Genomic DNA, 57,671 nt, shown 5'->3' on the forward strand with positions numbered 1-57,671 from the left:
CGTCTGGGCGGCTTCACCGGCCGGTGGATGACCGGCAACGGCCTGATCGTGACGGCCATCGCCGTCCTGGCCCCGCAGCCGGCCGTCCAGAGCAGCGGCCCGGCCCGGTGAACTTTCCCCGGTGAGCTTCTCGCGCTGAGCACAATGCGGAAGGCCATCACACCGAATGGTGTGATGGCCTCTCGCGTTCCGGGGGTGCAACGGCGGAGAACTGTGCATCGCCTCCCGAGCGGACAAAGTACCGGTCAATCCGTCTGAGTTGAATCCTAGGACCGCCGGAATAGGTTTCCGACCCCTAGGTGACCCCTGGAGACGGCCATGGGGTGCGGATTCTGCGGCACCCCTATCGAGTGGGTTCGGCCTCCCGTCAGGGGCCGCTTAGGGGTGACTCGGCCAGGGAGCCGTTACTAGCTTTGTGAGTAGTGCATATCCCGAGTTATCGGCGGGAGAGATTCCCACATGGCGCGACAATATCTTTATCAGGCCGGGACGGAACGCTGATGGCACTCGAATTCCACGTCCTCGGCCCGCTCCGGGTGTTCGACGACGGCGAAGAGCTACAGATCTGCGCGAACAGGGAGCTGGCGATCCTGGCCAGCCTGGTCCTGAACGCCAACCGGGTCGTCAGCGTCGACCGGCTGATCGAGACCGTCTGGGCCGGCTCGGCGCCGCAGAGCGCGGGGCGGCAGATCGCCATCTGCGTGTCGCGGCTGCGCAGGACCCTAGGGGCCGCGGCGATCGAGACCTCCAGCCCCGGCTACCTGCTGCGGGTCTCGGCCGAGGACATCGACTGGCTCCGGTTCGGGGCGCTGGTGGCGCGGGCGCGCGGCCAGGCGGCGGGCCGGGCCCGCGAGGACGCCGTCCTGCTGCTGCGGGAGGCGCTCGCGCTGTGGCGGGGCAACCCGTTCGAGGACATTCGCGGTCTGCGGTACGACGTCGCGCGGATGGAGGAGTCCCGCCTTGAGGCCCTGGAGGCGTGCCTTGAGCTGGAGATCGACCTGGGGCACCACCACCGGGTGATCCCCGAACTGCTGGCCCTCGTGGCGGAATGCCCGTTCCGGGAGCGGGTCCGGGCCCAGCTCATGCTGGCGCAGTACCGGGCCGGCCGGCGGGCCGAGGCGTTGCGCACCTACCAGGAGACGCGCCGCTACCTGCTGGAGCAGATCGGCCTCGAACCGGGCCCGGCGCTGCGGCGGCTGCACGACCAGGTGCTCCGCGACGAGTCCGGGCTCATGCGGCCCGCCGCCCACCGGCCGTCCGGCGCGGGACCGGTCGTACCGTCGCAGCTGCCTCCGCAGGTCCTGCCGTACGTCGGCCGCACGGGCGAGCTCGCCGCGCTGGACGCGGCGCTGCGGCCCGAGCCCGAGGTGGCGATGCCGGGGACGATGGTCCTGAGCGGCCCGCGTGGGGTGGGCAAGTCGGCGCTGGCCCTGCGCTGGGCGCACGCCAGGATCGACTGGTTCCCCGACGGGCAGCTGTACGCCGACATGCGCGGCGTGTCCGCCGGCGCGGTGGTCGACCGGTTCCTGCGGGCGCTCGGCGTGCCCGCCCAGGACATCCCCCTCGACCCCGCCGAGAAGCTGGCGCTCTACCGCAGCTGTACGGCGCGCAGACGACTGCTCGTGGTGCTGGACGACGTCAAGGACAGCGCCCAGGTGCTGCCGCTGCTCCCCGGCGGCGCCAACTGCCGGGTCATCGTCACCAGCGCCGACCCGCTCGACGACCTGGTGGCCAGGCAGGGCGCGCACCGCGAGTTCGTCCGCCCGCTCCCGGCCGAGGCGGCGCGGGAGCTCGCCGACATGCTCGTCGGCGCGCCCTACACGCCGACCGTGGCCCAGGCCGTCACCGACCTGGTCGCCACGTCGTCAGGCAACCCCCTGTCCGTACGCCTCGGGGCCGCGCAGATGCGTACGCGGGCCCGCCACCATCACGACCTGGCCAGGATGGCGCCCAACGCGCCGGCCAGCGCGGCCTGCGACGCCGCTCCGCCGGGCGAACGCCAGCCGACATGACCGTCAGGGCGGACCAGCACGGCCCCGGTGTCGCCGACGCCGTACTCCTCCGCCCAGGTCGGGGAGGTGAGCGGCGCGTCGGGCTCGCTCTCGCCCGCACGGGAGATCTCGACGACGGACAGCGTGACGCCGAGCCGGTGCGCCGCCTCCTTGGCGGGCTGGACCCACCCGCTGCCGGTCGGGGTCATGAGGGTGAAGGCCGGGCCCAGCAGGTCGAGCGTCGACACCCTGCCCTCCCGGGAGGTCAGCCAGACGTGGGGGGCGCGGTGGCCGGGGCGGGCCGTCGGGACGTAGGTCCGGTAGGGATCCGCCGGTGCCGGGTCCGGCGTGCCGTCGGGCACCACCGCGGCCGACTCGTAGCGGAAGCCCAGGATCAGGCCCTCGGAGCTGCGGCGCTCGGCCTGCTGCTCGATCGCCTGGTCCATCGACAGCTGCCCTTGCATCATGCGCAGGGTGATCAGGGCGTTGGTCAGGCTCTCGTCCACTGTCCTGGCGGCTATGGGGCGGCGCTCGGCGTCGTATGTGGCCAGCAGCTCCGCACCGGCCGTCCCGTTAAGGACGGCGGCCAGCTTCCAGGCCAGATTGTGCGCGTCCTGGATGCCGCAGTTCATCCCGAACCCGCCCTGCGGAGTGGTCGCGTGCGCGGCGTCGCCGGCCAGGAAGACCGGACCGCTGCGGAACCCGGTCGCCACCACCGCCTGCTGCAGCCATGGCATGACCCCGACGACGGTGACGGGCAGGTTGGGCAGGCCGACGGCCGAGCGTACCGCCGCGACGCACGCCTTTTCGGTGAAGTCGGCCGCGCTGCCGCCGGTGCTCGGGTCGTAGCCGGTCTGGATCATCCAGCGCCGCTTGTTGTCGACCGCCTCCACCGCGCACGGCGGGTCGCTGCGCAGGAACGACAGCGCCACCCGGCGGTCGGCGGGCAGCTCGCCGAGGTCGGCGTCGAACATGACGCTGACCATGTGCCCCAGCGGCGGCGGCCCCACGACCTCGATCCCGAGCCGGTCCCGGATCCCGCTGCGGCTCCCGTCGGCTGCCACAAGATAACGCGCCCGCACGAGCATCGGCCCGTCCCCGTCCCCGTCGCCGTTCCAGCTCTCGGGCTCGGTCATGGGGTCGGGAGCCTGCCCGGTCCTGGGCCCAGCCGCTGGTCCGGTGGTGGATGCGGCCGTGGGCTCGATGGTCGCCTCCACGCCGTCGGCGGTGACGCGGAGGTCCGTCATGGCGGTCGCGAAGCGGACGTCGGACCGTGGGTGAGACTCGGCGACCCTGCGCAGGATCACTTCGAGGATGTCCTGCGAGCAGAGGTAGGTGTACGTGGGGCTCTGCGGCGCGTCCCGGTCGATCGCCGCCGCGGCCCGTACGAAGTCATCGGAGGCCAGCGAGGTGCCGACGCCGACCGCCAGCACGTCCTCGCGGGGCATTCCCGCGCCCTCCACCTCCTCGGCGATTCCCCAGGACCGGAAGATTTCCATGGTTCTGGTGGAAATGAGGCGCGCTTTCGGGAAAATCGCGGTCCCCGGGTGCCTCTCCACGAGAAGGGAGGATATTCCGTGCCGGGAGAGCTCGATGGATGCCGCCAGGCCGACCGGCCCGCCACCGACGATAAGAACCTCAACATCGACCTCGTGCATGTTGTTAGCGTCGTATATCTGCTTATCGCCGTCAATGCATGGATAACCGGATGATACAGGCGTGATATCCGCCTTTAGTAGCTTTATCGGTGCAGGTACCAATTGTTTGGTATGCGCATTGTCAAACCCCTGGAGACGATGATGCTCTTTGCCGAAGGCTCCGTGGCCCTGGTTACGGGCGGGTCGCGCGGCATCGGCCGGGCGGTCGCGCTCGACCTGGCCCGGGAGGGTGCCCACGTCGTGGTCAACTACGCCCGTTCGGAGGCGGACGCCGAGGAGGTCGTCGCCCTGATCGGGAAAGAGGGCGGCAGCGCGACGGCCGTGCGCGCCGATGTAACGGACGAGGCCGAGGTACGGCGGATGTTCCAGGGCGTACGAGCCGATCACGGCCGCCTGGACGTGCTGGTGACGAGCGCCGGCATCACGCTGGACCGCTATCTCGTCGCCATGAGCCTGGAACAGTTCCGCGGGCCCATCGACACCAACGTCACCGGCACCTTCCTGACCTGCCGGGAGGCGCTGCGCATCATGCAGCACCAGCGGCGGGGCGCGATCGTGACCGTGTCCTCGACCAGCGGGCTGGACGGCGGCTTCCCCGGCCAGACGAACTACGTGGCCTCCAAGGGCGCGATCATCGCCTTCACCCAGGCGCTGTCGAACGAGGCGGCCCCGCACGGGATCCGGGCCAACGTGGTGGCGCCCGGGTTCGTGACCACCGACATGACGCGCAAGGTGCCCGCCAAGATCAGGAAGGACTACGAGACGCGCATCCGGCTGGGCCGCATGGGCCGGCCGGAGGAGATCGCGACGATCGTGAGCTTCCTCGCCTCCGACAAGGCGTCGTACATGTCCGGCGCGGTGGTGGTCGCCCACGGCGGCGGCCTCGGCTGACCCGCCGCGTCGCGAGTCCACCCGCCGCGAAACCACCCGCTGAGCCCCACCCGCTGAGTCCCCACTTGCTGAGCCCACCCGCTGTGAGCCGATCTCGGCACGAACCGTGAACCAGTCCCCGACCGCAAGCCCCCGTCACGAGGCACATGGAGGATGGATGACCCTCGACCAGCTCCGCGCGAAGGCCGCCGAGCGCCGGCAGACGTGCACCCAGATCAAGAAGATGATCGTGTCCCGGCTCGACCTGGAGATCGAGCCGGACTGGATCACCGACGACCAGCCGCTCTTCGGGCGCGGCCTCGAACTCGACAGCCTCGACGTCCTGGAGTTGTACGTCGCCATCGAGGCCGAGTTCGGCGTGGCGCTGTACGACAGCGAGATGGCCGTCTTCGGCTCGGTGTCGCGGCTGGCGGACGAGGTCAACCCCGCTCTGCGGGCGACGCCATGACGATCGGCGCCACCCAGCTCGCCTCGGCCACAGCGGCGGCCACGGCCTCGGCCACAGTCGCGGCCTCGGCAGCGGCTACGGCGACGGGCACGGCCGCGGCGAAAGCCGCCACGACGGCGCAGGCGGTCAGGTCGGCGGCCACGGCGACCGGGCTGAACCATGACCAGATCAGGCAGGTGCTCCCGCACCGCTGGCCGATGCTCCTGCTCGACCGGGTCAGCAGGGTGGAGCCGGGCGTCAAGGGCACCGCGACCAAGAACGTCGCCGGGACCGAACTCTGGTTCCAGGGCCACTTCCCGACCGCGGCCGTGCTGCCCGGCATCGTGATCATCGAAGCGCTGGCCCAGCTCGCCGGGGTGGTCTTCGCCCTGGCGGGCGCGAGCGAGATCAGCTACCTGGCCGGCGTCAGGTCGATGCGGTTCCGCCGTCCCGTCGTCCCCGGCGACCAGCTGACCCTGTCGGCCGAGCGGACCGGGGGCGGCGCCGGGTTCGCCGAGTACCGGGTGTCGGCGCGGGTGGACGGCCAGGTCGCCGCCGAAGGAAACCTCACGATCGCCGATCCGGCGGGTCAACGTTCCGTACGAAAGGTGTGAAGCATGGCTACCGTCCTCGCGAACCTGCATCCGGAGGGCACCGTCTACGGCGAGGTGGGTGACAGCTCGGTCCCGCTGCGCTTCTCCGAGTCGGCCGATGAGTATCGGGTGCTCAGGGAGCGCGCCGCCGTCCTCGACCTGGGCGGGAACCGCCTCATCGAGATCACCGGGCCCGCGGCCGTGGACTTCGCGCAGCGGCTGCTCGCCCGCGACGTGGAGTACCTCACTTCGGAGCGCTGCATGATGAGCCTGGTCCTGGACGAGTCCGGGCAGGTCGTCGACCAGGTGCTGGCCTTCGGCCGGGAGAACGGGATCCTGCTGGAGAGCTCCTGCGGCGCCGGTACGCGCCTGCTGGAGCACCTGGAGGAGCACAACGACGAGGGCGTGGTGATCACCGACCGGTCGGCCGACCTCACGGTCCTGGCCCTGGAGGGGCCCTACGCCTGGGGCGTGGTGGGGCGGCTGATCGACGGCGAGCTGGCCTCGCTGCCGTTCGAGTCGGTGGTGGAGACCGAGTGGAACGGCACCGAGATCATCTTCGCCCGGACCGGTTTTACCGGCGAGTACGGCTACCAGATGATCGTGCCCATCGAGTCCGCGGCCGAGCTGTGGTGCCAGGCGCTTGAGCACGCGGGAGCGGCCGGCCAGGAGGCCCTCGAGCTGGCCATGCTGGAGGTACGCCAGCCGATCCCGCGCCATGAGGCGACGGCCGGGGCGAGCGTGATCGAGATCGGCGCCAACTGGCTGGTCGACGTCACCAAGGACGAGTTCGTCGGCAGGGAGGCGGTGCTGGCGGCGTTCGAGTCGGGCCAGGGCCGCCGCACGGTCGGTTTCACCGGCGGCGACGCCATCCCCGAGGCGGGCGCCAGGGTGCTGGCGGGCGGCCAGGACATCGGCGAGGTGGTGCACGCGGTGCGCAGCGCCGGTCTGGGCGCCACGCTCGGCCTGGCCAGGGTCGACGCGGAGCTGGCCGCCGCCGGTCTGGACTTCACCGTGGACGGCGTCGAGGTGACCACGCTGACCAGCCCGTACATCGTGCCCAAGAGCTGGAGCATCCCGATCATCTGATCGGGCTTCTGAGAAGGAGACAAGCATGGCGCTGCGGCCTGTCGTCGTCACCGGCCTGGGCATCATCTGTGCGATCGGCCGCGATCCCGCGGAGTTCTGGCAGCGGCTCGTGTCGGGCACCGGCGGTCTCACGCCGGTCCTGGACGAGAACTTCGCGGTGTTCGAGGCGCGGCACGCGGGCCAGGTTCCCGACGAGTGGATCGACGGAGGGCTACCGGAATCCGACGCCGGCCTGGACCGTACCGCCCGGCTCGCGCTGATCGCCGCCCGCCAGGCGATCGAGCAGGCGGGCCTGACCGGCGCGGACCCCGACCGGTTCGGCATCATCCTCGGCAAATGCCAGGCGACCCCCGACGCCGTGGGCCGCTACCAGCCCATGCACCGCACCGAGGACGTGGTCGCGGACCGGCTCGGCATGCGCGGCCCGCGCATCCTGGTGTCCACCGCCTGCGCGGCGGGCGGCAACGCGGTCGGGCTCGCCAAGGACAAGATCCTCACCGGCGAGGCCGACGTCGTCCTGGCCGGGGGCGTGGATCCGCTGCTCTTCGGCACGTACGCGGGCTTCGCCGGGCTCAAGGCGCTCAGCACCGGCCCGTGCCGCCCGTACAGCCACTCCGACGGGCTCAACCTCGGCGAGGGAGCGGCGTTCCTGCTGCTGGAGCCGCTGGACCGGGCGCTCGCGAGAGGCGCCACGCCACTGGCGGAGGTCGCCGGCTACGGCCTGTCGGCCGACGCCTACCACGCCACCGCGCCCGACCCCACGGGGCGGGGAGGGGCGAGCGCGGTACGGCGGGCGCTCGCTGACGCGGGCCTGACCACGGACGACGTGGGCTACGTGAGCGGCCACGGCACCGGCACTCCGGCCAACGACGCCATGGAGGCCAAGGTCATGCGGGTGGTGTTCGGCGAGCGGGCCGGACGGGTGCCCACCAGCAGCATCAAGTCGTTCGTCGGCCACACGCTGGGCGCCGCGGGCGCGGTGGAGGCCGTCGCGAGCGTGCTGGCCCTGCGGCACGGCACCGCGCCGCCCACCATCGGCTTCGCCGACGACGCCGTACCGGGTGACCTGGACTTCGTGCCCAACGTGGCACGGGAGCTGCCGATCGACACCGTGGTGTCGAACAACTACGCCTTCGGCGGCAACAACGTCTCGCTCGTGCTGACGACGCCGCGGGCCGCGCGGGAGTACGACGAGCTGCCGGACGCGGCGGCCGTGATCACCGGGCTCGGACCAGTGACCGGGCTGGGCACCGGCATCGGCGAGGTGGCCGAGGCTATCGTCACTGGGCGCCAGGCGGCCGGGCAGGCGCCGTCGCTCGACGGGCGGACGTTCGCGCCGCGCTCGCTGTGGCGGCACATGAACCACCTGTCCAGGATGGCGATCGCCGCCTCCCGGCTGGCCTGGGAGGACGCCGGGCTGCAGTTGCCCAGGAAGGAGCTCGACGACGTCGGGCTGGTGTTCGCCACGGGCGCCGGGTCGGCGGAGAGCACCGGCGGGTTCGACGAGAGCATCGCCGCGAACCCGAACAAGCCGGCCGTGCTGAGCTTCTCCAACGTCGTGCTGAACGCCACCGGCGGCGCCGTCTGCCAGACGCTCGGCCTGCGCGGGCCCACCACCACGATCTGCAACGGCGGCGCCTCGGCCTCGATCGCCCTGGACTGCGCGCTGGAGATGATCAGGGCGGGCAAGGCGGACGTGGTGCTGGTGGTCGCGGCCGACGAGACGGTCGCCACGGCTGTCGGCGACGCCGTGGTGTCGCCGTACGACCGGCGGCACTCCGGCACGGTTCCCGGGTCGGCGGCGGTGGCCTTCCTGGTGGAGTCCGCCGAGCACTGCACGAGACGTGGCGGGCGCCCGTACGCGCGGGTCATGGGGACCGGCCACGCGAGCGGCGGGAACCCGACCACGACGGGCCAGGCGAGCGGCGCGGACCCGACCACGACGGGCCACGCGGGCGGTCGGGATCTGGTCGCGCGGGTGCTCGCCCGGCTGCCCGAAGCCCGGCCCGAGCTGGTGGTCGGCGCGGGCACCGGGGTTCCTGGCGACGCCGAGGAGTCGGCCGCCGTGTTGACGGCTCTGCCCGGCGCGGTGCTCACCACGTCGGCGGGACTCACCGGCGACTGCCAGGCCGCCACCGGCGCCATGAACATCGCCATGGCCGCCCTGGCGATCCGCGACGGGATCGCCCCCGCCCTCATCGGGCTCGTCGAGCCGCACGCGGGCGAGCCGGCCTCGTACGTGACCAAGCCGGACCTGCCCGACCCGATCGGCCAGGCGCTGGTGCTGACCGCCGCGCCCGGCTCGGTGCGCGGCGCTGTACTGCTGGGGGCGCCATGACCGTGACCCTGGGCCCCGCGCAGGCACCGCCCTTCGACGTGGCCGAGACGGACCGGCTGCTGACCACCACCCGGTCGGTGCGGCGGCGGCTCGACCTGGAGCGGCCCGTGCCCCGCGAGGTCGTACAGGAGGCCCTCCAGGTCGCCGTCCAGGCCCCGACCGCCAACAACCACCAGAACTGGCGCTGGCTGGTCATCACCGACCCGGCGGTCAAGGAGCGGATCGCCGAGATGATCTCGACCTCCTGGACGTTCCACCGCAACGACATGTGGACGAACGCGGGCAGACGCCGTAACAACCGGCAGGCCCGCAAGAACTACGACTCGGCCGAGGCGCTGGTCGAGACCATCGGGCGGGTGCCCGTCCTGGTCATGCCCTGCGTCCTGGGCCGCCCGCCGGACATCGAGGCCATCAACACGGCCTGGGACCGGCGGATGGCCGACAAGGTCCCCGAGGACCCGGGACACCTGGTCCAGCACGGCCCGATGCGGGCGAGCATCTTCTACGGCTCCATCTTCCCGGCGATCTGGTCGTTCCAGCTGGCACTGCGCAGCCGGGGCCTCGGCAGCACGATCACCTGCATGCACGTCCCCCACGAGCGTCAGGTGGGCGAGCTGCTCGGCATCCCGACCGGGGTCACCCAGGTGTGCCTGATCCCGGTCGCCTACACGCTCGGCACCGAGTTCCGGCCGGCGGATCGGTACGGGGCCCACGAACGTACGTACTGGGAGAGGTGGGAGGCATGACCGTCGACTACGCCGACGTCGTCATTGCCGGAGGCGGCATCGCGGGCGCCTCGGCGGCCTGCAAGCTGGCCGCCGGCGGGCTGTCCGTCGTGCTGCTGGAGAAGCAGGAGGAGTACCGGGACCTGGTCCGCGGCGAGTGGCTGGCCCCCTGGGGGATCAGGGAGGCGCAGCGGCTGGGCGTCTACGACTGCTTCGGGGCGGGCGGCGGCTGGGAGATCCGGGAGTGGATGACCTGGGACGAGGCCGTCACCGAGGACGAGGTCGAAGCGGTGGACATGACCCGCTTCATCCCCGGCATCGGCGGGCCGATGTCGTTCCCGCACTACCAGGTGTGCGAGCTGATGGCGGCGCAGGCCGTGGACAGTGGTGCCCGGCTGGTGCTGGACGCGGCCCGGGTCACCGTCACGCCGGGTCGCGAGCCGGTGGTGACCTACCAGACCGAAGAGGGCCCGCGGGAGATCCGGGCCAGGATGGTGCTCGGCGCCACGGGCCGGGGCAACACCGTCGGCCGTCAGATCGGCGTCCGGATGCGCAACTCCATGCACCACTGGGGCGGCGGCATGATGGTCGAGGGCATGGACGGCTGGCCCGCCGACGTCCAGGCCATGGGCACCGAAGGTGACGTCATGTTCATGGTCTTCCCCCAGGGCTATGGCCGGGCCCGCCTCTACCTGAACTTCCCCACGGTCAACAAGCTCCGCTACCGCGGCCCCGGCGGCGTCGAGCGTTTCCTGGCCGCCTTCGAGCTCGACTGCCTGCCCGACAGGGGCAAGGCGGTGACCGAGGCCGTACCGGCGGGGCCGCTGTCGGTGTGGCCGTCGGTGTCCAGCGTCCCCGAGGGGCCGCCGCTGACCGAGGGCGTGGTGCTGATCGGCGACGAGGCCGGCAACGCCGACACCGTGCTCGGCACCGGGCTCTCCTGCGCCCTGCGCGACTCCCGTACCGTCTGCGACATCCTGCTCGGCGGCGACGACTGGTCGCCCGCGGCGTTCGCGCCGTACCTGGAGGAGCGGGACTTCCGCCTGGAGCGTCTCGACTTCGGCGCGTCGATCATCAGCAGGCTGCACGTGGAGTTCGGGCCCGCGGCCACGGAGCGGCGGCGCCGGGTCCGCAAGCTCATGGCCAAGAACTTCGCCGCGCAGGTGACCGGGCTGCTCAACATGGTCGCCCCCGAGGACGTGCCGGAGTTCGGTTTCAGCGAGTTCTTCGCCGAGCGGTTGTTCAGGGAGACGGCATGAACAAGAAGAGGATCCAGGTCAACGACGTCGAGCTGGCCTACGTGGACGAGGGCGAAGGCGATCCCGTAGTCCTGCTGCACGGCTTCCCCGACTCCTCCTACCTGTGGCGGCACCAGATCCCGGCCCTAGTCGAGGGCGGCTTCCGGGTGATCGCGCCGGATCTGCGCGGGTTCGGCGACTCCGGCAAGCCGCAGGAGATCGAGGCGTACGGGATGCAGACGATCGTCAACGACGTCGTCGCCCTGACCATGAAGCTCGGCATCCGCCGGCCGCACATCGTCGGCCACGACTGGGGTGCGGCCATCGCCTGGATGTACGCCTTCCTGATGCCCCGCAGGCTCGACCACCTGGCGGTGCTGTCGGTCGGGCACCCGGGCGTCTTCGCCACTCCTTCGCTGGAGCAGCGGATGGCCTCCTGGTACATGCTCTTCTACCAGTTCCCCGGTGTGAGCGAGGAGCTGCTGCGGCGCAACGGGTGGCGGCTGTTCAAGGAGATCATGGGCCGCGACGGCGACTACGACCGCTACCTGCGCGACCTGGCCCGGCCCGGCGCCCTGACGGCGGGCCTGAACTGGTACCGCGCCAACCGCTCGCCCGAGGCCGAGCTGCGGCCGGCCCGCCCCTTCCCGCCCGTGCTGGCGCCCACGCTCGGCATCTGGGGAGCGGGGGACAAGGCGCTGCTGGAGGAGGGCATGTCGGCCTCCGGCAAGTACGTGAAGGGGCCCTGGCGCTACGAGCGCGTCGAGGACGCGGGCCACTGGCTCCCGCTCGACGCCCCCGATGAGGTGAACAAGCTGCTCCTCGGCTTCCTCGGCACCGAGCAGGCCGCTCATGAGGAGAGGCGACCGCGCAGGCGGCTGTAGGCGAAAGGAGTGCTGCGCAATGCTTGGATTTCTCTTCCCAGGACAAGGCACGGTCCGTGTCGGTATGGGTGCGTGGCTGCGTCGCAGACCCGTGGCGCGAGCGCGGCTCGACGAGGTTGACGCGCTGCTCGCACAGCCCATCACCCCGCTGTGCGCTCGCGGGCCGCTGGAGCGGCTGGTGGCGACCGAGCACGCGCAGGTCGCGGTGACCGCGTGCAACCTGGCGGCGCTGGCGGTGCTGCTGGAGGAGGGGTTCGAGCCGCTCGTGGTCGCCGGGCACAGCGTCGGCGAGCTGAGCGCGCTGCACGCGGCGGGCGTGCTCACATTCGCCGACACCGTACGGCTGGTCGAGCTCAGGTCCCGGCTGATGGCCGAGGTCGGTGACACGGGTGGGATGCACGCGGTGATGGGGCTGCCGGTCGAGGAGGTCGAGGCGCTGGCCGCCGAGGCGGGCTCCGTGGACGAGCCGCTGGTCGTGGGCCTGGAGAACGCGCCGGGCCACGTGGTGGTCTCCGGCGCGCTGCCGGCCCTGGACCGGCTGGGCAAGCTCGCCACCCGGGCCAGCAAGATCGTGCCGCTGCGGGTGGGCAACGCCTTCCACTCACCGCTGATGGCGGCGGCCGTCCCCGCCTGGGCCGAGGCGGTGCGAGCCGCGCCGATGAGCGAGCCCCTCGTACCCGTGGTCCCGAACGTGACCGGCGAGCCCACCACCGACCTCGCCACGCTCAGGGACGCGCTGGTCGCCCAGCTCACCGGGCGGGTCCGGTGGACGGACACGGTGAACGCGGTGGAGGAGTTCGCCCCCGGTGTCGAGGTGGGCGACAGCAAGGTACTGGCGGGCCTGTCGCGCCGGGCGGGCGCGCGCTGCCTGAGCCTGGCCGAGCCCGCCACCCTCCGGCGATTGTCCAGGGAGATCGCGGCATGAACCGGTGGGGCAGCGCGATGGTCGGCTTCGCCGGGCTCTCCCGGCCTCAGGAGCTGGTCGGCGACATGCGCCTCGAAGAGGTGTACACGGCGGCCGAGCGCCTCAGGTCGGGGTACGGCCGCACGCTCCAGCACTGGGCCGGGCGGCTGGCAGGCAAGTACGCGGTGCTCCGCCTCCTCGGTGTCGCTCCCACGGCCGAGCACCTCGGCCAGGCGGAGGTGCTGCCCAGGCCCACCGCCAACTGCGCGAAGACCGCCGTCTGCCACACCGGGCACCCGCCGGCCGTCCGGCTCGCCGGGGCGCTGCGCGCGGCAGCCGGGTCCGGCCAGCAGATCCGGCTCTCGCTCAGCCACACCGACGGCAAGGTGCTCGCGGTGGCCGTCGCCTCCGCGCGCCTGCCTGAAGACGAAGACGAGGCATGACATGGACGCCAGGAAGGCCGCCGAGCGGCACCTTGAGGCGTGGCAGGCCGGTGACCCCGAGGCCGTGGCCGCCACCGCCGCCTCCTACAGCGACCCAGACTCCGGCGGCGAGCTGAGCGGGGCCGCGCTGGCCGCCCACGCCGCCGCCGCGCTGGCCCGCTTCCAGCGGCCGAAATTCGTCGTGGACGAGGTCGTCGGCGACGGCGAGGCCGTCACGCTCTGGTGGACGCTCCAGGCCGACCACCGCGCCCCCTACCTGGGCATGCCCGCCGTCGGCGGGACCGTCGGCGTCCAGGGGAGCGACCTGGTGACCCTCGGCCCGGACGGTCCGCGTGTGCGGCGCCGCTTCGACCGGCTGGCGGTCGCGGAGGCGCTCGGCTACTCGGCCCGGTTCGTGCCGGCGGCCGATGCGGAGACGGGCGGGATCAGGCAGTTCGGCGTCAGCGCGCGCGTTCCCTCCGGGCGTACCGAGCCGCCGGGCGTACTGACCCTGACCTGGCTGGAGGTCCGCGACGACGCGGAGGCGGCGGACGTGGACCTGCTCAGCGTGGAGGTCGTCAAGTCGCTGCGGGCCTCCAAGGGCTTCCTCGGCCTGGCGACGTTCGACGTCGGCGACCGCAAGTTCACCGTGACCGCCTTCGACCGCCCCGAGTCCGTCCGCGCGGTGCACGCCCGGCCGCACCAGCGGAGCATGCGCCGCTTCTTCAAGGGCGGCCTGTGCACCCGGGTGCTCACCAGCGTCTGGATCCCCTCCGACATCCGCGAGTACGCCCGCTGCCCCGACTGCGACACCGTCGTCCGGGTCGGACCGGACGCCGCCTGCGGCTGCGGGTGGGTCCCGGGCGACGCCTCCCTACTGTGACTGGAGCCTTCATGTCCGACTTCACCACCGAGCACCGGCTCGGCGACCGCGAGGGCGGGCCCGCCGTGGTCTTCATGTCCGCGCTGTTCGCCGGCGGCTGGATCTGGGAGCACCCCTACCGCTACCTGGCGGAGGCCGGCGTGCCGGTGCTGCGTACGCATGAGGCGATCTGCGCGCTCGACCGCCGGGTGGCCGGCTCGATCGAGCGGCTCGGCGACGCGCTGCTGGCCGCCTGCGACGAGGCCGGCGTCGAGGACCTGGTCCTCTGCGCCAACTCACTCGGCGGCCTGGTCGCCATCGACCTGGCCGGCCGCCGCCCCGAGCGGATCAAGGGCATCGTGGTGAGCGGCGCCCCCGGACTGACCCCCGACCCCGACGTTGGCCTGAGCTTCGACCGCCGGGCCAGCGTGCAGCCGTTCGGTGACGACTTCGGCGTCCGCATGGTGTCCGCGCTCTTCCACGGTACGGAGCCGTACTTCACGCGGGCGCAGATGGACGAGGTCGGCACCATGCTCCGGCAGCCGGAGTCCATGGTCAGCATGGCCCGCAGCCTCAAGGCCACCCGCCGCTACCAGGTCAAGCCGGCGCTGGACAGGGTCCGCTGCCCGTCCCTGTACGTCTGGGGCAGGCACGACCGGATGACGCCGGTCGGCCCGTGGCTGGAGCTGCTGGCCGACTACCCGGAGAACGACGTGGTGGTGGTCGAGGAGAGTGGGCACATCCCGATGATCGAGCGGCCGGACGAGTACAACGCGGTCCTCGAACCGTTCGTGGCCCGCTGCGCCAAGGTCGCGGCATGACGTTGTCTGGCGGGCAGCAGGTCATGCGGTCGGACGCGTGGACGGCCGTGCTGCCGGTCGTCCGGCCGGTCGCCCCGCCCGTGTCTCCTCCCGTGCTGGTCGGAGTGGACATTGTGGACGCGGAGCGGCTCGCCAGGGCGGCCGGGCGCGGCGGTGCCGTGTTCACCGAGCACCTCACCACGCCCGCCGAGCGCGAGCTGGGCGCGGAGGAGGTGGCCTTCTCCGTCAAGGAGAGCTTCATCAAGGCGGTGGGCGGGCGTCCGCCCGGCTTCACCTGGCACGACTTCGAGGCCCGTGCCGGACGGCCCGCCGCCTGGGCGCGGCGGCTGCTCGACGAGGCGGCCGCGGAGCTGACCGCCTCGACCGGGCTCGCGCTGACGGGCGGCTCGTCCTACGCCGTCCGGGGCGCGAGCGAGCAGGCGGCCCTGGTACGGCTGGCGCCGCGCCGGGGCCGGGTGGCCGGGGAGGCCCGGTGGGGGATGGGCGCGGGACTGCTCGTCTCCCTGGCGATCGTGTACGGCGACGGGGAGGGAGACCCAGGATGTCCCAGGTGAAGCCCGGTGAGTCGATCCAGCGGGCGCTGGACGAGGCGGGCGCCGGAGCGACGATCGAGCTGGCGGCGGGCACGTACGCGGAGAACGTCTGGATCAGGCACAACGGCGTGACACTGACCGGCGCCGGGGCGGGCCGTACGGTGCTGGTCCCGGGAGACTCCGTACCGGCGGGGATCCCGAAGCTGCACGACGCGGCGGCGGACGTCGTCAGCGGCATCAGCCTGCACGGCGTCGGCGACGTCACGATAGCCGGGCTGAGCGTGCGCGGCTCGACCGGCGCGGGGATCTACGCCCACACCGTGACCGGCCTGACCGTGCGGGATGTCGAGACGGCCGGCAACGCCGTCTGGGGCGTCTACGTGCGCGAGTCGAGCCGGTGCGAGGTGACCGGCTGCACCACGTCGGGCAGCCAGTACGGCGGCATCGCGGTCAGCTTCTGCCCCGAGGCCGATGGGCTGGTGGCCGACAACGAGAGCTTCGCCAACGCCTTCGGCATCTTCGTCGACAACTCCTCCCGCGTCCGGGTGCTACGCAACTCCTGCCACGGCAACGCCGCCGGGCTGCTGATGCTCAACCAGACCTACGAAGGCGAGCCCGACGGCGGCGTGCGCGACTGCCTCGTCTCGGGCAACGACCTGTACGGCAACGGCCTGGCCGCGGGCGGCGACGCCCCCGACGCGCTGGGCGCCGCGGGCCCGCCGATGTCCGGCGTGGGCCTGGCGCTGATCGGGACGCACCGGGTCAGCGTCGTGGACAACCGGATCCACGACAACCATCCCAGCGGCGAGTCGGTCATGGGCGCCGCGTTCGTCATGGGCTCGTCCAAGGACTGGGGAGGCGACGACGCCGTGGACAACCACATCCTGTGGAACCGGGTGACCGGCAACAGCCCGCTCGACCACCAGCTCGGCGTCGACCTGGAACGCCAGGTCTGCGCGGGCAACACCAGCGACAAGGGCGAGCCGGACGGGTGGGGCCGATGACCGCGACTCTGGCCTGTACCGGCCTGAGCAAGAGGTTCGGCGACGTGCTCGCCGTACAGGATGTGGGGTTCGCCATCGCCCCCGGCGAGGCGTACGGACTGCTCGGGCCGAACGGCGCGGGCAAGACGACCACGATCTCCATGCTCGTCGGCCTGCTCAAGCCCGGCACCGGGAACGTGACGGTGTGCGGCACGGACCTCGCCGCCGAGCCACTGGCCGCCAAGGCGAAGATCGGCTACGTGCCGCAGGAGATCGCGCTCTACCCGGAGCTGACCGGGCGGGAGAACCTGCGCTTCTTCGGCCGGCTGTTCGGTCTGCCGCGACGGGAGCTGGCGGCGCGCATCGACGAGGTGCTCGACCTGGTCGGGCTGTCGGACCGGGCTGACGGCAAGCTCGGTACGTACTCGGGCGGCATGAAGCGGCGGATCAACATCGGCGCGGCCCTGCTGCACCGGCCCGAGGTGCTCATCCTGGACGAGCCGACCGTCGGCGTCGACCCGCAGAGCCGCAAGGCCATCCTCGACGGCGTGGAGCGGCTGGTGGCCGACGGCATGGCCCTGCTCTACACCTCGCACTACATGGAGGAGGTCGAGCGGGTCTGCCACCGGGTCGGGATCATCGACCACGGCCGGATCGTCGCCGAGGGCACCCGCCACGAGCTCGTCGCCATGGTCGGCAGCGCCGACAAGATCGAGCTGATGCTCGACGGCGACGTGGACGGCGCGTTCGACAAGCTCCAGGCGCTGGAAGGCGTCGTCGAGGCGGTCAGGACCGGCACCGGTTCGGTGCGGCTGCTCGCGGAAGGCGGCCGCTACGTGCTGCCCGCGATCATCACCGCCGTGGACGGCCGCGCCACCGTGACCGCCGTCGAGGTCATCGAACCCGACCTGGAGGCCACCTTCCTCCACCTCACCGGCAGCAAGCTGCGGGACTGATCATGCTGAGACCCCTGATGTCCGTCGCCGCGCTGGAACTGCGTACCCGGGTACGCGATGGAACCGCCCTGGTGGTCGCCCTGATCGTGCCCATCGCGCTGGCCACCCTGTTCGGCCTCGCCCTGGGCGGGGACGACCCGCCGCTGCGGGCCACGATCGGCTTCGTCGACCTCGACCGCGGCGAGTTCTCCGCCAGCGTGCGGCGGGAGGTCATGTCCAACGAACAGCTCAAGGGCACGCTGACTTTGCGCGACCTGCCCAGCAGGCAGGAGGCGCAGCGCTCGCTCGACGCCGGCGACATCGGGTCGGCCATCGTGTTCCCGCAGGGGTTCACCAAGAGCGTCGGCGCGGGTTCGGGCGGACAGGTCGCGGTGCTCACCTCCGCCGAGTCGCCGCTGGCCGGCGTGGTGGCGAACGCCATCGTCGACCGCATCTCCTCGGTGGTGGACGCCCGCACGCTCGCGGTCCGCGCCTCCCTCGCGTACGGCGTGCCCGGCGACCGGGTGAAGGAGCTGGTGGAGCGCAACGGCGCCGCCGGGCCCGGACTGAGCCTGGCCGACGACCCCATGGAGGGCGGCAAGATCGACCTGTCGGTGTACTACGGCTCCGGCATGGCCGCCCTGTTCGCCTTCTTCGTGGTGGGCGCCTCGTTCAGGAGCCTGCTCACCGAGCGGCGGCAGGGCACGCTCGACCGGATGCGGGCCGGGCCCATCCCGCAGTGGACGCCGATCGCCGGCAAGGCCCTGGTGGGGTTCGGGCTGGGCGTGGTCAGCGTCGTCGCCACCTGGGCGTCCTCCTCGCTCATCTTCGGCACCAGCTGGGGTGACCCGGTGGCGGTCTTCGCGCTGCTGGTCGCGCACGTGCTCGCGGCCGCCGCGATCACCATGCTGGTGGCCAGCCGGGCCAAGACCGACGCCCAGGCCGACGGGGTGACCATGGTCGTCTCGTTCGTGATGGCGTTCTTCGGCGGCAGCCTGGTGCCGCTGTACAACCTGCCCGGCTTCCTGCAGAAGGTGGCGCTGCTCACCCCGAACGGCTGGACGTCGACCGGGCTGATCCGGCTCGCGGGCTCCGGCGGGGGACTGACCACGGTGATCGTCCCGATCGGCGTGCTGTGCGCGATCGCGCTGGTGGCGGGCGGCCTGGCCGCGGCCGGCTTCAGGAAGGGGCTCCTCGGATGAGGCCACGTCCTATTTTGGCGCTGGTGGCGGCGAACCTGCGGCGGCTATCCCGCGACAAGGTCGGCCTGTTCTTCATGGTGATCATGCCGTTCGTCAACATCGTGTTCGTCGGCATGGCGCTCGGCGGGGGTGCCGTGGGGGCCGCCAAGCTGCCCGTCGGCGTCGTGGCCACCGGCTCCGACCCCGTCACGGCCGCCGTACTCAAGGAGCTGCGCGCGCACCCCGACCTCGCCATCACGACCGTGGCGACCAAGCAGGACCTCCAGTCGGGCGTACGCGAAGGGTCCCTCGCCGCCGGGCTGGTGATCCCGGCCGGCTCCACCAAGCTCGAACTCGTCATGACCCAGATGAACGGCAGCGGCATGGCGGCCCGCAGCGCCGTCGATGTCGCGGTCGGCCGGGTGGCCGCCGTACTTGAGGCCACCAGGGCCGTCGAGGCCGCGGGCGCCACGCCCGCGCAGGCCGCCGCGCGCGTGCGCGAGGCACAGGCCGACTCGGGCCGCGTCGCGGTCGTCGGCTCCGGTACGCCCGGCGCCACCCCCAGGGGCTTCGCCTACACGGCCCCGGCCAACCTGCTGCTGTTCACCTTCATCAATTCCATGGCCGTGGCCGCCGCGCTCGCCGAGAGCAGGCGGCTCGGGATGATCCAGCGCGCACTCACCGCCCCCGTCAGGCGCCGGTCGGTGCTCGCGGGGGAGGCGCTGAGCAGGTTCGCCGTGGCCGTCGCGCAGTCGTTGTTGATCATGGTGGTCAGCTCGCTGGTGTTCGGCGTGTCGTGGGGCGACCCGCTGGGCGTCGCCGCGGTGGTCGGCTCGTTCTCCCTGGTGGCCACCGGTGCCGCGATCCTGGTCGGCAGCCTCGTACGCTCGCCCGCCCAGGCGCCCGCCATCGGCCCGCCGCTGGGCATCGTGCTCGGCATGCTGGGCGGCTGCCTGTGGCCCAGGGAGTCGGCGGGGGACTTCCTCAACTCGCTCGGTTACCTGTTCCCGCACGCCTGGGGCATGGACGCGCTGCTGGCGCTGACCAAGCCGGGCACGGGCATCGGCACGGTGCTCCCCGAGGTCGCCGTGCTCTCCGGGATGGCGGCGGCGCTGCTCGGCCTGTCGCTGTTCCTGTTCAACCGCCGCACTCGAACCTTCACCTGAGCGTTCCGTTTCAACCGCCGCTTCCCAACCTTCACCTGAGAGTTCTGGTCACCTGAGAGTTCCGTTGAGTTGATGGGAGATCGTGATGACGACTATTCCGTTCTTTCCGGGGATGGCCCCCGTGGGCGGCGACCACGCCACCGACGTTTACCGTTACGCGGCCCGCAAGGGAGCGATCGAGGCGCTTGAGGTGGCCGCCGCCGATCTCGGCATTGGCCTGCATGAGATGCACGAGGCGGTGGCCCACCTGGTGGAGAACCGCCTGCTCATGATGGAGGACAGGGCGGGCCGCCGGTTCGTCCCCGTGGATCCCGAGGTGGCCGCGGCTTCGCTGGTCTCCTCCGTCGAACGGGAGATCTACCAGCGCCGGGAGCTGATCGACCAGATCCGCGAGCGGATCAACGTGTTCCGGCAGGACTACACCGGCGGGACCTCGGCGCCCAGCGCGATCGAATATCTGGTGGGGTCGATGGAGGTCCGGGGCTTCCTGAAGACGGCCGGCGACTCGTGCCGGGACGAGGTGCTGGTGCTCCAGTCGAGCTTGACGGACGCGGATGAGCTGTCGCAGGCGTACTCACCGCTGCTCGGGCGGGGGATCACGGTGCGCATCATCTGCCAGCACCGCAACCGGGCCGACCTCGCCACCCGGATGCGGATGAAGAAGCTGACCGACGCGGGGGCCTCGGTGTGCACCGTCAGCCACATTCCGCGCTCGGCCGTGGTGTTCGACCGGTCGCTGGTGGTGCTGTTCGGGCTGTCGGACGGGGAGACCAACGTGGCGCGGGTGCACAACCACGGGGTCGCGCAGTTCCTGCTGGACCTGTTCAACCACCTGTGGGAGACGGCCACGCCGCTGGAAGGGGTCGAGGCCGGGTACGCCGACGTGGCCGACGACCTGCAGCAGGCCATCGCGGCGCTGATGGCCAAGGGCTACACCGACGAGGTCGTGGCGCGCAAACTGGGCATGTCGGTACGCAGCTGCCGCCGGCACATCGCCACGCTGATGCGCGACCTCGACGCGACCAGCCGATTCCAGGCCGGGGTGCAGGCGGCCAGGAAGTTCCTGCCCAACGGCGCGTGACAAGTGTTCGGTCGTCTGTGCGGGCCCGCCCCCGGCGGGCCCGCTGCCGTACGTCATGTGGCCTGCATCGCGACCGACACCTCGGCCAGGTCCAGGGCCCGCTCGCAGACCAGCTCGACACCCCGCAGCAGCTCGTCGAACGCCATGCGCGGGTCGAGGCACATCCGGATGGAGCTGTTCGCGTCCTCGGCGCTCACCCCGATCGCCGTCAGGACGTGTGACGGCTCCTGGGAGTCGGAGTTGCACGCGGACCCGGTGGACACGGCCACGGTACGCAGGCTGGAGACCAGACTCTCCCCCCGGACCCCGGGCAGCACCAGGTTGAGCACATGAGGCACTCCGTTGAGCGGATCGCCGTTGATCCGTACACCCGGGAGCCGGGTGGTGAGCAGGTCGAGGGCCGCCTCACGCAGCCGTACGGCCCGCATCCAGTCGTCGTCGAGCCGCCGCAGCGCCAGCTCGCACGCCTTGCCCAGCCCGACCACGAGGTGCGTCGGGATGGTCCCGCTGCGCAGCTCGTACTGGCCGCCGCCGTACGTGATCGGCCGCAGGCGTACGCCGGGCCGCACGTACAGGGCGCCGATGCCCTTCGGGCCGCGCACCTTGTGCCCGGAGATCGACAGCGTGTCCACCCCGGCCTCGACCACGTCGATCGGGATCCGGCCGGCCGCCTGGGCGGCGTCCACGTGCAGCAGGCAGCCGACCTCGTGGCAGAGTGCGGCCAGCTCCGACATCGGCTGGATGGTGCCGATCTCGCTGTTGACCAGGGCGGCGGTGGCGACGCGGGAGCGGACGTCGAGCTGCTCGGCCATTCGGGTCAGGTCGATCAGCCCGTCCTGGCGTACCGCCATCGTGCGGGTCTCGATGCCCCGCCCGGCCAGCGCCCGGCCGATGGACAGCGCGGACTTGTGGTCGGTCGGGCAGAACAGCGCGTTGACGGGCGCGCGCTCCTCATGGGCGAACATGCCCAGCAGCGCGATGTTGTTGCTCTCGGTCGCGCCGGAGGTGAAGACGATGCCGCGCGGGTCGGCGCCCAGGAGCTCGGCCACGGACACGGCGGCGAGGTCCACCGCGCGGCGGGCCCGCTTGCCGAGGACGTGCGGCGAGGACGGGTTGCCGAAGTCCTCTCTCAGGTACGGCAGCATCGCGTCGACCACTTCGTCGTCCACGCGGGTGGTGGCGCAGTTGTCCAGATAAATGATCTTCATGGGCGGCCCGTCACTTTCGGTGGTCCGTCTCGCGCCGCGTCAGCTCCTGAACGTGCTGACCGTCACGAGCTTCGAGTAGATCTCGTCCGTGGACATCTCCCCGCTCCCGCCGGGGTCGGCGATGATCACCAGCATGTCCGACAGGCGGTAGAGCTCCAGGGCGATGACGACGCCCGTCTGGACGGGTGCGAGACACTCGCCAGGCGCGAAGATGACGATCGCCCGGTACCCGGCGTTGTGCACCTCCGAGATCATCTCGGTGATCTCGCCGGCGCATCCGGTGATGCCGCAGCTGATCAGCGTGCGGTAGTTGCCCTCGTCGTCGAGGAAGGCCACCTCGGTGTCCTTCGTGCCCGACTCGAGGTAGCGCTTCTCCAGCCGCCCCTGCTTGACGAACCGGTCGGCGGCCTTCTGGAAGCGGTACTTGAGCCAGGTCTCGGGGAAGGCCAGCGGGTGCTTGCGGCTCGCCAGCACGCGCTCAGGGCCGAACCCGGCCTCGCCCAGGATCCGCTCGTACTCCGCGGGCAGCCCGGTGAAGCGCTCGAAGAACTCCGCCCGCAGCTCGCTCGCCGGCCGGCCCGACGTGGGGACGTACTGCCAGTCGTTGACCAGCAGGAGCAGCCGCGCGTCGGCGCAGGTCGGCGCGTACGACTTGAGGAGGTCTGCCGACAGCCGCCAGCTGTACTCCGGGAAGATCCCCACCCGGCCGGCGATCCGGCGCCGCATCACCTCGGACTCCTGCGCCCCGATGACGCCGGGAACGAGCTTTCCCTCGTCCTCGAAAAGCATGAAATGGCCGCCCATGACGACCAGGTTCTCTATGTCGGAGGCGGCCAGCTCACGGTCTATCAGCCGGCGCAGCTCCTCTTCGGAGCCGACGAGCTGGTGGCTCTTGGATACTCGGGCGGCGAGCGCGTCTGTCATGGTGGACCACTCCAGGGTGGGTCAGGGCTGGGTGAGTACGTGCCTCGGAGACTCGATGACGGCTTCCGGGGTGATCTCGGGGGTCAGCTTGCGGGCCAGCGCCCGCAGCGACTGGGGGCCGGTCAGGTGGTGGACGGAGGCGCCCGCCCATCCGTGGGCCGCCAGCAGGGCCAGGACCCGCGGGATCCGCAGGGCCCGGCCGCCGGCGAGCGTGTAGCTGTCGGACAGGTCCACCTCGCCGAGCCCATTCACCTGCCGGACCACCTCGGCGAGCGCCTGCTCGGCCTCAGGGGCGAACGTCGGTCGGCGTTCGGGAGCGGTTGAGCTGTGGGGCGCCGGTGCGCTGAAATCGGCGAGGCGCGTAACGTCGCTGATCCGAAGATCGCCTCCGGTGAGCAGGACGGTCTCGTAGCCGCGCAGGAAGCGTTCCATGTCACCGGCTCCCATGATCGAGGACCGGGCGTGGAAGCCGACGACGACCGCGTCACGCCACTCGTCGATCCTGAAGTACGTGTCCATCTCCTCGTACGCCCAGGCCGTCGGCACCGTCTTCCACGCGAACGTGGTGCGCCGCGCCCGCGCCTCGCTGGAGCGCTGCTTGATGAAGTTGACCTCCGACCCGAGGCATACCGGCCGGCCACGCCGCGATCCCTCGCGCGACACCAGCTCCACGACCTCGTCGTAGGGCGCGGACGAGTGCGTCCGGGCGAGCTCGAAACGCTCGGCCACCCGGCGCAGCAGTTCCGCGAACGTCGGGTCGTCGTGGCAGTCGACGGTCACCAGCATCGGCGCGAACATGCACGTCATCACGCCCGCGTACGGGCCGGGCTCGCGGTTGCCGGAGAACGACAGGTGCGCGACCGTCCCGAGGCCGGTGTAGGCGGCCATCATGACGGTGTACGCGGTCACGTGGACCAGCGACGGCCACACCTGGTCCGCGGCGGCGATCCGCCGCACGGCGTCGAGCAGCGAAGGAGACGTCAACGTCGCACTCCTGGCCACCGGCTCGGACGTCAGCGGCTCGCGGCCGGACGTCAGGGGCGTGCCGTTGGGCGTTATCGGTCTGCCGTCGAGCGCGACCGGCTCGCGGTCGGGGGGCGTCGGGGCGCGTCGGGCGGCGAACGGGTCGGCTGGGAGGCGGGCGATCTCCGTGCCCCAGTACGCCAGGGAGCGGGCCGCCACGGCGGTGGCCTCGGCCGACGACTCGTGCCGGGCCAGGTCCGACGGCTGGTTGCGGACCGGTTCCAGTGCGGCCGGTCGCCGGGAGCTGAAGCCGGCGCACTGGACGGTGAGCTCGCGCTTGATCTCCCGTACTGTCCACGCGTCCACGGCCAGATGGTTGAGCACCAGGACGATCTGCTTGGGAGTGCCGCCCGTGGTGATGACGCAGGCGCGGATCGGCCAGTCGGCGTCGAGACGGAAGTCGGTGGTGCCGAGCCGTTCGACGATCTCGGCGGGGCCAGGGGTGCCATCGCGTTCGGTGGTCACCAGGAGGATCGGCAGCGCGGCCGGCGGGTGCACCTGCTGGCGCGGCTCCGGCCCGGGATCGAGGTGGTACGTGGTCCGCAGCGACTCGTGGCGGCGCGTCAGGTAGTTGATCGCCGCGCGGCAGTTCGCCACCGTGACGTCGTGCGGGATGGCGAGCCGCAGCACGATGTGCGTGTCATGCCGTTCGCCCGGCGGCAGCCGGTGGTATTTCAGCCACATGTAACGCTGGCCCCAGCACAGATTCGCGTTCTTCGCGGCGGACAACTCAGCCTCCCCATGTGCGCCGGTAGCCGGTTAATGTGCTTCATAATCTGCGCCGGTCAGGGGTGCGACAACCGGGCGCCGATGACCGGCTCCGGAAGGCGATTACCTGCCAATGGCTCTGGCCGCTTTTCGAGAATGGCGGTCTTGACGCGTCGTCGCGCATTCGGCCAAGCTCGGAGCGAACAGCATGGAGCGGCTCGGCTTTCGGCCTGAGGTGGCGCGGTGACTATGTTGGAAATACCACCCGAGTTTCAGAATATTCTGCGCTCGCATTTGCCGTACGCGGACGCGGGCGACTTCTCCGCGTCCGACGAGCTGGCGGGCCTCGGGCTCGACTCGATGGGCGTCGTGCGGTTGCTGGCCGACATCGAGGACCGCTACGACATCGAGCTGCCCGACGACCTCCTCAACGAGGAGACGTTCGACACCGTCGGCTCGCTGTGGCAGGCCCTATTCGCGCTGATTAACCCCCAAGGAACCGTCGGTGACGAGCGAGCGCCGTTACGAGTGTGAGGATCGCCGATGCTGACGCGAGTCGACGACGTGGTGCGGTGCGGCGACCCTGACCGCCCCGCCGTGACGTACCAGGAAGAAACGCTCAGCTACGGCGAGCTGGCCCACCGCGTCGGCCGCGCCGCGAGCGGGCTGCGCCGCCTCGGGCTGCGCCGGGGTGAGCGGGTCGTCGTCTACCTGGAGAAGCGGATCGAGACCGTCGTCGCCATGCTCGCCGTGTCCGCGGCCGGCGGGGTGTTCGTCCCGGTCAATCCGCTGTTCAAGCCGCAGCAGGTGGGCTACGTGGCCGCCGACTGCGGGGCGGTCGCGGTGGTCACCTCGGTCGAGCGGCACCGCTTGGTCGGCGCCCGGCTCCAGGAGGTGGAGTCGCTGCGCCACCTGATCCTCATTGGCGACCGGCCGCGCGTCCCGGAGCCGCGCCCGATCACGACCTGGTCCCAGCTGTGCGCCTCCGACGACGAGGTACCGGCTCCGGAGCGGGCGGGCGCCGCTGAAGAGGGACCGGCTCCTGAGGAGGCGATCGACGCCGACGTGGCGGCGATCCTCTACACCTCGGGCAGCACCGGCAACCCCAAGGGCGTCGTCCTGTCGCACCGCAACCTGCTCGCCGGCGCCCGCAGCGTCGCCCACTACCTCGGCCACACCCGCGACGACGTGGTGCTCGGTGTGCTCCCCCTGAGCTTCGACACCGGCTTCAGCCAGCTCACCACCTCCTTCATCGCGGGCGCGCACGTCGTACTGATGAACTACCTGGTGCCCGGCGCGGTCGTCCGCCTGTGCGCGCGGCACGGCGTCACCGGGCTGACCTGCGTACCGCCGCTGTGGCTGCAGCTCGCCGCGCAGACCTGGCCGGAGGCGGCCACTCGGCGCCTGCGCTACTTCGCCAACACCGGCGGGCGCCTGCCCAAGCCCGCGCTGGACTCGCTGCGGGCGACGTTCCCGCAGGCCAGGCCGTACCTCATGTACGGGCTGACGGAGGCGTTCCGCTCCACCTACCTCGACCCCGAGCAGGTCGACCGCAGGCCCGACTCGATCGGGAAGGCGATTCCCAACGCGGAGATCCTCGTCGTACGCCCGGACGGCGCCGTGTGCGAGCCCGGCGAGAAGGGGGAGATCGTGCACCGTGGCGCGCTCGTGGCGCTCGGCTACTGGAACGACCCCGAACGCACCGCCGAACGGTTCCGCCCCTACCCGCCGGGCGGCAGCCCGTGGGGGAGCGAGCTCGCGGTCTGGTCGGGCGACGTCGCCTACCGCGACGACGAGGGATTCATCTACTTCGTGGGACGTACCGACGAGATGATCAAGACTTCCGGATACCGGGTCAGCCCCAGCGAGATCGAGGAGGCGGCCTACGCCACCGGGCTGGTGGGCGAGGCGGTGGCGTTCGGCGTCGCCGACGACACGCTCGGCCAGCAGGTGGTGCTCGTCGTCAGCGGGCCGAGCGGCGCGTCGTGCGACACCGAGACGCTGGTCAAGGCGCTCGAACGCGACCTGCCGCGCTACATGGTCCCGCGCCGGGTGGTGGTGCGCGACCGGCTGCCGAGATCGGGCAACGGCAAGTTCGACCGTACGGAGCTGCGCAGGTCGGTGACCTGGTGACCGCCATCCCGAGCGGCTGGTACGGCAGGTACGACAGCCAGCTCACCGTGGGCGGTATCCCTGTGGAGCGGCTGGCCGCCCGCGTGGGGAGCACGCCGTTCTTCGCCTATGACCGGGAGCTGGTCAACCGGCGGGTGGCCTCGGTGCGTGCGGCCCTGCCCGAGGGTGTCGAGCTCAGCTACGCGGTCAAGGCCAATCCGATGCCGGCCCTGCTCCAGCACATGAGCGGCCTGGTCGACGGCTTCGACGTGGCCTCCGCGCAGGAGATGCGGCACGCCCTCGACACTCCGACGCCCGGCTCGCGGATCGGCTTCGCCGGGCCCGGCAAGTCCATGGCCGAGCTGACGCAGGCGGTCGCCGCCGGCGTCACCGTCGAGCTGGAGTCCGAGCTGGAGGTGGAACGGGTCCGGTCGGCGAGTGCCGCCGTGGGCGTGCCCGCGCGGGTCGCGTTGCGCGTCAACCCCGACTTCGCGATCCGCGGGTCCGGCCTGCGGCTGGGTGGGGGGCCGCAGCAGTTCGGCATCGACGCGGAGCGGATCCCCGCCGTCCTGGCCGGGCTGACCGGCGACGACCTCGATTTCCAGGGCTTCCACGTGTTCGCCGGGTCGCAGAACCTGCGGGTCGACAACATCTGCGAGGCGCAGCGCCGTACCGTCGAGCTGATTCTCGGGTTCGCGGACGCGGCGCCCGGGCCCGTGCGCTATGTCAACATCGGCGGCGGCTTCGGCATCCCGTACGCGCTGCGCGACCGGCCCCTCGACCTCGGCCCGATCGGCGACAATCTGGCGCAACTGGTCGACGAGCTGGTCCGGCCCCGGCTGCCGCAGGCGCGGCTCGTCGTCGAGCTGGGGCGCTATCTGGTCGGCGAGGCGGGTGTGTACGTCACGCGCGTGGTGGACCGCAAGGAGTCGCGCGGCAAGGTGTTCGTCGTCGTGGACGGCGGCCTGCACCACCAGCTCGCGGCCTCGGGCAACTTCGGCCAGGTCATTAGGCGCAACTATCCGATCGCGGTGGGGAACCGGATGGACGACCCGCCCGAGGAGCCCGTGACGGTGGTCGGCTGCCTGTGCACCCCGCTCGATCTGCTGGGGGACGACGTCTCGCTGCCGAAGGTGGGGGTGGGGGATCTGATCGTGCTGTTCCAGGCCGGTGCGTACGGGCTGACAGCGAGCCCCACCGCGTTCCTGAGCCACCCGGCGCCGGTCGAGGTGCTGGTCTGAACCCGGAATGAAGGCAGGCCCGCAGTGCCTACTGCGGGCCTTTTCGCGGATGCTTTGTCGCTGCGGGCGGATCCGTGGGCCGGCGCGGCGGGGGCTGTCGCGCCGGCCCACGGACGTTCTAGTGCGGTGGCGCCGGTACCTCAGAGGGGAACAGTGACGGCGGCAGGCCCTCGCTCCTGGCGCTCCACAGGTCCTTCAGGCACGTGTCCGGGTCGGTCGCCGCGAGCTGTACGCCGAGCGCCATCGCCCGCAGGATGTCGGTCGCGGCCTCGGGCGGGATGATCGTCGGATCCGCCAGCAGCATGACACTGGTGAGACCGCCCTGGACCGCCACCCGCACCCGGAACGCCTGGCCGTACTGCTGAGCCAAGGGCGTCCAGACCAGCTCGGCGGGGGTCGGGTCGGCGGGGTTCAGCGGGGCGCGGTCGATCTGCATGTAGTTGAACCAGCTGCGGAACAGGTGGTTGAACCAGCAGTCGTGCCCCGGCTCCTGCCCGCTGTGCGTGGCCGCGTCGGCGGCCAGCGCGGCGACGCGGTCGAAGTCGTAGCAGGAGTAGCGGTACGTGCGAGCGCTCGCCCAGTGCCAGCGCTTGACGTGCTCGGCCAGCGTGGCGCCCGGATCGACGGTGGCGCTGACCGGGATGAGCTGGTTCATGGTGCCGACGACGTGCTGGTGCTCCTCGGCGAACCGGTTGGAGGCCATCAGGCTCATCGTGACCCGGTCGGTGTCGGTGTGCCGGGCCAGGCCGGCGGCGATGAAGGCCATCAGCACCGCGGGCGGTGTCACGCCGTGGCGCTTGGCGGCCTCGGCGGCGAGCCCGCTCAGGCGGCGTGAGTGCAGCGTGGCCTCGATCCGGTTCCGCTCGGCGCGGGAGGGGAGCGTGGGCAGCTTGTCCATCAGGCCGTCGGTGAGCACTTGCCGCCAGTAGCGTTCGGAGCTCTCCTGCTGGCCGCGCCACGACTCGTCGCGCTGCTGCTGGGCCAGCTCGCGCAGGGTGGGACCCATCTGCGCGTCGGCGTCCGGATCGACCACCAGGGCGCGGAACTGGTCCTGCAGATGATGGATCGACCACACGTCCACGATCAGATGGGAGAACGACAGCGCGAGGAAGACCGGGGCTCCGTCGGTCGTGACGAGCACGCCGCGCCAGGGCAGCGCGTCGGTCATCGGGAACGGGACCGTGGCCAGCTGCTCCTTCGTCCGCTCAGGGTCGCCGCGGTCGGTGACCGCGCGGTCCACGTGCTCGACCGGCGGCGTCACCGTTCGGTGGACGCGCTGCACGGGTTGCCCGTCTCGTAGGTGGTAGGTGGTGCGCAGGCATTCGTGCCGGTCGACGAGCCGCCGCAACGCCGTCGTGACCCGGTCCAGGGGAAGGCCGCGCAGGTCCCAGGTCGTGGGCAGGTTGGCGTCCCGCATCCAGTCCTCGGGGTAGCGCTCCACTTCTCGCCAGCTCCATAGCTGGCCATTGCTCAGGGGGGCGTCGACGGGCATGTGGTCTCCTCGTGAGCTGTTCGGCGGGCGGACCGCTGACAGTGGCCCCGCTGACGGCCCTCCATCGCACCGGGCCCCTGGAACGCGCTCCGTAAAAGCCTTTATCAAATTTGGCTCGGCAGAACTCTCAGGCCAATGTCGCTACCTGTCCCACACAGGATGCGAACCGCCTACACCTATGTCAACGCGCCCGCGCTGACAGCTTCTGCCGGAAACAATGTGCCAGCCCGCGACCGTGGTTCGGAAAGGGCGCGGCGATTAGGGTCACAGCAACTATTCAAAGCGATCGTCTTTATGGAAACCGGCACTGTCTTGTTGGTGATGCCCGAAGCTTGAGGTGGCGCATTGATGGTTGGTGAGTCGATTCAGCCAAACGGCATGACGGCCGGGGACACCGGCCGGTCGCGGACCGGTCGTGTTTCGTCCGCCGTGGAGCCTGTCGCCGTGGTCGGTGTTTCCTGCCGGCTTCCTCAGGCCGCCGATCCCGGACGGTTCTGGCAATTGCTGCGCGATGGCGTGGACGCCGTGACGGCCGTGCCCGAGGGCCGGTGGCCGGACGGGTCGGACGCCTTGTACCGGCGTGGTGGCTTCCTCTCCGACGTGGACCGCTTCGACGCCGCCTTCTTCGGGATCTCGCCGAACGAGGCCGCCGCCATGGACCCCCAGCAGCGCCTCGTGCTGGAGCTAGCCTGGGAGGCGCTGGAGAGCGCGCGCGTGGTGCCGTCCCGGCTGAGCGGGAGCGGCGCCGGGGTGTTCCTGGGGGCGATCTCCAACGACTACGCCGCGCTGCAGGACCGGGTGGGGGCCGATGGCCTCGGGCGACACGCCTACACCGGGGCGAACCGCGCGATCATCGCCAACCGCGTCTCCTACTTCCTCGGTCTGCGGGGGCCCAGCCTGACGCTCGACGCCGGGCAGTCCTCGTCGCTGCTGGCCGTACAGATGGCCTGCGAGAGCCTGCGGCGCGGCGAGGCCGGGCTGGCACTCGCGGGCGGCGTGAACCTCAACCTGCTGGCCGAGACCACCGCCGCCATCGGCAACTTCGGCGCGCTGTCGCCGGACGGCCGCTGCTACGTCTTCGACGGCCGGGCCAACGGCTACGTACGCGGAGAGGGCGGGGCGCTCGTCGTACTCAAGCCGCTGTCCGCGGCGCTCGCCGACGGCGACCCCATCCGGTGCGTGATCCTCGGCGGCGCCGTCAACAACGACGGCGGCGGCGACGGGCTCACCGTGCCGAGCCGGCGGGCGCAGGAGGAAGTCATCCGGCTGGCCTGCGAGCGCGCCGGCGTCGAGCCGGGCGACGTCCAGTACGTCGAGCTGCACGGCACCGGCACGAAGGTCGGCGACCCGATCGAGGCCGCCGCCCTCGGCGCCGCCTACGGCCCCGACCATGCGGATGGGGAGTCGCCGCTGCTGGTCGGGTCGGTGAAGACCAACATCGGCCACCTCGAAGGCGCCGCCGGGATCGCCGGACTGGTCAAGGTCGTACTGAGCCTGGAGCAGCGCGAACTGCCGCCCAGCCTGAACTTCGAGACGGCCAACCCGGACATTCCGCTGGACGAGCTGGGGCTGGAGGTCGTACGCGACACCCGTCCCTGGCCGCGCGCCGACCGGCCGCTCGTCGCGGGCGTCAGCTCGTTCGGCATGGGCGGCACGAACTGCCACCTGGTGCTCGGGGAGGCACCGCGGAGTGAGTACGGCGTCCGGTCGGCGAGCGAGGACACGCCTTGGGTGCTGTCGGCACGCTCAGCCCGAGCCCTCAGCGCCCAGGCCGAGCGGCTGCTCGCCCACGTCGGCCCGCCGGTCGGCTCGCATGCCGACTCGCACGTCGGCCTCCATGCCGGTGCCGAGCCTGGGGTTGTGGCGCTGGCGTTGTTGCGGAGCCGGACCGTGTTCGAGCACCGGGCGGTGCTTCTGGGCGCCGACCGGCAGGCGGGGTTGGCAGCGCTGGCGGCCGGGCGACCGGACGAGTCCGTGGTCACGGGGTCGGTGGTCACCGGGTCCGTGTCTGGTGGTCGCCGGGTGTTCGTTTTTCCGGGGCAGGGGTCGCAGTGGCCGGAAATGGCTCGTGACCTGCTCGCCGGTTCGCCGGTGTTCGCCGCGCATGCCGAAGCGTGCGCGGGAGCGCTCGAACCGTTCGTCGACTACGCGCTGCTCGACGTGCTGCGCGGAACACCGGGCGCGCCCGGTCTCGACCGGGTCGACGTGGTGCAACCCGCGCTGTGGGCCGTCATGGTGTCGCTCGCCGGCCTGTGGCGCTCGTACGGCGTCGAACCCGAGATGGTGATCGGCCACTCGCAGGGCGAGATCGCGGCCGCCACCGTCGTCGGCGCGCTGTCCATGCCCGACGCGGCCAGGGTCGTGGCCCTGCGCAGCCGTGCCATCGCCGGGATCGCCGGACGCGGCGGGATGATGTCGATCGCCGCCCCCTTGGACGTGGTCGAGTCGGCGATCCGCTCGCTGACGGGGGACGTGTCCATCGCCGCCTACAACGGGCCGAGGTCCGTGGTCGTCTCCGGGCGGCTTGAGGCGCTCGACGACCTGGGGCGGCGGCTCACCGACGACGGCTACCGCACCAGGATCATCCCGGTCGACTACGCCTCACACTCGGCCGAGGTCGAGGAGATCCGCGACGAGGTGCTGGCGGCGCTGGCACCCGTACGACCGGTGAGCGCCGGGACCCTGTTCATCTCGACGCTCACCGGCGAGCCGATCGACACGGCCGAACTCGACGCCGGCTACTGGTATCGCAGTCTCCGGCAGCCGGTCAGGTTCGCGCAGGCGACCCGGCGGGCGCTCGACCACCAGGGCGGCCTGTTCGTGGAGTGCAGCCCGCATCCGGTGCTGGGGGCCGGGATCGAGGAGACGGCCGAGGAAACGGACCGTGAGGCCGCGGTCATCGGGACGCTGCGGCGGGGTGAGGGCGGGCTGACGCGGTTCCGGCGCTCGCTCGCCGAGGCGTACACGCGAGGGGCCGAGGTCGACTGGACCGGACCCGAATCGGTGGCGGGGGCGGAGCTGGTAGCGCTGCCGACGTACGCGTTCCAGCGCGAACGCCACTGGCCGTCGTTCCCCGCCGCCCGGCGCTCGACGGCGCAGACGGTCCCCGCAGACGGCGGGGTTGGCGGGGGTGCCGCTGCGGTCGGCGGCGCCAGCGGCCATGAACCAGCTGCGGTTGGCGGCGCTAACGGTCACGGCCCTGGGTCGGTGGGTGGCGGGCTTTCGCGGCGTGAGGTGCGTGAGCTGGTGCTGACCCTCCTGGCCGGGCTGCTCGGGTACGAGGACGCGGCCGGTGTGGAGCCGGGCAGGACGTTCAAGGACCTCGGGCTCGAATCGGCCACGGCGGAGGACCTCAGGCACCGGCTGCGGAACGCGACCGGGCTCCGGCTGCCGACCAGCCTGCTGTTCGACCACCCGACCCCCGATCTGCTGATCGCCCACCTGCGGACGCTCCTCGACGACGGCGGATCCGCAGCGTCGGCCGCCGCCCACCAGAGCGACCCCGCCAATCTCATGCCTGCCGACGACCCCGACGCGATCGCCATCGTGGCCATGGGATGCCGGTACCCCGGTGGAGCCGACTCGCCCGAGGAGCTGTGGCGGCTCGTCAGCACCGGCACCGACGCGATCACCGAGTTCCCCGTCAACCGAGGCTGGGACCTGGACGCGTTGTTCGCGGCCGGGTCCGACCGGTCGGGCACCAGCGACACCAGGTACGGCGGTTTCCTGCACGACGCCGACCGGTTCGACGCCGCGTTCTTCGGCATCAGCCCGCGTGAGGCCACCGCCATGGACCCCCAGCAGCGGCTGCTCATGGAGGTCAGCTGGGAGGCCGTTGAGCGGGCCGGGCTCGACCCGGCGGGGCTGCGCGGGTCGGCCACCGGTGTGTTCGTGGGCGCCATGGCCTCCGACTATGGTCCCCGGCTGCACCAGGCCACCGGGACGGTCGATGGGCACCTGCTGACGGGCACCGCGCTCAGTGTCGCGTCCGGGCGGATCGCGTACGCGCTGGGCCTGCGCGGGCCCGCCATCACCGCCGACACGGCCTGCTCCTCGTCGCTGGTGGCGATCTTCCTGGCGATGCAGGCGCTGCGGCGCGGTGAGTGCTCGCTGGCCTTGGCCGGCGGTGCGACCGTGATGTCCAGCCCGGGGATCTTCGTCGAGTTCAGCCGCCAGTCGGGGCTGGCTCCCGACGGCCGGTGCAAGGCGTTCGCGGCGGGCGCGGACGGTACGGGCTGGGGCGAGGGCGCCGGGATGCTGCTGCTGGAGCGGCTGTCCGACGCGCGTCGCCTGGGACACCCGGTGCTCGCCGTGATCCGGGGCGGCGCGGTGAACCAGGACGGCGCCAGCAACGGCCTCACCGCACCGAACGGCCAGGCCCAGCAAGAGGTGATCCGGCAGGCGCTGGCCGACGCCGGGCTCGCCGCCGCCGAGGTGGACGCTGTGGAGGCGCACGGCACCGGCACCCGGCTCGGCGACCCGATCGAGGCCGAGTCGATCATCGCCGCGTACGGCGCGGACCGCGACCCCGGACGGCCCGTCTGGCTGGGCTCCCTCAAGTCGAACATCGGCCACACGCAGGCCGCGGCCGGAGTCGGCGGCGTCATCAAGATGGTGATGGCGATGCGGCACGGGACGCTGCCGCGCACGCTGCACGCCGACGAGGCCACCCCGCACGTGGACTGGACCGGTGGCGCGGTACGCCTCCTCACCGAGCCCGTCGAACTGCCCGACGACCGGCCGACCCGGGCCGCGGTCTCCAGCTTCGGAATCAGCGGCACGAACGCCCACCTGATCCTGGAGCAGGCCCCCAAGACGGGGTACGCGGTCCCCGAGACGGCGCATGCGGCCCCCGAAACCGGGCATGCGGCCCCCGAAACCGGGCGTGCGACCCCCGAGACGGCATACGCGGCCCCTGAGACGGCTCGCGCGCAAGCCGAGACGGCTGAGGCGCCGCTGGTGTGGGCGTTGTCCGCGAAATCGGCCGCCGCGCTCAAAGCGCACGCCGCGCGCCTGCGCGACTACGCCACCGACGCTCCCCAAGACGACCTGGCCGCCGCCGGACACCTGCTGGCCCGCCGGGCCTGGTTCGCGCACCGCGCGGTGGTGGTGGCCGCGGACCGGGACGAGCTGGTGGCGGCCCTGGCGGCGTTGGCCGCGAGTGAGTCGCACGCGGCGGTGACCAGCGGCACGGCGCTGCCGGACGTCCGGCCGGTGTTCGTCTTCCCCGGACAGGGCTCGCAGTGGACGGGCATGGCGGTCGATCTCCTGGACTCCAGTGAGGTGTTCCGCGAGTGGATGACCCGCTGCGATGCCGCGCTTGCCCCGTACACGGGCTGGTCTGTGGTGGCGGCTCTGCGTGCGGGTGAGTTGGTGGGCTCGGAGGTCATTCAGCCGGCGTTGTTCGCGGTGATGGTGTCGCTGGCGGAGGTGTGGCGGTCGCTGGGTGTGGATCCGGCGGCGGTGGTGGGGCACTCGCAGGGGGAGATCGCGGCGGCCTGTGTCGCCGGGGCGCTGACGCTCGACGACGCGGCGAAGGTGGTCGTGCTCCGCAGCCAGGCGCTCGTCAAGCTGGGCGGCACCGGCGGCATGCTCGCCGTCGCGCTGCCCGCCGATGAGGTCCGGTTGGAGCCGTGGGCGGACCGCCTGTGGGTGGCCGTGCGGAGCGGGCCGGCCAGCACGGTGGTCGCCGGGGACCTGGACGCGCTGGACGAGTTCGCGGCGGCGTGCGGTGAGACGGTTCGCGTGCGGAAGATCGGCATCGACTACGCCTCGCACACCCCGCACGTCGAGGTGCTGCGCGACGAACTGCTCGCCAGCCTGGCCGAGGTCGCGCCGCGGCCGACCGACGTGGCCTTCTGCTCGTCCATGGCCGCCGACTTCGTCGAGCCGACCGGGCTGGACGCCGACTACTGGTTCCGCAGTCTTCGCAATCCCGTACGTTTCGAGCAGGCGATCAAGGCATTCGCCGGAGACGGTGCCCCGCTGTTCATCGAGGTCAGCCCGCATCCCGTGCTGACCGGCCACATCCAGGACACCCTGTCGGTCACGGGTGCCCCCGGAGGCGCCACCGGGACGCTCCGCCGCGACGACGGCGGCTGGCGGCGCCTGCTGCTGGCGGCGGCCCAGGCGTACGTGTCGGGCGCCGACGTGGACTGGGCGGCCGTCGATCTTGCCGCCGCCACGCGGGCCGGACTCGTACTGGACCTCCCACGCCATCACGTGGACCTGCCGACCTACCCCTTCGAGCACACCAGGTACTGGATCAACGAGAGCCCTCGGGCCGGTGGGCCGCGGCACCCGATGCTCGACGCGGTCGTGCCCGTGGCGGGTGACGACGGGTTCCTGCTCACCGGGCGGCTGTCGCGCGGCGCGCTGCCGTGGCTGGCCGACCACGCCGTGGACGGCGGCGTACTGCTGCCTGGCACCGCGTTCGTCGAGCTGGCCCTGGAGGCCGCCGCGACGGCCGGGTGCGACGAGATCGAGGACCTGACGCTGGAGGCGCCGCTGCCGCTGCCCGAGACGGGCGCGGTCCAGGTGCAGCTCGCGGTCGGCGGCGCCGACGCCGAGGGCCGCCGCGACCTCACCGTGTACGGCAGGACGGCGGACGACGACGAGGCCCGATGGACCCGCCACGCCAGCGGCACCCTGACCGCAGGCGCGGTTGGCGCCGGTGAGCGGCTCGCCGACTGGCCGCCCGTGGACGGTGTCGAGATCGACCTGGGCGACGCTTACGAGCGGCTCGCGGAGCGCGGCTACGAGTACGGCCCCGCCTTCCAAGGGCTGCGCGCGGCCTGGCGCGTCGACGGCGACGCGTACGTCGAGGTGGTGCTGCCGGAGCCGGTCCGCACGGACGCGGGCCTGTTCACGCTCCACCCGGCCCTGCTGGACGCGGCGCTCCACCTGCTGGTGCTGGAGTCGGCCGAGGACAGCGGGGCGTTGCTGCTGCCGTTCGCGTGGAGCGGGGTGCGGGTGTCCGCGCTCGGCGCCGAGGTGTTGCGGGTACGGATCGCGGCCGGGGACGGCGACCGGGTCTCGCTCGACATCCATGACAGTGCGGGTGACCGCATCGCCGGGGTGGACGCGCTGACCCTGCGCCCGGTGCCGAGGCGCGGGGCCGTCACGCGCGGCCCGTCCGACGCGGCCTCGTACACGCTCGACTGGATCGACCTGGCGGTGTCCGCGATGGACCCGGCCGAGCAGCGCTGGGCCGTGGTGGGGTACGACGAGTTCGCCGACGAGATCGGCGCGGCCGTGGACGCGCCGCGTTACTACGACCTCGCGTCCCTGACCGAGATGACCGTCGGGGAGATGCCGAGCACCGTCCTGGTGCCGTACCTGCCCGAGGCCGACGCCGACGACGTGCCCTACGGCGTGCGCGACGGCATCTATCAGGCGCTCGACCTGGTGCAGGGCTGGGTGGGGGATGAGCGGTTCGCCGGCTGCCGGATGGTGTTCGTGACCAAGGGCGTCTTCCGGCCCGGGGGAGCGGATGTGGCGGGCGTGGTGGCCGGGCCGGTGTGGGGGCTGGTGCGGTCGGCGCAGGCCGAGCATCCCGGGCGGTTCGTGCTGGTGGACGTCGACGCGGCCACCGTCGACTGGGGACTGGTGGCGGCGGCGGTCGCGGCGGGCGAGTCACAGCTGGTCGCACGGGATGGGAAGGTTCTCGTCCCGCGCCTGATCCGTCGTACGGCCGACGCCCCCGAGCTGTTCGACGCCGGTACGGGCACCGTCCTGGTGACCGGTGGCACCGGCAGTCTCGGCGCCTTGGTGGCGCACCGCCTGGTGGAGCGGCACGGCGCCAAGGACCTCCTGCTGGTCTCCCGTCGCGGCCCTGAGGTGAGCGGCGATCTGGTGGCCCGGCTGGAGGCGCTCGGCGCGCGGGTCACCGTGGCGGCGTGCGACGTGTCGGACCGCGACTCGCTCGCCGGGCTCCTGTCCGGACTCCCGGCCGAGCGGCCGCTGGTGGCCGTGGTGCACGCGGCGGGCGTACTCGACGACGCCACGGTGGAAGGGCTGTCGGCGCAGCGGCTCGACTCGGTGTTCGCCCCGAAGTCCGACGCCGCCTGGTACCTGCACGAGCTGGCCCCGGAGGTCCCGCTGGTGACGTTCTCCTCCGTGGCGGGCGTGATCGGCAACTCCGGCCAGGCCAACTACGCCGCCGCCAACGTCTTCCTCGACGTGCTCGCGGCACACCGGCGCGGCCTCGGCCTGCCCTCCGTGTCGGTGGCCTGGGGCCTGTGGGAGACCGCGGACAGCGGTATGACCGGAGCGCTGTCGGCGGCCGACACGGCCAGGCTGGCCCGGTCGGGCATCGCGCCGCTGACCGTCGAGCAGGGGCTGGAGCTCTTCGACAGCGCGATCACCGCCCCGGCCGAGCTGGTCGTCGCCGCCAGGTGGGACACCGCCGGGCTGCGCGCCAGGGCCGAGGCGGGCGAGCTGCCGCCCGTACTGCGCGGCCTGGTCCGTACGGCCCGCCGGACGGCAGCCGCCGCGAACGCCACGAGCGCCTCCACACGGGCGGGAGCGGCCGGCATGGCCGAGCGCCTGGCGAAGATGGCGGAGGCCGAGGCCCGCGTCCACCTGGCGGACATGGTCCGCTCGCACGTCGCGGCCGTCCTGGCGCATGGCAGCGCGGTCAACGTGGACATGGACCGGGCCTTCAACGAGCTCGGCTTCGACTCGCTGACCGCGGTCGAGCTGCGCAACCGGCTGAACAGCGACACCGGGCTCCGGCTGCCCGCGACCCTGGTCTTCGACCACCCCACGGTCACGGCGCTGGCCGAGTACCTCTTCCGTACCCTCGCCCCCGCCGCGCCGTCGCCCGAGGACACGCTGCGCGGTGCGGTCGAGCGGGTCGAGTCGATGCTGACCAGCGCGCACGGCGACGCCGAGGCCATCCGCGGCAAGCTCGTCGCCATCGCGCAGAGCGCCGTCACCAGGTTCGGTGCCGGGCTGATGACCAGGTTCGGCGCCGGGTCCAACGGTGCCGCGGAGAAGATCGATTCCGCCTCGGACGAGGAGATCTTCGCGTTGATCGACGACCAAACAATGACGTCTCCTCTGAGGTCCTCTCTGGAAAGGCCCGACCATGGCGACTGAGGAACAGCTGCGCAATTACCTGAAGAGGGTGACCGTCGAGCTCACGGAGACTCGGCAGCGCCTCACCGGGGTGGAAGACCGTCGCCACGAGCCCATAGCGATCGTCGGGATGGGGTGCCGGTTCCCCGGCGGGGTGGCGGGGCCCGAGGACCTGTGGGAGCTGGTGGCCTCCGGTGTGGACGCGATAGGTGACCTCCCCACGGACCGGGGCTGGGACGAGAACCTCTATGACCCCGACCCGGAGGCGCTCGGCAAGTCGTACACCCGGCAAGGCGGCTTCCTGCCCGACGCCGGCGACTTCGACGCGCCGTTCTTCGGGATGAGCCCGCGCGGCGCGCTGGCCACCGACCCGCAGCACCGGTTGTTCCTGCAGACCTGCTGGGAGGCGTTCGAGCGGGCGGGGATCGACCCGGCCACGCTGCGCGGCACCCAGACCGGCGTGTACGCGGGCAACATGTACAACGACTACTCCCTGCGCTACACCGGCGGTGCCGTGCCGGAGTCGGTCGAGGGCGTCCTGATGGTCTCCAGCGCCTCCAGCGTGCTGTCCGGCCGGGTCTCGTACACCTTCGGCCTGGAGGGCCCGGCGATCTCGGTCGACACGGCCTGCTCGTCGTCGCTGGTCGCGATGCACCTGGCGGTCCAGGCGCTGCGGCGCGGCGAGTGCGCGCTGGCCCTGGCGGGCGGCGTGACCGTGATGGCCACGGCGGACCCGTTCATCGAGTTCTCGCGGCAGCGCGCGCTGTCGCCGGACGGCCGGTGCAAGTCGTTCTCCTCATCGGCGGACGGCGCCGCCTGGTCGGAGGGCGCCGGCGTGCTGGTGCTGGAGCGGCTGTCGGACGCGCGGCGCAACGGCCGCCGGATCCTCGCGCTGATCCGCGGCTCGGCCGTCAACCAGGACGGCGCCAGCAACGGCCTCACCGCCCCGAACGGCCCCTCCCAGGAACGCGTCGTCCAGCAGGCACTGGCCGACGCCCGGCTGGACACGCGGGACGTCGACGCCGTCGAGGCGCACGGCACCGGCACCCGGCTCGGCGACCCCATCGAGGCCCAGGCGCTGCTGTCCACGTACGGCCGCAACCGCGCGGCCGACCGCCCGCTCTGGCTCGGCTCGGTCAAGTCGAACATCGGCCACACCCAGGCCGCCGCCGGCGTCGCCGGTGTGATCAAGATGGTGATGGCGATGCGGCACGGCGTGCTGCCGCCCACCCTGCACGTGGACGAGCCGACCCCGCACGTCGACTGGTCGGCCGGCGGTGTGGAGCTGCTGACCGAGGCCAGGGAGTGGGTACGCGGCGAGCATCCGCGCCGGTTCGGCGTCTCGTCCTTCGGCATCAGCGGTACGAACGCGCACCTCGTCATCGAGGAGGCCGAGGAGAGCCCGCGTACGGACCAGGAGCCGCCCGTCGTCAACGGCCCGCTCGCCTGGGTGATCAGCGCCCGCGGCGGCCGGTCGCTGCGCGCGCAGGCCGCCCGGCTGCATGAGCTCGTCACCTCGGCCGACGCCCCCGAGACGGTGGATGTGGCTCGGTCGCTGGTCACCGGCAGGTCGCTGTTCGAGCACCGCGTCGTCGTGGTCGGCGAGGACCGGGACGCCTTGGCCGCCCGGCTCGGCGACTTCCTGGCCGGCCACCCGGTGGCCGAGGTGGTCGAGGGAGCCGCCAGGGAGAAGCCCAAGCTCGCCTACCTGTTCACCGGCCAGGGCGGGCAGCGGATCGGCATGGGCCGCGAGCTGGCCGCCGCGTCACCGGTCTTCGCCGAAGCGCTCGCCGAGGTGTGGGCGGAGCTCGACGAGCACCTGGACCGGCCGCTGCGCGAGATCGTGTGGGCCGAGCCCGGCACGCCCGAGGCCGACCTGCTGAACGAGACCCGCTACACCCAGCCGGCGCTGTTCGCCTTCGAGGTGGCCGCCTTCCGGCTGCTCGCGGCGCTCGGCGTGACGCCCGACCACGTCGCAGGGCACTCGGTGGGCGAATACGCGGCCGCGTACGTCGCCGGGGTCTGGTCGCCGGCCGACGCCGCCCGGCTCATCACCGCGCGCGCCCGCCTGATGCAGGAGCTGGACGCGCCGGGCGCGATGGTCGCGATCGAGGCGACCGCCGAGGAGGTGGCGCCGACGCTGGCCGGACAGGAACACCTGGTGTCCGTCGCCGCCATCAACGGACCGGCCAGCGTCGTCGTGTCCGGCGCTGAGGAGCCGTGCCTGGCGGTCGCCGAACACTGGCGCGAACTCGGCCGTCGGACCAGGCGGCTGGCGGTCAGCCACGCCTTCCACTCGCCGCTGATGGAGCCGATGCTGGCGGACTTCGCCACCGAACTGGCGGGCGTGGAGTTCCATGAGCCGCGCATCCCGTACGCCCCCAACCTTCCCGACGGCTCCTGGGCCGAGCCCGGCTACTGGGTGGAGCAGATCCGGCGGGCCGTCATGTTCCAGGCCACGATCGGCCGGCTCGAAGCGGACGGTGTGGACACCTACCTGGAGGTCGGCCCGGCCTCGGTGCTCTCGGCCATGGCGCACGAGTGCGTCACCGAGGCGGACACCCCGATCCTCGCCCTGCACGGCAAGCGGCTCGCCGAGCCGGACGCGCTGATCGGTTGCCTGGCGCGGGCGTGGGTGGCGGGGGTGGCGGTCGACTGGTCCGCGCTGTTCGGCGGCGGGGCGCGGGTGGACCTGCCGACGTACGCGTTCGACCGGGAGCGGTACTGGCTCGCCCCGCCCGCGCGCGCCGCCGACGTCTCGTCGGCCGGGTTGCGCCAGGTCGGTCACCCGCTGCTGGGGGCGGCGGTCGACGTGGCCGACGACGGGGCGATGGTGCTCACCGGGCGGCTGTCGGTGGCCGACGCGCCCTGGCTGGCCGATCACGTGATGCTCGGGGCGGCCGTGCTGCCCGGCGCCGCGCTCGTTGACCTGGTGCTGGAGGCGGGCGGACAGCTCGGGTGCGACCTGGTCGAGGAGCTGATGTTCGAGGCGCCGCTGGTGCTGCCTGAGCGGGGCGGCGTGGCGGTACAGGTCGTCGTGGGGCGGCCCGAGGGCGGCGATTCCCGGTCTGTGCGGATTTACTCGCGTCCGGCTGATGAGCCGGAGGGCGCGTGGACCTGCCACGCGTCGGGCGTGCTCGGCGCGGACACCGCCCCCGGTGCGGGTGTGCTCGCCTGGGCGACGGCCTGGCCGCCCGCGGGCGCCTCGGCGGTCGCGGTCGAGGGCGCCTATGAGCGGCTGGCCGACGCGGGCTACGACTACGGGCCCGCCTTCCAGGGCGTACGGGCGGTGTGGCGCCAGGGCGATGAGTTGTTCGCCGAGGTGGCGCTGGCCGACGACGTGGACGTGGCCGGGTTCGGCCTGCACCCCGCGCTCTTCGACGCGATGTTCCACCCGATGCTGATCGCCGACCCGAGTGACGAGCTGCGGCTGCCGTTCGAGTTCCGGGGCGTGCGGCTGCCCGCCGCCGGGGCCAGGGCGCTCCGGCTGCGCCTGTCGCGCTCCAGCCCGGCCATCGAGGCCGCCGACGCCGCGGGCCGGCCGGTCTTCTCGATGGAGTCGCTGCGGGTCCGTACGGTGCCGGCTGCGGCGCTGTCCGGTACGACCGGTAGCCGCACGGACCCCGTGCCGCACGGCGTCGACTGGACCGAGGTCACGGTCGAGCCGGTCAATGACGGCGCCCGGTGGGTCTCGACCGGGGAACCGGTGCCGGGGCTGGACGCGTACCCGGATCTCGGCGCGTTCGGTGCCGGGCAGGCCCGTGCTGGGCAGGACGGGGCCGGTGCCGGGCAGGACGGGTTCGGTGGCGGGGAGCCGGTGCCGGATGTCGTGGTCGTCTCCCTCGCGGCGGCTCCCGGAGCGCCGGTGCCCGTCGCGGTGCGTGAGCTGACCGGGCGGGTGCTCGGGCTGGTGCGGCAGTGGGTGACCGAGGAGCGGTTCGCCGGCAGCAGGCTGGTGTTCGCGACCCACAGCGTCTTCGACCCCGCCGGTGGTGGGGCCGGGAGTGTGGTGGCCGCGGCGGCTTGGGGACTGGTGCGGTCGGCGCAGGCCGAGCATCCGGACCGGTTCGTGCTGGCGGATGTGGAGGCGGGTTTCTCCGCCTGGAAGCTGGTGGCCGCCGCCGTCGCGGCGGGTGAGTCGCAGCTGGCCGTACGCGAGGGGAAGGTGCTCGTCCCGCGCCTGGCCCGCAGGGAGCCCGGCTCCGCCGCCCCGGACACGGGCCTTTCCCAGGGGACGGTGCTAGTTACCGGGGGGACGGGCGGTCTCGGTGCGCTGGTCGCGCGGCGGTTGGTGGAGCGGCACCGCGTGACGGACCTGCTGCTGGTCTCGCGGCGCGGACCCGAGGCGCCAGGGACGAGCGAGTTGGTGTCGAGCCTGACGGGCCTCGGAGCGCGGGTCGCCGTGGCCGCGTGTGACGTGTCGGATCGCGACGCTCTGGCCGTACTGCTGGCCTCGATCCCCGAGGACCGCCCGCTGACCGGCGTCGTACACACCGCGGGCGTGCTGGACGACGCGACGGTCGAGGGGCTGTCGGAGCGGAAGCTGGAGACGGTGTTCGCCCCGAAAGCGGACGCGGCGTGGCACCTGCACGAGCTGACCAGGGACGTCCCGCTGACCTCGTTCGTGCTGTTCTCGTCGCTGGCGGGTGTGCTGGGCAACGCCGGGCAGGCCAACTACGCGTCGGCGAACGTGTTCCTGGACGCCCTGGCGGCGCACCGGCGCGGGCTCGGACTGCCAGCCGTGTCCGTGGCCTGGGGGCTGTGGGACACCGGCTCGGGCATGGGCGGCACGCTCTCCGCGGCCGACACGGCCAGGCTGGCCCGCTCCGGCATCGCGCCGCTGAGTGTCGAGCAGGGGCTGGAGCTGTTCGACGGGGCGCTCGACGCGTCCGAGCCGCTGGTCGTCGCGACCAGATGGGAGGCGGCCGGGCTCCGTGCCAGGGCCGAGGCGGGCGACCTGCCGTCCATGCTGCGCGGCCTGGTCCGCGCGCCACGCAGGACGGCCGGCGCCGCATCGGGCGGGACGGGCGGAGCGGGCGGGCTGACGGAGCGGCTGGCCGGGCTGACCGAGGCCAACGCCCGGCGGCAGGTCACCGACCTGGTACGCGGGCACGTGGCCGCCGTCCTGGCGCACGGCAGCGCGGACGCCGTCGACGTGGACCGGGCCTTCAACGAGCTCGGCTTCGACTCGCTGACCGCCGTCGAGCTGCGCAACCGCCTCAACGCCGACACCGGGCTGCGGCTGCCCGCGACCCTGGTGTTCGACCACCCCACAGTCACCTCGCTGGCCGAACACCTCTACAAGACCCTCGCCCCCGCCGCGCCGTCGCCCGAGGACACGCTGCGCGGCGCGCTCGAACGCGTCGAGAGCATGCTCACAAGCGCCAACGGCGACGCCGAGGCCATCCGCGGCAAGCTCGTCACCATCCTGCAGAGCGCCCTGACCAGGCTCGGCGCCGGTCCGAACGGCGGTGACGGCGTGGTGGAGAAGATCGACTCCGCCTCCGACGAAGAGATCTTCGCACTGATCGACAACGCACTCTAGATCACCGGTACCTGCGAAAGGCGACAGATGTCGACCGAGGACAAGCTGCGCGACTACCTCAAGCGCGTGACCGTCGAACTTACCCAGACACGCCGCCGCCTCGCCGAGATCGAAGACCGTAGCCACGAGCCCATCGCGATCATCGGGATGGCCTGCCGCTACCCCGGCGGCGTGGCCGGACCCGAGGATCTGTGGGAGGTGGTGTCCTCGGGCGTGGACGCGATCGGTGAGTTCCCCGCCGACCGTGGCTGGGACCTCGACGGCCTGTACGACCCGGCCCCCGACGCGTTCGGCAAGTCGTACACGCGGCACGGCGGCTTCTTGTACGACGCCGGCGACTTCGACGCGCCGTTCTTCGGGATGAGCCCGCGCGGCGCGCTGGCCACGGACCCGCAGCACCGGTTGTTCCTGGAGGTGAGCTGGGAGGCGTTCGAGCGGGCCGGCCTCGACCCGGACACGCTGCGCGGCAGCAGGACCGGGGTCTACGCGGGGACCATGTACGAGTACTACGCCGACCGCTACCTCGGGGCCATCCCCGAGTCCGTCGAGGGTACGCTGCTCACCTCCAGCACGCCGAGCGTCCTGTCGGGCCGGGTGGCGTACACCTTCGGGCTGGAGGGCCCGGCCGTCACCCTGGACACCGCGTGCTCGTCGTCGCTGGTCACCGTGCACCTGGCGGTCCAGGCCCTGAGGCGCGGCGAATGCGCGCTGGCGCTGGCCGGTGGCGTGACGGTGATGGCGGCGCCGGACCCGTTCGTGGAGTTCTCGCGACAGCAGGCCCTGTCGCCCGACGGCCGGTGCAAGGCGTTCTCGGCCGCCGCCGATGGCGCCGCCTGGGCCGAGGGCGCGGGCGTGATCCTGCTGGAACGGCTGTCGGACGCGCAGCGCGACGGCCGCCGGATCCTCGCGGTGATCCGCGGCTCGGCCGTCAACCAGGACGGCGCCAGCAACGGCCTGACGGCGCCGAGCGGTCCGGCGCAGCGGGAGGTGTACCGGCAGGCGCTGGCCGACGCTCGCCTCGAACCCCGCGACGTGGACGCCGTGGAGGCCCACGGCACCGGCACCCGGCTCGGCGACCCGATCGAGGCCGAGTCGATCATCGCCGCCTACGGGCAGGACCGGCCGGCGGACCGCCCGCTGCGGCTCGGCTCGGTGAAGTCGAACATCGGCCACACCCAGGCCGCCGCCGGGGTCGCCGGGGTGATCAAGATGGTGAAGGCGCTGGAACACCGGACCCTGCCGGCCACCCTGCACGTGGACGAGCCGACGCCGCACGCGGACTGGTCGGCCGGGGCCGTGGAACTGTTGACGGAGGCTGTGGCCTGGCCGGTCTCGGACCGGCCGATGCGGGCCGCGGTCTCGGGGTTCGGCATCAGCGGGACCAACGCTCATGTGATCTTGGAGCAGGCGCCGGAGGTGGTGCCCGAACCCGTGACGGTGGATGGCCCGCTGGTGTGGGTGTTGTCCGCCAAGACGGAAATGTCGCTACATGCGCAGGCGGGTCGTTTGCGGACGTACGCGGCCACCGCGGCAGATGAGGATCTGGCCGTCGCGGGAGCCGTACTCGCTCGGCGGGCGCGGTTCGCGTACCGCGCGGTGGTGGTGGCCGCGGACCGGGACGAGCTGGTGGCGGGCTTGGCGGCGTTGGCGGCGGGTGAGTCGCACGCGGCGGTGAGCAGTGGTGCGGCGCCGGCTGATGTGCGGCCGGTGTTCGTGTTCCCGGGTCAGGGCTCGCAGTGGACGGGCATGGCGGTTGATCTCCTGGAGTCCAGTGAGGTGTTCCGGGAGTGGATGAGCCGGTGTGATGCCGCGCTTGCCCCGTACACGGGCTGGTCTGTGGTGGGGGCTTTGCGTGCGGGTGAGCTGTTGGGTTCGGAGGTCATTCAGCCGGCGTTGTTCGCGGTGATGGTGTCGCTGGCGGAGGTGTGGCGGTCGCTGGGTGTGGATCCGGCGGCGGTCGTGGGGCACTCGCAGGGGGAGATCGCGGCGGCCTGTGTCGCCGGGGCGCTGACACTCGACGACGCGGCCAGGATCGTGGCGCTGCGCAGCCAGACCGTGGTGCGCGGGCTGGCCGCCACAGGCGGGATGCTCGCGGTCGCGCTGCCCGCCGAAGAGGTACGGCTGGAGCCGTGGGCGGACCGCCTGTGGATAGCCGTGCACAGCGGGCCCGCCGGCACGGTCGTGGCAGGGGATGTGGACGCGCTCGACGAGTTCGCGGCGGCGTGGGGCGAGACGGTCCGGGTGCGCAGGATCGCCGTCGACTACGCCTCACACACCCCGCACGTGGAAGTGCTGCGCGAGGAGTTGCTCGCCACGCTGGCCGGGATCGCGCCGCAGGCGACGGACGTGGCCTTCTGCTCGTCCATGGCCGGCACCTTCGTCGAGCCGACCGGGCTGGACGCCGCCTACTGGTACGACAATCTGCGCAACCCCGTCCTCTTCCGCGAGTCGATTGGGGCGTTCGCGTCGTTCGGGACGCCGCTGTTCGTCGAGGTCAGCCCGCATCCCGTGCTGGGCGGCGACATCGAGGACATCTGCCATGAAGCGGGCATTACCGCTGGGGTATGCGGGTCGCTGCGTCGCGGTGCCGGTGACTGGCGCCGGTTCCTGGCCGCCCTGGCCCAGGCGTGGGTGCTCGGGGCCGAGGTCGACTGGCGGGCGGTGCTGGCCGACGTGCCGTACCGGCAGGTGGACGTGCCGACCTATGCCTTCGATCGGCGTACGTACTGGCTCAAGACCGCCGAGCGGCGTGCGCAGCAGGCGGGCGGCGCGGGGATCGGCGGCTCGCGGCATCCGCTGCTGACCGCAGTCGTCCCGGTGGCCGACGACGGGTACCTGCTCACCGGCCGGCTGTCGGCGGCCGCGCTGCCGTGGCTCGCCGACCACTCGGTCTCCGGGAGCGTGCTGCTGCCCGGGGCCGCGTTCGTCGAGCTGGCGCTGGAGGGGGCCGCGGTCGCGGGCTGTGACCTGCTGGAGGAGCTCACGCTGGAGGCGCCGCTGGTCCTGCCCGCGACGGGTGAGGTCGGGCTGCAGATCACGGTGAGCCCGTCCGACGCCGCCGGGCGGCGTGCGCTGACCGTCTTCTCCGCCTCGCCGGATGCCGAGTGGGTACGTCATGCGTCGGGCACGCTCCTCGAAACGTGCGTTTCCGCTGGAGAGTTCGGCTGGGCCACGACCTGGCCGCCCGCGGGCGGGTCGCCGGTGAACGTCGACGGCGGGTACGAGCGGCTGGCGGACTCCGGTTACGAGTACGGCCCGGCGTTCCAGGGCGTGCGAGCGGTGTGGCGGCGGGACGAGGAGCTGTTCGCGGAGGTCGTGGCGCCCGACGGGGTGGAGCTCGACGGGTACGGGATGCACCCGGCGGTGCTCGACGCGGCGTTCCACCCGTTGCTGCTCGCGGGCTCCGGTTCCGGCTCCGGGGGGCTGCGGCTGCCGTTCGTGTTCCGGGGAGTGCGGCTGGGTGTGCCGGGGGCCTCGGTGCTGCGGGTACGGCTGGCGTGGGCGGGTGACGACGCCGTGGTGGAGGCGGCCGACGTCTCGGGCCGGGCGGTGCTGTCGATCGAGTCGCTGCGGGCCAGGGCCGTACCGGTCGAGCCGTCGGCCTCGACGGGCGCGGTCCCGCAGGGGCTCGACTGGGTGCAGGTGCCCGCGGAACTCGGCGGCCCTTCATCGAAGGACGGTGGCTCGCGCTGGGTCTGGCTGGACGAGGACGACCTCTCGGCGGCATCAGACGGATCGGGCAGGTCCGGCGCGCTGGCGGCTTCGGAAGCGGACTTCGTCGCGGTGCGCTGCTCGGTTGCCGCCACGAGTGTGACCGCCGGGGCGCGGGAGCTGTTCGGCCGGGTGCTGGATCTGCTGCGGAGCTGGCCGGCCGACGCGCGGGCCCGGCTCGTGTTCGTCACCCAGGGAGTCCTGGCCACGGACCGTGTCGACGCCGCGGCCGTGGCCGCCGGGGTCGTCTGGGGCCTCGTCCGGTCGGCGCAGGCCGAACAGCCAGGGCGGTTCGCGCTGGTGGACGCGGAAGAGGGTGTCGCGGACTGGGACCTGGTGGCGGCGGCGATCGACGCCGGTGAGCCGCAGCTGGCGATACGCGACGGAGTGCCGCTGGCGCCCCGCCTGACCCGCTGCCCAGCCGCATCCTCTGCCCACGGCACGGACATGGCCGCTGGCGCGGACACAGGCCACGGCGCGGGTGTGGCCTCTCCTCAGGGCGTGAGCACGCTCCAGGGCGCGACCACGGCTTCCCCCCAGGGGGCGGGCACAACGCTGGTGACCGGCGGGACCGGTGGGCTGGGCGCTCTGGTCGCGCGGCGGCTGGTGGAGCGGCACGGGGTCCGGGACCTGCTGCTGGTCTCGCGGCGCGGGCCCGAGGCGCCGGGGGCAGGCGAGCTGGTGTCGAGCTTGGAAGAGCTTGGGGCGCGGGTCACGGTGACCGCCTGCGACGTGTCCGACCGCGACGCTCTGGCCGTACTGCTGGCCTCGATCCCCGAGGACCGGCCACTCACCAGCGTGGTGCACACCGCCGGAGTCCTGGACGACGCCACCCTGGAGGGGCTGTCGGAGCGGAAGCTGGAGGCGGTGTTCGCGCCGAAGGCGGACGCGGCCTGGCACCTGCACGAGCTGACCCGTGGCCTGCCGCTGACCTCGTTCGTGGTGTTCTCGTCGCTGGCGGGCGTGCTCGGCAATGCCGGGCAGGGCAACTACGCCGCCGCGAACGCCTTCCTCGACGTGCTGGCCGCGCACCGGCGCGGGCTCGGTTTGCCCGCGGTGTCCGTGGCCTGGGGGCTGTGGGACACCGGCTCGGACATGACCGGTGCGCTGACGGTGGCCGACACCGCCCGCCTGGCCCGCGCGGGCGTCGCGCCGCTGAGTGTGGCGGAGGGGCTGGAGCTGTTCGACGCGGCGCTCGGCGGTGACGAGGCGCTTGTCGTCGCCTCCGGCTGGGACGCTCCCGGGCTGCGGGCCAGGGCCGCGGCGGGTGACCTGCCGCCCCTGCTGCGCGGACTGGTGCGCGCGCCGCGCCGTACCGGATCCGGGCAGCACGCGGGCAACGCCGGGCTGGCGGCCCGGCTGCCCAGCCTGTCCGAGACCGACGCCCGCAGGCTGATCACCGACGTCATCCGCGCGCACGTCGCCGCCGTACTCGCGCACGACAGCGTGGACGCGGTCGACGTCGGCAGCGCGTTCAACACGCTCGGCTTCGACTCGCTGACCGCCGTCGAGCTGCGCAACCGGCTCAACGCCGATACGGGGCTGCGGCTGCCCGCGACCCTGGTCTTCGACCACCCGACCGTCACCACGCTGGCCGACTACCTGTTCAGGAAGCTCGCCCCGGCGGCCCCCTCGGCGGAGGACACGCTGCGCGGCGCGCTGGAACGCGTCGACTCGATACTCGCCCGCGCCAACGGTGACGCCGAGCGTATCCGCGGCAAGCTCATCCCGATTCTGCAGAGTGCCCTGACCAGGCTCGGAGCCGATCCCGACGGCATGAACGGCGCGGCGGAGAAGATCGACTCCGCGACCGATGAAGAGATCTTCGCGCTCATCGACAACGACTTCTGACCATGACTCTCGTTACCGGAAAGGCTCGTCCGATGGCGACCGAGGACAAACTTCGCGACTATCTCAAGCGCGTCACCGTCGAACTGACCCAGACGCGCCGCCGCCTCGCCGAGGCCGAAGATCGTCAGCACGAGCCCATCGCGATCATCGGGATGGCGTGCCGCTACCCCGGCGGCGGTGACACGGTCGAGGGTTTCTGGAACCTGCTGCGCGACGGCGGCAGCGCGGTCACCGAGGTGCCGTCCTCCCGCTGGGACATCGACGACTACTACGACCCCGACCCGCGTACGCCCGGCGGCATGTACACCAGGTACGGCTCCTTCCTGCCGGACATCGCCGGCTGGGACGCCGAGTTCTTCGGCCTTTCGCCGCGCGAGGCCCTGCGGATGGACCCGACGCAGCGCCTCCTGCTCGAACTGGCCTGGGAGGGACTGGAGGACGCGGGCGCGCCACCGTCGCGCCTGTCGGGCAGCCGTACCGGCGTGATGGTCGGCTACATGGACAGCCTCCAGTACGGCAGGCTCCAGCTCGAACGGCACGGCGCGGAGGCGCTCGCGGACCCGTACCTGGGCCAGGGCTCGTCCATGAGCGTCGCGGCCGGGCGCATCGCGTACCTGCTCAACCTGTGCGGCCCCACCATGGCCATCGACACGGCGTGCTCGTCCTCGCTGATCGCGGTCCATCTCGCGGCGGAGGCGCTGCGGCGCGGCGAATGCGACCTCGCGATCGCCGCCGGGGCGTCGATGACGTTCCATCCGAGCACCTTCATCCAGGCGTGCGCGGCGTCGATGCTGTGCGCGGACGGGAAGTGCAAGACGTTCGACGCGAGCGCCGACGGCTACGTCATGGGCGAGGGTGGCGGCGTCGTGGTGCTGGAGCCGCTGTCCAAGGCGATCCAGAACGGCCGGCGCATCCGCGCGGTGATCCGCGGCTCGGCCGTCAACCAGGACGGCCGCAGCAACGGTCTCACCGCACCCAGTCGCGGCGCCCAGGCCGACGTGATCGGCCGGGCCCTGGCCGCCGCGCGGGTCGCCCCCGAGGACATCTCGTACGTGGAGGCGCACGGCTCGGGCACCCACCTGGGCGACGCCATCGAGCTGTCGGCCCTGCACGACGTCTTCGGCCAGCGCCCCGGCGCCCGACCGCTACGGGTCGGCGCGGTGAAGACCAACATCGGCCACACCCAGGCGGCGGCCGGGGTGGCCGGACTGATCAAGACGGTCCTGGTGCTGGAGAACGAACTGATCCCACCGAACCTGCACCTGTCGGAACCGGCTGCGGCGATCCCGGAGGACGGGACGGTAGTGCCGATGGCCGGGACGCCACAGGCGTTCACGGGGGCGGGGCCGCGGCTGGCGGGGGTGAGCTCGTTCGGCTGGTCAGGCACGAACGCCCACGTCATCCTGGAATCCGCTCCCGAGCCTGGTGATGCGGGGAGGTCGGCCGACGACCTGCCAGAACCCTCCGTCGCCGGGCACGGTACGGTCGGCGTGGCTCGGGCGCTGGTGCTGCCCGTGTCGGCGGCCAGCGACGCGGCCCTCCGGGAGCACGCCGGGCGCCTGGCCACGGTGTTGGCGGCGCGGTCGGATTCGGCCCGGTCGGATTCGGCCCGGTCGGACTCGGCCCGGTCGGCAGCGGCCCTGGCCGACGTGGCTCGCACGCTGCAGGCCGGTCGCGCCGAGCACGATCACCGGCGCGCCCTGGTCTGTGCCGACCTCCCGGACGCCATACGTCTGCTGGGCCGCGTCGCCACCGAGGGCGGCGTGCACCGGGTGAAGGGCCGTCCCCGGGTCGCGTTCCTGCTGCCCGGCGTCGGCGACCAGTACGCGGACCTCGGCAGGGAGCTGTACCGCACCGAGCCCGTCTACGCCGAGGCGGTAGACCGCTGCGTCGAGCTGGCCGCCGATCGGTGCGGCGTAGACCTACGCGCCTTGTTCGGCCCCGCGGACGACCAGAGCGACGACGAGAAGCCCGCCGCCGACCAGGCACGACCCTCGGGAGTGGACCGGGCGCGGCCCTCGGACGGGGACCTCGCGGCGCTGCTGGGTCGTGACGGTTCTGGGCAGGACCGGGCCGACGACCCGCTCAGCCACGCCGAGGTCGCCCACCCGTTCCTCTTCACCGTCGAGTACGCGCTCGCCCGGCTCCTGTCCCACTGGGGCGTCACCCCGGACCTGCTCATCGGCTACAGCCTCGGCGAGTACGTGGCGGCCTGCCTCGGCGGCGTCTTCACCCTGGAAGACGCCCTGTACGTGGTGGCCGAACGAGCCCGCCTGATCGCCGCCGCGCCGGCGGGCCGCATGGTCGCCGTCGCCGCAGACGAGGACCGCGTACAGGGACTGCTCGTCGGCGCTGAGGCCGAGGTGGATGTCGCGGCGCTCAACGGGCCCTCGATGACCGTGCTCAGTGGGCGGCCCGAGGACATCGAGGCCGTGACCCGGCGCCTCACCGCCGAGGGCGTCGCCTGTCGGCCGCTGCGGTCCGCGCACGCGTTCCACTCGTCGCTGCTCCAGCCGGCCCGCGAGAAGCTGGCCGCGCTGCTCGACTCCGTGCCGCGCCAGGCCCCGGCCATCACCATCGTGTCCAACCTCACCGGCGTCGCGCTGACGGCCGAGCAGGCCACCAGCTCCCAGTACTGGGCCGATCAGCTGGTCAGCCCGGTCCGGTTCGCCGACGCCGTACGGCACTGCGTCTCGCAGGAGGTGGATGTCTTCGTCGAGCTCGGCCCCGGTCAGACCCTCGGTGGGCTGGTTCGGCAGAACCTGTCCGACCGGCCGGCCACCGTACTCGGCACCCTGCCGCCGCTCTGGACGGCGGGGCAACGGCGGGACGCGCGGTCCGAGCTGCTGGAGGCGTGCGGGCGGCTGTGGGAGCTGGGCGTCACGCTGAACTGGGCGCCCACCCGCCCCACCGGTGCCCGCCTCGTCGACCTGCCCGCCTACCCGTTCCAGCGCACCCGCTTCTGGCCGGACCAGGGCCGGGACGTCCCCCGAACCGACCGGCCCGCCAAACCGGCTGACTTCGCCTTCGCCCCGATCTGGCAGCAGGACCCCACCCGCCCCACCCCGACGCACCTCGCCTCCCGCGACGGCCGTTCAGGGGACGTCGCACCTGCCGTACAGCTCAGTGGGCCGTTGGTGGTGTTTGCCGACTCGGCGGGGGTCGGTGCGGCGCTCGCCGAGTCGGTCGCCGCAGCAGGGACCCAGGTGATCGAGGTCGTCGCCGGGAGCGGGCTGCGGCAGGACGGTCGCCGCATCGTCATCGATCCCGCTGTGCCCGAGCACTACGCCCAGGTGTTCGCCGCCGTCACCGAACCGGGGCCGGTGCATGTGGTCCATCTGTGGAGTCGGCTCGCCACGGCCGCAACCCAGGTGTACGCCAGCGACGAGGAGCTGCGGGCGGCCATCGGGCACGGGTTCGACAGCCTGCTGCTGGCCGTACAGGCGCTGGGTGAGCTGCCCGCGCGCCAGGGGGTGCGGCTGCTGACGGCCACCCAAGGGGCCGCCGAGATCCTGGGCGGCGACGCCCTCGCGCCGTACCGGGCCGTGACGCACGGGCTCGGGCGGGCGGCGCACCACGAGTACACCGGACTGACCTGGAGCGGTGTCGACCTCGACCCCGAGGACGACGCGCAGGCGGCCGGGCAGCTCGTCCACGAGCTGCTCAGAGTGCCCGACGAGGCGCACGACCGGCTGACCGGCTGGCGGCGCGGCCGTCGCTGGGTGAAGAGCTGGGGCGAGGTCCCGGACCAGGGCGAACCGGCCGGGAGGCCGTGGCGGGCCGACGGCGTCTACCTGATCACCGGTGGTGCCCGGGGACTCGGCATGGGGCTGGCCAAGCACCTGGTGCGCGCCGGAGTACGGCGGCTCGCCCTGGTAGGCCGTACCCCACTGGAAGCCGCCCTGCCCGAGTCGGGCGGGAAGGTGGCGCGGAGTCTGGCAGACGTTGCCGAGCTTGAGGCGGCCGGGGCCGAGGTGTTGTTGCTGACCGCCGACGCCGGTGTCCCGGACGAGCTGCGGCGGGCGCTGCGCCGGTGCCGGGAGCACTTCGGCACGCTCACCGGTGTGGTCCACGCGGCCGGCGTACCGGCGGGTGGGATGGTGCAGCGGCGGACCGTGGCCGAGGCGGGGGCGGTGCTCGCGCCCAAGGTCCTGGCGATGGGACCCCTCGCCGAGCTGGTCGGCCCGGGCACCCCTGCCGAGGAGCGGCCCGAACTGCTGGTCCTGTACTCCTCCGCCGTGACCGCGTTCGGTGGCATCGGCGAGAGCGACTACTGCGCCGCCAACACCGTGCTCGACGCGTACGGCGAGGCTCTGGCGGCCACCGCGCCGTCCACCAGGGTGGTGTCGGTCGCCTGGGGCCCGTGGCAGCACGACGACTGGCAGGCCGACTCCCTCAAGGGCGCCTCCAGCCTCGCCCAGCGGGTGACCGCCTACCGGGAGAGGTACGGGTTCGCCGAGGAGGCGGGCTGCGCGTTCCTCGACCGGATCGTGACCGGCGGCCACGGCAGCGTCCTGGCCGCGCGCCAGCCACTGCGGGACGTCCTGCGTGACTGGTCGGCCATGACCGACCTCGACGCCCTGGTCGGCGCGGCGGCGGCGCCTCGCGGGGAGCGGTTCCCGCGGCCGCTGCTGCGGACCGAGTACGTGGCGCCCAGAACCGAGACCGAGACCAAGATCGCCGATGTTTGGGGCGCCTACCTGGGCATCGAGCAGGTCGGCGTGCACGACCCGTTCTTCGACCTCGGAGGCAACTCCCTGGTCGGCATGGCCATGGTGCTGGCCATCGAGAAGGAGCTCGGCGTGGCCATCGCGCCCGCGGTGCTGTTCGAGCACCCGACGGTCGCGGAGTTCGCGACCGCGCTGGAGCGGTCGGACGACGGCTCCGCACGACAGGCACTCACCACCAGCTCGGCTCGGGGGCAGCGACGGCGCCGGGCCCGTTCCGGGGGCGGACGGAAATGAAGCCCGACTTGAGCTTGAGTCCCGAGATAAGGACCGTTGACGTGACTGATGAGCTGGCCGGCGAGGTCTCTGGCAATGACATTGCGATAGTCGGGATGTCGGGGCGGTTCCCCGGCGCCGCCGATGTGGCCGGATTGTGGGCGAACATCCGTGATGGCCGTTCCGGCATCACCCGGTTCACCGATGACGAGTTGCGGGCCGCCGGAGTGCCCGAGGACCTGTTGGCCGATCCCGGGTACGTGAAGGCCGGGGCGGTGATCGACGGCGTCGAGCTGTTCGACGCGGGTTTCTTCGGGTTCAGCCCGAAGGAGGCGCAGATCCTCGACCCGCAGCACCGGTTGTTCCTGGAGCACAGCTGGGAGGCACTGGAGGACGCCGGATGCGACCCCACCCGCTTCGACGGCTCGATCGGAGTCTTCGGCGGGTCCGGCTGGAGCTCGTACCTGCAGCACAACCTCATGCCGAACGACATCGCCGCCACCATGGGCGAGCTGGCCCTCGGCCTGGCCAACGACAAGGACTCGCTGACCCTGCGCGTGGCCCACACGCTGGGCCTGTCGGGCCCGAGCTACGCGGTGCAGAGCTACTGCTCCACGTCGCTCGTCGCGGTCTGCGCGGCGGCCTCCAGCCTGGCCGGGTTCGAGTGCGACCTGGCGTTGGCGGGCGGCGTCGCGGTCAACGTGCCGCACCGGGTCGGCTACCTGTACCAGCAGGGCGGCATCGCGCCGCCCGACGGCGAGTGCCGGGCCTTCGACGCGGGCGGTCTGGGCAGCCCGCTCGGCAGCGGCGTCGGCGTGGTGGCGCTGCGCCGGCTGGAGGACGCGCTGGCCGCCGGGGACCAGATCTACGCCGTCATCCGGGGCTGGGCCGTCAACAACGACGCGGGCAGGAAGGTGGGCTTCACCGCTCCCGGCGTACAGGGTCAGGCCGCCGTCATGGCCGAGGCGCTGGCCAGCGCCGGGCTGATGCCCGCCGACATCGACTACGTCGAGGCGCACGGCACCGGCACCGCGCTCGGCGACGCGGCCGAGCTGGCGGCGTTGCAGCAGGTCTTCCACGACGAGTCGTGCCTGATCGGCTCCGTCAAGACGAACCTCGGCCACCTCGACCGGGCGGCCGGCGTCACCAGCCTCATCAAGACCGCCCTCGCCCTGCGCCACGACGAGATCCCGCCCACCCGCAACCTCACCGAGCCCAACCCGCAGCTCAGCGCCGGTGAGGCCGAGCTGGAGGTGGTCACCAGACTCATCGCCTGGCCGCGCCGGCCCGGCCGGACCCGGCGGGCGGGGGTGAGCGCGTTCGGCATCGGCGGGACCAACGCGCACGTGGTGCTGGAAGAGGCGCCCCCCGTTCCCGTGCCCGCCGTTCCGGAGCTCGCTGTCGCGGTGTCGGCTGATGCGCGCCCGGTTCCGGCCGCGGCGTCGCGGCCGGAGCTGCTGGTGTGGTCCGCGCGGTCCGCCGCCGCGGCCGACGCCATGACCGAACGCCTCGCCGACCACCTCACGTCCGCTACGGCCAGCGCGACGACCGACCCTCTTGTGGTCGACCCCGACACCCCGCACCTGCCCGACGTCGCCCACACGCTCCAGGCCGGGCGGCAGGTCTTCGGACACCGCCGGATGCTGGTCGCCGCCACCGTGGACGAGGCCGTCGCCGGGCTGCGCGACGCCGGCGTGCTGGCCCGCGCGGACAGCCGCGCCGACCGGCCCGTCGCGTTCCTCATCGCGGGCACCGGTGAGCAGTACCCGGGCCTGGCCGCCGAGCTGTACGAGACCGAGCCGGTCTTCAGGCAGACGCTCGACGAGTGCCGGGCCACGCTCCGCGACCACCTCGGCGGAGTCGACCCGCTCGCCGAACTGCTGCTCCCCAGGCAGCCCGGCCAGGCCGCCGGGCTCGACCGGCTGCTCGGGCGGGAGGCGGCGCCGGTCGACACCATGCCCACGGCGGTGTTGCAGCCCGCACTGTTCGCGGTCGAGTACGCCCTGGCCCAGCTCGTACGCTCCTGGGGCATCGAACCGGCACTGCTGGCCGGCTACAGCCTCGGCGAGTACGTGGCCGCCTGCCTGGCGGGCGTCCTCACCCTGGACTCGGCCCTGGCGCTGGTCGCCCACCGGGCGCGGCTGATCGACGCGCTCCCGGCCGGCGCGATGAGCGCCGTGCCGCTGGCCGCCGACGACCTGCGAACCCGGCTGGAGCGGGCGGGCATCGCCGACGTGGACGTGGCCGCGGTCAACGGCCCCGAACTCACCGTGCTCGCCGGTCCGCCCGCCGCGATGGAGGCGGCCAGGGAATTCCTGGCGGGCGAGTCGGTGCCGTGCCGGCCGCTGGCCACCAGCCACGCGTTCCACTCGCGCATGATGGAGCCGGTACGCGACGAGCTGACCCGCTGGATCGCCACCCACATCGCGCTCGAAGAGCCGCGCATCCCGTACGTCTCGAACGTCACCGGCGCCCTCATCACCGCCTCCGAGGCGACCGACCCCGGCTACTGGGCGCGGCACATGTGCGGGCCGGTGCTGTTCGACGCCGTGCTCGGCACGCTGCTCCAGCAGGGGGAGCTGGCGCTGCTGGAGATCGGCCCCGGACAGTCGCTCGGGGCGATGGCCCGCGGTCACCGCGACTGCCCCCGGGACCGCTGGCCGCTGGTGGTCTCCACGCTCCCCGCCGCCGCCGACCCCCGCCCGGCCGGCACCGTGCTGGCCGAGGGTCTGGGGCGGTTGTGGCTGGCGGGCGTGCCGGTCGACTGGGCCGGGTACCGGCAGGATCGTCCCGTACGCAAGGTGGGGCTGCCCAGCTACCCGTTCCAGCGGGAGCGCTACTGGATCGACCCGCCCCGCCACCAGGCCCAGCCCGCACTGACCGCCATAGCTCCGGCTCCCGCCATCGAGGAGGCGGCTCCGCACGTCCGGCTCATGGTGCCGCGCTGGATCGCGACTGACGTACCTACTGCGACCGGTTCGGGCGCGGCCGGGCGCTGGGTGGTGCTCGCCGACACCGGCGGGGTCGCTGACGCGGTCGTCGAGTCGCTGGCGTCTGACGGCACCCAGATCGTGCTGGTACGGCCGGGCGGCGCGTTCGCCGAGGTGACC

The 57,671-nt window shown here is 72.5% G+C and carries 34 protein-coding genes (2 of these 34 only partly in view); 29 read left to right on the forward strand and 5 right to left on the reverse strand.

All coding sequences use genetic code 11. From position 1 onward, the window contains the following. Window positions 1-111, forward strand: the end of a protein-coding gene (locus ACIBO2_RS03550) for a 4'-phosphopantetheinyl transferase superfamily protein (protein ID WP_358536462.1). It extends 576 nt beyond the left edge of the window; 111 of the gene's 687 nt are visible here — the last part of the coding sequence; the start codon falls outside the window, past its left edge; it ends in the stop codon at window positions 109-111. A gap of 389 nt (window positions 112-500) precedes the next feature. Then, window positions 501-2,012 carry a BTAD domain-containing putative transcriptional regulator gene (locus tag ACIBO2_RS03555; RefSeq protein ID WP_397295158.1) on the forward strand — a complete coding sequence of 504 codons (1,512 nt, stop codon included), beginning with the start codon at window positions 501-503 and terminating at the stop codon, window positions 2,010-2,012. Here the strand turns inward: ACIBO2_RS03555 and ACIBO2_RS03560 are convergent. Then, window positions 1,928-3,622, reverse strand: a complete 1,695-nt coding sequence (locus ACIBO2_RS03560; RefSeq protein ID WP_397295712.1) for an FAD-dependent monooxygenase — start codon at window positions 3,620-3,622, stop codon at window positions 1,928-1,930. The two genes, ACIBO2_RS03555 and ACIBO2_RS03560, sit on opposite strands and share 85 nt — an antisense overlap. Between ACIBO2_RS03560 and ACIBO2_RS03565 the strand changes: the two genes are divergently transcribed. The 19 genes from ACIBO2_RS03565 to ACIBO2_RS03655 all read left to right on the forward strand — a co-directional run bounded on the left by ACIBO2_RS03565 (window position 3,569) and on the right by ACIBO2_RS03655 (window position 20,722). After that, the gene (locus ACIBO2_RS03565) at window positions 3,569-3,703 is read left to right on the forward strand and encodes a hypothetical protein (protein ID WP_358537564.1); all 135 of its coding nucleotides are present in this window, start codon (window positions 3,569-3,571) and stop codon (window positions 3,701-3,703) included. The two genes, ACIBO2_RS03560 and ACIBO2_RS03565, sit on opposite strands and share 54 nt — an antisense overlap. A 57-nt stretch (window positions 3,704-3,760) precedes the next feature. Beyond that, window positions 3,761-4,540, forward strand: a complete 780-nt coding sequence (locus tag ACIBO2_RS03570) for a 3-oxoacyl-ACP reductase family protein (RefSeq protein ID WP_357647233.1) — start codon at window positions 3,761-3,763, stop codon at window positions 4,538-4,540. A gap of 157 nt (window positions 4,541-4,697) precedes the next feature. Further along, window positions 4,698-4,988: an acyl carrier protein gene (locus ACIBO2_RS03575; protein ID WP_225290089.1), complete on the forward strand. Its 291-nt coding sequence runs from the start codon at window positions 4,698-4,700 to the stop codon at window positions 4,986-4,988. Continuing rightward, window positions 4,985-5,581, forward strand: a complete 597-nt coding sequence (fabZ, locus tag ACIBO2_RS03580) for a 3-hydroxyacyl-ACP dehydratase FabZ (protein ID WP_358536467.1) — start codon at window positions 4,985-4,987, stop codon at window positions 5,579-5,581. Before ACIBO2_RS03575 ends, fabZ begins: the two co-directional genes overlap by 4 nt. Window positions 5,582-5,584: 3 nt before the next feature. After that, entirely contained in the window at window positions 5,585-6,649 is a 1,065-nt protein-coding gene (locus ACIBO2_RS03585; RefSeq protein ID WP_358536470.1) for a glycine cleavage T C-terminal barrel domain-containing protein, read from the forward strand. A 25-nt stretch (window positions 6,650-6,674) separates the two neighbouring features. Next, the gene (locus ACIBO2_RS03590; protein ID WP_358536473.1) at window positions 6,675-8,987 is read left to right on the forward strand and encodes a beta-ketoacyl-[acyl-carrier-protein] synthase family protein; all 2,313 of its coding nucleotides are present in this window, start codon (window positions 6,675-6,677) and stop codon (window positions 8,985-8,987) included. Beyond that, window positions 8,984-9,733, forward strand: a complete 750-nt coding sequence (locus ACIBO2_RS03595) for a nitroreductase family protein (protein ID WP_358536476.1) — start codon at window positions 8,984-8,986, stop codon at window positions 9,731-9,733. Before ACIBO2_RS03590 ends, ACIBO2_RS03595 begins: the two co-directional genes overlap by 4 nt. Further along, window positions 9,730-10,971 carry an FAD-dependent oxidoreductase gene (locus tag ACIBO2_RS03600; protein ID WP_358536479.1) on the forward strand — a complete coding sequence of 414 codons (1,242 nt, stop codon included), beginning with the start codon at window positions 9,730-9,732 and terminating at the stop codon, window positions 10,969-10,971. Before ACIBO2_RS03595 ends, ACIBO2_RS03600 begins: the two co-directional genes overlap by 4 nt. Beyond that, window positions 10,968-11,834: an alpha/beta fold hydrolase gene (locus ACIBO2_RS03605; RefSeq protein WP_358536481.1), complete on the forward strand. Its 867-nt coding sequence runs from the start codon at window positions 10,968-10,970 to the stop codon at window positions 11,832-11,834. Before ACIBO2_RS03600 ends, ACIBO2_RS03605 begins: the two co-directional genes overlap by 4 nt. A gap of 19 nt (window positions 11,835-11,853) precedes the next feature. Then, window positions 11,854-12,759: an ACP S-malonyltransferase gene (locus tag ACIBO2_RS03610; protein WP_397295163.1), complete on the forward strand. Its 906-nt coding sequence runs from the start codon at window positions 11,854-11,856 to the stop codon at window positions 12,757-12,759. Continuing rightward, entirely contained in the window at window positions 12,756-13,181 is a 426-nt protein-coding gene (locus tag ACIBO2_RS03615; RefSeq protein ID WP_358536487.1) for a phosphopantetheinyl transferase, read from the forward strand. Before ACIBO2_RS03610 ends, ACIBO2_RS03615 begins: the two co-directional genes overlap by 4 nt. Before the next feature lies 1 nt (window position 13,182). Then, the gene (locus ACIBO2_RS03620; RefSeq protein ID WP_358536489.1) at window positions 13,183-14,043 is read left to right on the forward strand and encodes a nuclear transport factor 2 family protein; all 861 of its coding nucleotides are present in this window, start codon (window positions 13,183-13,185) and stop codon (window positions 14,041-14,043) included. 11 nt (window positions 14,044-14,054) lie between these two features. Next, a complete protein-coding gene (locus tag ACIBO2_RS03625; RefSeq protein ID WP_358536491.1) occupies window positions 14,055-14,843 on the forward strand; it encodes an alpha/beta hydrolase in 789 nt (262 codons plus the stop codon). Continuing rightward, the gene (locus ACIBO2_RS03630; protein ID WP_358536493.1) at window positions 14,840-15,397 is read left to right on the forward strand and encodes a hypothetical protein; all 558 of its coding nucleotides are present in this window, start codon (window positions 14,840-14,842) and stop codon (window positions 15,395-15,397) included. The genes ACIBO2_RS03625 and ACIBO2_RS03630 overlap by 4 nt, the downstream gene beginning before the upstream one ends. After that, on the forward strand, window positions 15,385-16,380 hold the full coding sequence (locus ACIBO2_RS03635) for a nitrous oxide reductase family maturation protein NosD (protein ID WP_397295166.1): 996 nt from the start codon (window positions 15,385-15,387) through the stop codon (window positions 16,378-16,380). The genes ACIBO2_RS03630 and ACIBO2_RS03635 overlap by 13 nt, the downstream gene beginning before the upstream one ends. Beyond that, complete coding sequence (locus tag ACIBO2_RS03640; RefSeq protein ID WP_397295168.1) at window positions 16,377-17,315, forward strand: ABC transporter ATP-binding protein; 939 nt, start codon at window positions 16,377-16,379, stop codon at window positions 17,313-17,315. Before ACIBO2_RS03635 ends, ACIBO2_RS03640 begins: the two co-directional genes overlap by 4 nt. 2 nt (window positions 17,316-17,317) lie before the next feature. Beyond that, a complete protein-coding gene (locus ACIBO2_RS03645; protein ID WP_358536500.1) occupies window positions 17,318-18,496 on the forward strand; it encodes an ABC transporter permease in 1,179 nt (392 codons plus the stop codon). Next, window positions 18,493-19,641, forward strand: coding sequence for an ABC transporter permease (locus ACIBO2_RS03650; protein ID WP_358536502.1), 1,149 nt, complete (start codon window positions 18,493-18,495; stop codon window positions 19,639-19,641). The genes ACIBO2_RS03645 and ACIBO2_RS03650 overlap by 4 nt, the downstream gene beginning before the upstream one ends. An 85-nt stretch (window positions 19,642-19,726) precedes the next feature. Next, the gene (locus ACIBO2_RS03655) at window positions 19,727-20,722 is read left to right on the forward strand and encodes a hypothetical protein (RefSeq protein WP_397295171.1); all 996 of its coding nucleotides are present in this window, start codon (window positions 19,727-19,729) and stop codon (window positions 20,720-20,722) included. A gap of 53 nt (window positions 20,723-20,775) precedes the next feature. On the opposite strand, the gene ACIBO2_RS03660 is transcribed toward ACIBO2_RS03655, so the two are convergent. From ACIBO2_RS03660 to ACIBO2_RS03670, 3 genes are read right to left on the reverse strand one after another with little or no spacing between them, the layout of a single operon-like run. Beyond that, a complete protein-coding gene (locus ACIBO2_RS03660; RefSeq protein WP_397295173.1) occupies window positions 20,776-21,930 on the reverse strand; it encodes a cysteine desulfurase family protein in 1,155 nt (384 codons plus the stop codon). A 39-nt stretch (window positions 21,931-21,969) separates the two neighbouring features. Further along, window positions 21,970-22,854 (reverse strand): hypothetical protein, encoded by an 885-nt coding sequence (locus tag ACIBO2_RS03665; protein ID WP_397295175.1) that lies wholly within the window; start codon window positions 22,852-22,854, stop codon window positions 21,970-21,972. Window positions 22,855-22,875: 21 nt separating this feature from the next. After that, window positions 22,876-24,606 (reverse strand): condensation domain-containing protein, encoded by a 1,731-nt coding sequence (locus tag ACIBO2_RS03670; protein WP_397295177.1) that lies wholly within the window; start codon window positions 24,604-24,606, stop codon window positions 22,876-22,878. A gap of 273 nt (window positions 24,607-24,879) precedes the next feature. Between ACIBO2_RS03670 and ACIBO2_RS03675 the strand changes: the two genes are divergently transcribed. Genes ACIBO2_RS03675 through ACIBO2_RS03685 form a run of 3 tightly spaced genes read left to right on the forward strand, consistent with a single transcriptional unit; the run spans window position 24,880 to window position 27,938 of the window. Next, a complete protein-coding gene (locus ACIBO2_RS03675) occupies window positions 24,880-25,119 on the forward strand; it encodes a phosphopantetheine-binding protein (RefSeq protein ID WP_358536514.1) in 240 nt (79 codons plus the stop codon). A 9-nt stretch (window positions 25,120-25,128) separates the two neighbouring features. Then, complete coding sequence (locus ACIBO2_RS03680; RefSeq protein ID WP_397295179.1) at window positions 25,129-26,718, forward strand: acyl-CoA ligase (AMP-forming), exosortase A system-associated; 1,590 nt, start codon at window positions 25,129-25,131, stop codon at window positions 26,716-26,718. Further along, entirely contained in the window at window positions 26,715-27,938 is a 1,224-nt protein-coding gene (locus tag ACIBO2_RS03685) for a pyridoxal-dependent decarboxylase, exosortase A system-associated (RefSeq protein ID WP_397295181.1), read from the forward strand. The genes ACIBO2_RS03680 and ACIBO2_RS03685 overlap by 4 nt, the downstream gene beginning before the upstream one ends. A 118-nt stretch (window positions 27,939-28,056) precedes the next feature. On the opposite strand, the gene ACIBO2_RS03690 is transcribed toward ACIBO2_RS03685, so the two are convergent. Next, window positions 28,057-29,430 carry a condensation domain-containing protein gene (locus ACIBO2_RS03690; protein WP_397295183.1) on the reverse strand — a complete coding sequence of 458 codons (1,374 nt, stop codon included), beginning with the start codon at window positions 29,428-29,430 and terminating at the stop codon, window positions 28,057-28,059. A 444-nt stretch (window positions 29,431-29,874) separates the two neighbouring features. Between ACIBO2_RS03690 and ACIBO2_RS03695 the strand changes: the two genes are divergently transcribed. The 5 genes in view from ACIBO2_RS03695 to ACIBO2_RS03715 are tightly spaced (at most 41 nt apart) and all read left to right on the forward strand, a layout consistent with a single transcriptional unit that may run on beyond the window. Beyond that, window positions 29,875-38,532 carry an SDR family NAD(P)-dependent oxidoreductase gene (locus ACIBO2_RS03695; RefSeq protein ID WP_397295185.1) on the forward strand — a complete coding sequence of 2,886 codons (8,658 nt, stop codon included), beginning with the start codon at window positions 29,875-29,877 and terminating at the stop codon, window positions 38,530-38,532. After that, complete coding sequence (locus tag ACIBO2_RS03700) at window positions 38,522-44,056, forward strand: type I polyketide synthase (protein WP_397295187.1); 5,535 nt, start codon at window positions 38,522-38,524, stop codon at window positions 44,054-44,056. The genes ACIBO2_RS03695 and ACIBO2_RS03700 overlap by 11 nt, the downstream gene beginning before the upstream one ends. A gap of 27 nt (window positions 44,057-44,083) precedes the next feature. Then, complete coding sequence (locus ACIBO2_RS03705; RefSeq protein ID WP_397295189.1) at window positions 44,084-49,618, forward strand: SDR family NAD(P)-dependent oxidoreductase; 5,535 nt, start codon at window positions 44,084-44,086, stop codon at window positions 49,616-49,618. Window positions 49,619-49,650: 32 nt separating this feature from the next. Further along, on the forward strand, window positions 49,651-54,582 hold the full coding sequence (locus ACIBO2_RS03710; protein ID WP_397295191.1) for an SDR family NAD(P)-dependent oxidoreductase: 4,932 nt from the start codon (window positions 49,651-49,653) through the stop codon (window positions 54,580-54,582). A gap of 41 nt (window positions 54,583-54,623) precedes the next feature. Next, window positions 54,624-57,671, forward strand: the beginning of a protein-coding gene (locus ACIBO2_RS03715; RefSeq protein WP_397295193.1) for an SDR family NAD(P)-dependent oxidoreductase. The gene runs 6,717 nt beyond the window's last position; only the first 3,048 of its 9,765 coding nucleotides appear in the window; its start codon is at window positions 54,624-54,626; the stop codon falls past the right edge of the window.

Origin of the sequence: Nonomuraea sp. NPDC050022 (genome assembly GCF_044460705.1) — a bacterium.
Taxonomy (GTDB): Bacteria; Actinomycetota; Actinomycetes; order Streptosporangiales; family Streptosporangiaceae; genus Nonomuraea.

Coding starts and splice junctions, on each gene's coding strand:
- ACIBO2_RS03555 (WP_397295158.1), top strand. CDS start 501: ATGGCACTCGAATTCCACGTCCTCGGCCCGCTCCGGGTGTTCGACGAC.
- ACIBO2_RS03570 (WP_357647233.1), top strand. CDS start 3,761: ATGCGCATTGTCAAACCCCTGGAGACGATGATGCTCTTTGCCGAAGGC.
- ACIBO2_RS03575 (WP_225290089.1), top strand. CDS start 4,698: ATGACCCTCGACCAGCTCCGCGCGAAGGCCGCCGAGCGCCGGCAGACG.
- fabZ (WP_358536467.1), top strand. CDS start 4,985: ATGACGATCGGCGCCACCCAGCTCGCCTCGGCCACAGCGGCGGCCACG.
- ACIBO2_RS03585 (WP_358536470.1), top strand. CDS start 5,585: ATGGCTACCGTCCTCGCGAACCTGCATCCGGAGGGCACCGTCTACGGC.
- ACIBO2_RS03590 (WP_358536473.1), top strand. CDS start 6,675: ATGGCGCTGCGGCCTGTCGTCGTCACCGGCCTGGGCATCATCTGTGCG.
- ACIBO2_RS03595 (WP_358536476.1), top strand. CDS start 8,984: ATGACCGTGACCCTGGGCCCCGCGCAGGCACCGCCCTTCGACGTGGCC.
- ACIBO2_RS03600 (WP_358536479.1), top strand. CDS start 9,730: ATGACCGTCGACTACGCCGACGTCGTCATTGCCGGAGGCGGCATCGCG.
- ACIBO2_RS03605 (WP_358536481.1), top strand. CDS start 10,968: ATGAACAAGAAGAGGATCCAGGTCAACGACGTCGAGCTGGCCTACGTG.
- ACIBO2_RS03610 (WP_397295163.1), top strand. CDS start 11,854: ATGCTTGGATTTCTCTTCCCAGGACAAGGCACGGTCCGTGTCGGTATG.
- ACIBO2_RS03615 (WP_358536487.1), top strand. CDS start 12,756: ATGAACCGGTGGGGCAGCGCGATGGTCGGCTTCGCCGGGCTCTCCCGG.
- ACIBO2_RS03620 (WP_358536489.1), top strand. CDS start 13,183: ATGGACGCCAGGAAGGCCGCCGAGCGGCACCTTGAGGCGTGGCAGGCC.
- ACIBO2_RS03625 (WP_358536491.1), top strand. CDS start 14,055: ATGTCCGACTTCACCACCGAGCACCGGCTCGGCGACCGCGAGGGCGGG.
- ACIBO2_RS03630 (WP_358536493.1), top strand. CDS start 14,840: ATGACGTTGTCTGGCGGGCAGCAGGTCATGCGGTCGGACGCGTGGACG.
- ACIBO2_RS03635 (WP_397295166.1), top strand. CDS start 15,385: ATGTCCCAGGTGAAGCCCGGTGAGTCGATCCAGCGGGCGCTGGACGAG.
- ACIBO2_RS03640 (WP_397295168.1), top strand. CDS start 16,377: ATGACCGCGACTCTGGCCTGTACCGGCCTGAGCAAGAGGTTCGGCGAC.
- ACIBO2_RS03645 (WP_358536500.1), top strand. CDS start 17,318: ATGCTGAGACCCCTGATGTCCGTCGCCGCGCTGGAACTGCGTACCCGG.
- ACIBO2_RS03650 (WP_358536502.1), top strand. CDS start 18,493: ATGAGGCCACGTCCTATTTTGGCGCTGGTGGCGGCGAACCTGCGGCGG.
- ACIBO2_RS03655 (WP_397295171.1), top strand. CDS start 19,727: ATGACGACTATTCCGTTCTTTCCGGGGATGGCCCCCGTGGGCGGCGAC.
- ACIBO2_RS03660 (WP_397295173.1), bottom strand. CDS start 21,930: ATGAAGATCATTTATCTGGACAACTGCGCCACCACCCGCGTGGACGAC.
- ACIBO2_RS03665 (WP_397295175.1), bottom strand. CDS start 22,854: ATGACAGACGCGCTCGCCGCCCGAGTATCCAAGAGCCACCAGCTCGTC.
- ACIBO2_RS03680 (WP_397295179.1), top strand. CDS start 25,129: ATGCTGACGCGAGTCGACGACGTGGTGCGGTGCGGCGACCCTGACCGC.
- ACIBO2_RS03690 (WP_397295183.1), bottom strand. CDS start 29,430: ATGCCCGTCGACGCCCCCCTGAGCAATGGCCAGCTATGGAGCTGGCGA.
- ACIBO2_RS03700 (WP_397295187.1), top strand. CDS start 38,522: ATGGCGACTGAGGAACAGCTGCGCAATTACCTGAAGAGGGTGACCGTC.
- ACIBO2_RS03705 (WP_397295189.1), top strand. CDS start 44,084: ATGTCGACCGAGGACAAGCTGCGCGACTACCTCAAGCGCGTGACCGTC.
- ACIBO2_RS03710 (WP_397295191.1), top strand. CDS start 49,651: ATGGCGACCGAGGACAAACTTCGCGACTATCTCAAGCGCGTCACCGTC.